The sequence below is a fragment of the Thalassobaculum fulvum genome (genome assembly GCF_014652915.1).
GTDB classification, from domain to species: Bacteria; Pseudomonadota; Alphaproteobacteria; order Thalassobaculales; family Thalassobaculaceae; genus Thalassobaculum_A; species Thalassobaculum_A fulvum.
Map to the genome: position 1 here is coordinate 277022 of NZ_BMZS01000003.1, position 56236 is coordinate 333257.

At 67.9% G+C, this 56236-nt stretch carries 55 protein-coding genes and 2 tRNA genes (2 of these 57 cut by a window edge); 36 read left to right on the forward strand and 21 right to left on the reverse strand.

What is annotated here, in order from left to right:
- Window positions 1–598, forward strand: the 3' portion of a protein-coding gene (locus tag IE246_RS07705) for an HAD family hydrolase (RefSeq protein WP_229836637.1). It extends 62 nt beyond the left edge of the window; the window shows 598 of its 660 coding nt (coding positions 63–660); its start codon lies beyond the left edge, outside the window; the stop codon is at window positions 596–598.
- 72 nt (window positions 599–670) lie between these two features.
- Window positions 671–1339 (forward strand): HAD family hydrolase, encoded by a 669-nt coding sequence (locus IE246_RS07710; protein ID WP_189988383.1) that lies wholly within the window; start codon window positions 671–673, stop codon window positions 1337–1339.
- Here the strand turns inward: IE246_RS07710 and IE246_RS07715 are convergent.
- Complete coding sequence (locus IE246_RS07715) at window positions 1317–3116, reverse strand: FkbM family methyltransferase (RefSeq protein ID WP_189988384.1); 1800 nt, start codon at window positions 3114–3116, stop codon at window positions 1317–1319. The genes IE246_RS07710 and IE246_RS07715 overlap by 23 nt on opposite strands.
- Before the next feature lie 149 nt (window positions 3117–3265).
- On the reverse strand, window positions 3266–4375 hold the full coding sequence (locus IE246_RS07720) for an NADH:flavin oxidoreductase/NADH oxidase (RefSeq protein ID WP_189988385.1): 1110 nt from the start codon (window positions 4373–4375) through the stop codon (window positions 3266–3268).
- Window positions 4376–4442: 67 nt separating this feature from the next.
- Between IE246_RS07720 and IE246_RS07725 the strand changes: the two genes are divergently transcribed.
- The 5 genes from IE246_RS07725 (at window position 4443) to IE246_RS07745 (ending at window position 8331) form a co-directional block, all read left to right on the forward strand.
- Window positions 4443–4874 (forward strand): PaaI family thioesterase, encoded by a 432-nt coding sequence (locus tag IE246_RS07725; RefSeq protein ID WP_189988386.1) that lies wholly within the window; start codon window positions 4443–4445, stop codon window positions 4872–4874.
- The gene (locus IE246_RS07730; RefSeq protein WP_189988387.1) at window positions 4871–5764 is read left to right on the forward strand and encodes an aldose 1-epimerase; all 894 of its coding nucleotides are present in this window, start codon (window positions 4871–4873) and stop codon (window positions 5762–5764) included. Before IE246_RS07725 ends, IE246_RS07730 begins: the two co-directional genes overlap by 4 nt.
- Before the next feature lie 134 nt (window positions 5765–5898).
- Complete coding sequence (gene rplM / locus IE246_RS07735) at window positions 5899–6357, forward strand: 50S ribosomal protein L13 (protein WP_189988388.1); 459 nt, start codon at window positions 5899–5901, stop codon at window positions 6355–6357.
- A 3-nt stretch (window positions 6358–6360) separates the two neighbouring features.
- On the forward strand, window positions 6361–6852 hold the full coding sequence (gene rpsI / locus IE246_RS07740) for a 30S ribosomal protein S9 (protein WP_189988389.1): 492 nt from the start codon (window positions 6361–6363) through the stop codon (window positions 6850–6852).
- Window positions 6853–7008: 156 nt separating this feature from the next.
- Entirely contained in the window at window positions 7009–8331 is a 1323-nt protein-coding gene (locus tag IE246_RS07745) for a site-specific integrase (RefSeq protein ID WP_189988390.1), read from the forward strand.
- A 69-nt stretch (window positions 8332–8400) separates the two neighbouring features.
- Here IE246_RS07745 and IE246_RS07750 read toward each other — a convergent pair whose 3' ends face one another.
- Window positions 8401–9387: a PDDEXK family nuclease gene (locus IE246_RS07750; RefSeq protein WP_189988391.1), complete on the reverse strand. Its 987-nt coding sequence runs from the start codon at window positions 9385–9387 to the stop codon at window positions 8401–8403.
- 3 nt (window positions 9388–9390) lie between these two features.
- Window positions 9391–10710, reverse strand: a complete 1320-nt coding sequence (locus tag IE246_RS07755) for a DNA cytosine methyltransferase (RefSeq protein WP_189988392.1) — start codon at window positions 10708–10710, stop codon at window positions 9391–9393.
- 445 nt (window positions 10711–11155) lie between these two features.
- Here IE246_RS07755 and IE246_RS07760 point away from each other — a divergent pair, with 445 nt between their 5' ends.
- The 3 genes from IE246_RS07760 to IE246_RS07770 all read left to right on the forward strand — a co-directional run bounded on the left by IE246_RS07760 (window position 11156) and on the right by IE246_RS07770 (window position 14814).
- The gene (locus IE246_RS07760) at window positions 11156–11839 is read left to right on the forward strand and encodes a recombinase family protein (protein WP_229836640.1); all 684 of its coding nucleotides are present in this window, start codon (window positions 11156–11158) and stop codon (window positions 11837–11839) included.
- A gap of 442 nt (window positions 11840–12281) precedes the next feature.
- Window positions 12282–13220, forward strand: a complete 939-nt coding sequence (locus IE246_RS07765) for a hypothetical protein (RefSeq protein WP_229836641.1) — start codon at window positions 12282–12284, stop codon at window positions 13218–13220.
- A gap of 1081 nt (window positions 13221–14301) precedes the next feature.
- Entirely contained in the window at window positions 14302–14814 is a 513-nt protein-coding gene (locus IE246_RS07770) for a gamma carbonic anhydrase family protein (protein ID WP_189988393.1), read from the forward strand.
- 8 nt (window positions 14815–14822) lie between these two features.
- Here the strand turns inward: IE246_RS07770 and IE246_RS07775 are convergent, their stop codons facing one another.
- The gene (locus IE246_RS07775) at window positions 14823–15581 is read right to left on the reverse strand and encodes a class I SAM-dependent methyltransferase (RefSeq protein ID WP_189988394.1); all 759 of its coding nucleotides are present in this window, start codon (window positions 15579–15581) and stop codon (window positions 14823–14825) included.
- Window positions 15582–15606: 25 nt separating this feature from the next.
- Window positions 15607–17424 carry a PHA/PHB synthase family protein gene (locus tag IE246_RS07780; protein WP_189988395.1) on the reverse strand — a complete coding sequence of 606 codons (1818 nt, stop codon included), beginning with the start codon at window positions 17422–17424 and terminating at the stop codon, window positions 15607–15609.
- Between the two features lie 226 nt (window positions 17425–17650).
- On the opposite strand from IE246_RS07780, the gene IE246_RS07785 reads away from it, so the two are divergent.
- From IE246_RS07785 to IE246_RS07825, 9 genes are all read left to right on the forward strand, one after another.
- On the forward strand, window positions 17651–18868 hold the full coding sequence (locus tag IE246_RS07785) for an OmpA family protein (protein WP_189988396.1): 1218 nt from the start codon (window positions 17651–17653) through the stop codon (window positions 18866–18868).
- A 69-nt stretch (window positions 18869–18937) separates the two neighbouring features.
- Entirely contained in the window at window positions 18938–20230 is a 1293-nt protein-coding gene (locus IE246_RS07790) for a homoserine dehydrogenase (RefSeq protein WP_189988397.1), read from the forward strand.
- Between the two features lie 149 nt (window positions 20231–20379).
- Window positions 20380–21339, forward strand: coding sequence for a class II fructose-bisphosphatase (gene glpX / locus IE246_RS07795; protein WP_189988688.1), 960 nt, complete (start codon window positions 20380–20382; stop codon window positions 21337–21339).
- Window positions 21340–21349: 10 nt separating this feature from the next.
- The gene (gene recJ, locus IE246_RS07800; RefSeq protein WP_189988398.1) at window positions 21350–23128 is read left to right on the forward strand and encodes a single-stranded-DNA-specific exonuclease RecJ; all 1779 of its coding nucleotides are present in this window, start codon (window positions 21350–21352) and stop codon (window positions 23126–23128) included.
- Between the two features lie 64 nt (window positions 23129–23192).
- A tRNA-Glu gene (locus tag IE246_RS07805) sits at window positions 23193–23268 on the forward strand.
- 93 nt (window positions 23269–23361) lie between these two features.
- Entirely contained in the window at window positions 23362–24777 is a 1416-nt protein-coding gene (locus IE246_RS07810) for a matrixin family metalloprotease (protein WP_189988399.1), read from the forward strand.
- Window positions 24778–24838: 61 nt separating this feature from the next.
- A tRNA-Glu gene (locus tag IE246_RS07815) sits at window positions 24839–24914 on the forward strand.
- A 104-nt stretch (window positions 24915–25018) separates the two neighbouring features.
- Window positions 25019–25978: a M14 family metallopeptidase gene (locus IE246_RS07820; RefSeq protein WP_229836653.1), complete on the forward strand. Its 960-nt coding sequence runs from the start codon at window positions 25019–25021 to the stop codon at window positions 25976–25978.
- A gap of 118 nt (window positions 25979–26096) precedes the next feature.
- Complete coding sequence (locus IE246_RS07825; RefSeq protein ID WP_189988400.1) at window positions 26097–26252, forward strand: hypothetical protein; 156 nt, start codon at window positions 26097–26099, stop codon at window positions 26250–26252.
- A gap of 19 nt (window positions 26253–26271) precedes the next feature.
- On the opposite strand, the gene IE246_RS07830 is transcribed toward IE246_RS07825, so the two are convergent.
- Together IE246_RS07830 and IE246_RS07835 are read right to left on the reverse strand one after the other, a co-directional pair.
- On the reverse strand, window positions 26272–26859 hold the full coding sequence (locus tag IE246_RS07830; protein ID WP_189988401.1) for a pyridoxamine 5'-phosphate oxidase family protein: 588 nt from the start codon (window positions 26857–26859) through the stop codon (window positions 26272–26274).
- Window positions 26856–28046: a multidrug effflux MFS transporter gene (locus IE246_RS07835; protein WP_189988402.1), complete on the reverse strand. Its 1191-nt coding sequence runs from the start codon at window positions 28044–28046 to the stop codon at window positions 26856–26858. The genes IE246_RS07830 and IE246_RS07835 overlap by 4 nt, the downstream gene beginning before the upstream one ends.
- 310 nt (window positions 28047–28356) lie before the next feature.
- Here IE246_RS07835 and IE246_RS27865 point away from each other — a divergent pair, with 310 nt between their 5' ends.
- Entirely contained in the window at window positions 28357–29403 is a 1047-nt protein-coding gene (locus IE246_RS27865) for a putative metalloprotease CJM1_0395 family protein (RefSeq protein ID WP_229836656.1), read from the forward strand.
- Between the two features lie 8 nt (window positions 29404–29411).
- On the opposite strand, the gene IE246_RS07845 is transcribed toward IE246_RS27865, so the two are convergent.
- Window positions 29412–30134, reverse strand: coding sequence for a hypothetical protein (locus IE246_RS07845; RefSeq protein WP_189988403.1), 723 nt, complete (start codon window positions 30132–30134; stop codon window positions 29412–29414).
- A 144-nt stretch (window positions 30135–30278) separates the two neighbouring features.
- On the opposite strand from IE246_RS07845, the gene IE246_RS07850 reads away from it, so the two are divergent.
- Window positions 30279–31112, forward strand: a complete 834-nt coding sequence (locus IE246_RS07850) for an alpha/beta hydrolase (RefSeq protein ID WP_189988404.1) — start codon at window positions 30279–30281, stop codon at window positions 31110–31112.
- 32 nt (window positions 31113–31144) lie between these two features.
- Entirely contained in the window at window positions 31145–31561 is a 417-nt protein-coding gene (locus tag IE246_RS07855; protein ID WP_189988405.1) for a flagellar basal body rod protein FlgC, read from the forward strand.
- On the opposite strand, the gene IE246_RS07860 is transcribed toward IE246_RS07855, so the two are convergent.
- The 7 genes from IE246_RS07860 to IE246_RS07890 form a co-directional block, all read right to left on the reverse strand.
- The gene (locus tag IE246_RS07860; protein WP_189988406.1) at window positions 31551–31985 is read right to left on the reverse strand and encodes an iron-sulfur cluster assembly scaffold protein; all 435 of its coding nucleotides are present in this window, start codon (window positions 31983–31985) and stop codon (window positions 31551–31553) included. The two genes, IE246_RS07855 and IE246_RS07860, sit on opposite strands and share 11 nt — an antisense overlap.
- Window positions 31982–33631, reverse strand: coding sequence for an NTP transferase domain-containing protein (locus IE246_RS07865; protein WP_189988407.1), 1650 nt, complete (start codon window positions 33629–33631; stop codon window positions 31982–31984). Before IE246_RS07865 ends, IE246_RS07860 begins: the two co-directional genes overlap by 4 nt.
- Window position 33632: 1 nt before the next feature.
- Window positions 33633–34340, reverse strand: a complete 708-nt coding sequence (locus IE246_RS07870; protein WP_189988408.1) for an XdhC family protein — start codon at window positions 34338–34340, stop codon at window positions 33633–33635.
- Window positions 34341–34344: 4 nt separating this feature from the next.
- The gene (locus IE246_RS07875) at window positions 34345–34686 is read right to left on the reverse strand and encodes an XdhC family protein (protein WP_189988409.1); all 342 of its coding nucleotides are present in this window, start codon (window positions 34684–34686) and stop codon (window positions 34345–34347) included.
- Window positions 34687–34688: 2 nt separating this feature from the next.
- Window positions 34689–35993, reverse strand: coding sequence for a vWA domain-containing protein (locus tag IE246_RS07880; protein ID WP_308434479.1), 1305 nt, complete (start codon window positions 35991–35993; stop codon window positions 34689–34691).
- Between the two features lie 22 nt (window positions 35994–36015).
- Window positions 36016–36942 (reverse strand): AAA family ATPase, encoded by a 927-nt coding sequence (locus tag IE246_RS07885; protein ID WP_189988410.1) that lies wholly within the window; start codon window positions 36940–36942, stop codon window positions 36016–36018.
- A gap of 63 nt (window positions 36943–37005) precedes the next feature.
- Window positions 37006–37467 carry a CopD family protein gene (locus tag IE246_RS07890; RefSeq protein WP_189988411.1) on the reverse strand — a complete coding sequence of 154 codons (462 nt, stop codon included), beginning with the start codon at window positions 37465–37467 and terminating at the stop codon, window positions 37006–37008.
- 176 nt (window positions 37468–37643) lie between these two features.
- On the opposite strand from IE246_RS07890, the gene IE246_RS07895 reads away from it, so the two are divergent.
- The gene (locus IE246_RS07895) at window positions 37644–38546 is read left to right on the forward strand and encodes an alpha/beta fold hydrolase (RefSeq protein WP_229836659.1); all 903 of its coding nucleotides are present in this window, start codon (window positions 37644–37646) and stop codon (window positions 38544–38546) included.
- A gap of 160 nt (window positions 38547–38706) precedes the next feature.
- Window positions 38707–39651, forward strand: a complete 945-nt coding sequence (locus tag IE246_RS07900) for a YheT family hydrolase (RefSeq protein WP_229836662.1) — start codon at window positions 38707–38709, stop codon at window positions 39649–39651.
- Here the strand turns inward: IE246_RS07900 and hemB are convergent.
- Window positions 39609–40649: a porphobilinogen synthase gene (hemB, locus tag IE246_RS07905; protein WP_229836665.1), complete on the reverse strand. Its 1041-nt coding sequence runs from the start codon at window positions 40647–40649 to the stop codon at window positions 39609–39611. The two genes, IE246_RS07900 and hemB, sit on opposite strands and share 43 nt — an antisense overlap.
- Window positions 40650–40818: 169 nt before the next feature.
- On the opposite strand from hemB, the gene IE246_RS07910 reads away from it, so the two are divergent.
- The 5 genes from IE246_RS07910 (at window position 40819) to IE246_RS07930 (ending at window position 45660) form a co-directional block, all read left to right on the forward strand.
- Entirely contained in the window at window positions 40819–41574 is a 756-nt protein-coding gene (locus IE246_RS07910) for a MotA/TolQ/ExbB proton channel family protein (protein WP_189988413.1), read from the forward strand.
- Complete coding sequence (locus tag IE246_RS07915) at window positions 41528–41965, forward strand: ExbD/TolR family protein (RefSeq protein WP_189988414.1); 438 nt, start codon at window positions 41528–41530, stop codon at window positions 41963–41965. Before IE246_RS07910 ends, IE246_RS07915 begins: the two co-directional genes overlap by 47 nt.
- Complete coding sequence (locus tag IE246_RS07920) at window positions 41962–42363, forward strand: ExbD/TolR family protein (protein WP_189988415.1); 402 nt, start codon at window positions 41962–41964, stop codon at window positions 42361–42363. The genes IE246_RS07915 and IE246_RS07920 overlap by 4 nt, the downstream gene beginning before the upstream one ends.
- Entirely contained in the window at window positions 42363–43385 is a 1023-nt protein-coding gene (locus tag IE246_RS07925) for an energy transducer TonB family protein (protein WP_189988416.1), read from the forward strand. Before IE246_RS07920 ends, IE246_RS07925 begins: the two co-directional genes overlap by 1 nt.
- A 283-nt stretch (window positions 43386–43668) precedes the next feature.
- Window positions 43669–45660 (forward strand): TonB-dependent siderophore receptor, encoded by a 1992-nt coding sequence (locus IE246_RS07930; RefSeq protein ID WP_189988417.1) that lies wholly within the window; start codon window positions 43669–43671, stop codon window positions 45658–45660.
- Between the two features lie 51 nt (window positions 45661–45711).
- On the opposite strand, the gene IE246_RS07935 is transcribed toward IE246_RS07930, so the two are convergent.
- From IE246_RS07935 to IE246_RS07945, 3 genes are read right to left on the reverse strand one after another with little or no spacing between them, the layout of a single operon-like run.
- Complete coding sequence (locus tag IE246_RS07935; RefSeq protein ID WP_189988418.1) at window positions 45712–46179, reverse strand: hypothetical protein; 468 nt, start codon at window positions 46177–46179, stop codon at window positions 45712–45714.
- A complete protein-coding gene (locus tag IE246_RS07940) occupies window positions 46176–47759 on the reverse strand; it encodes a PepSY-associated TM helix domain-containing protein (protein WP_189988419.1) in 1584 nt (527 codons plus the stop codon). The genes IE246_RS07935 and IE246_RS07940 overlap by 4 nt, the downstream gene beginning before the upstream one ends.
- Window positions 47756–48115, reverse strand: coding sequence for a hypothetical protein (locus IE246_RS07945; RefSeq protein WP_189988420.1), 360 nt, complete (start codon window positions 48113–48115; stop codon window positions 47756–47758). The genes IE246_RS07940 and IE246_RS07945 overlap by 4 nt, the downstream gene beginning before the upstream one ends.
- A 169-nt stretch (window positions 48116–48284) precedes the next feature.
- On the opposite strand from IE246_RS07945, the gene IE246_RS07950 reads away from it, so the two are divergent.
- From IE246_RS07950 to IE246_RS07980, 7 genes are all read left to right on the forward strand, one after another.
- Window positions 48285–49427 carry an isobutyryl-CoA dehydrogenase gene (locus IE246_RS07950; protein WP_189988421.1) on the forward strand — a complete coding sequence of 381 codons (1143 nt, stop codon included), beginning with the start codon at window positions 48285–48287 and terminating at the stop codon, window positions 49425–49427.
- Window positions 49428–49461: 34 nt separating this feature from the next.
- Window positions 49462–50547, forward strand: coding sequence for an enoyl-CoA hydratase/isomerase family protein (locus IE246_RS07955; RefSeq protein WP_189988422.1), 1086 nt, complete (start codon window positions 49462–49464; stop codon window positions 50545–50547).
- Window positions 50548–50628: 81 nt separating this feature from the next.
- A complete protein-coding gene (gene mmsB, locus IE246_RS07960; protein WP_189988423.1) occupies window positions 50629–51510 on the forward strand; it encodes a 3-hydroxyisobutyrate dehydrogenase in 882 nt (293 codons plus the stop codon).
- A 98-nt stretch (window positions 51511–51608) separates the two neighbouring features.
- The gene (locus tag IE246_RS07965; RefSeq protein WP_189988424.1) at window positions 51609–52124 is read left to right on the forward strand and encodes a MarR family winged helix-turn-helix transcriptional regulator; all 516 of its coding nucleotides are present in this window, start codon (window positions 51609–51611) and stop codon (window positions 52122–52124) included.
- A 102-nt stretch (window positions 52125–52226) separates the two neighbouring features.
- Complete coding sequence (proS, locus tag IE246_RS07970; RefSeq protein WP_189988425.1) at window positions 52227–53540, forward strand: proline--tRNA ligase; 1314 nt, start codon at window positions 52227–52229, stop codon at window positions 53538–53540.
- A 46-nt stretch (window positions 53541–53586) separates the two neighbouring features.
- Complete coding sequence (locus IE246_RS07975) at window positions 53587–54834, forward strand: lipoprotein-releasing ABC transporter permease subunit (RefSeq protein WP_189988426.1); 1248 nt, start codon at window positions 53587–53589, stop codon at window positions 54832–54834.
- Window positions 54827–55516, forward strand: coding sequence for an ABC transporter ATP-binding protein (locus tag IE246_RS07980; protein WP_189988427.1), 690 nt, complete (start codon window positions 54827–54829; stop codon window positions 55514–55516). The genes IE246_RS07975 and IE246_RS07980 overlap by 8 nt, the downstream gene beginning before the upstream one ends.
- Window positions 55517–55531: 15 nt before the next feature.
- Here the strand turns inward: IE246_RS07980 and IE246_RS07985 are convergent, their stop codons facing one another.
- A protein-coding gene (locus IE246_RS07985) for a pentapeptide repeat-containing protein (RefSeq protein WP_189988428.1) crosses the window boundary here: on the reverse strand, window positions 55532–56236 show its 3' portion. 525 nt of this gene lie beyond the right edge of the window; 705 of the gene's 1230 nt are visible here — the last part of the coding sequence; the start codon falls outside the window, past its right edge; it ends in the stop codon at window positions 55532–55534.

Genomic DNA, 56236 nt, shown 5'->3' on the forward strand with positions numbered 1-56236 from the left:
GATCGCCAACCGCCTGATCGCCGAGGCGCTCAGCAAGGCCGGCCTGCCGATGTCGGGGGAGGAGGCGCTGGAGCGCTACCGGGGCGGCAAGCTCACCCGCATCAAGCTGCGGGTCGAGGAGGACCTCGGCATCGATCTCGGCGAGCACTGGGTCGACGATATCTACCAGCGGCAGTTCGACGCCTTCCGGCGCGAGCTGCAGCTGATCCCCGGTATCGTCGACGTGCTCGACGCGCTCGACCGGGCCGGGGTGCCGTACTGCGTCGGCTCCAACGGCCCGCTGTACAAGATGCGGGTCTCGCTCGGCGTCACCGGGCTGTACGAGCGGCTGGAGAGCCGGATCTTTTCGGCCGACATGGTGCCGGAGCCGAAGCCGGCGCCCGACCTGTTCCTGCATGCCGCCGCCGCCTTCGACATTCCGCCGGAGGACGTGGCGGTGGTCGAGGACAGCGCCCCCGGGGTCACCGCCGGGGTCGCGGCCGGCATGCGGGTGTTCGGCTACGCCCACGATTCCGGCGAAGAGCCACTGCGCACCGCCGGTGCCCGGGCGACCTTCCTGCGCATGCTGGAACTGCCGGCCCTGCTCAACCTCGGGTGACCGGACCGGCTTGTCGCACGCCGTAGCGAAACGTGACATGACGCGGACAGGGTGGGCGGGTAATCAGCGTCCATGAACTATGACGCGATAATCTTTGACTGCGACGGTGTCCTGATCAATTCGGAGCCGATCGCCGTCGCCATCCTGGCCGAGGACCTGGTCGAGCTCGGGCTGCGGATCTCCGAGGAGGAGGCGCATCACCGGTTCACCGGCTGGGTCTCGACGGAGATCGCCGCCACGGTCTCCGCCGAGACAGGGGTGCCGGTTCCGGATGGCTGGGTGACCCGCCACAACGCCAGCGTGCGCGAGGCGGTCGCCGCTACGGTCGAACCGATTCCCGGCATCCTCGACGTTCTCGATGCGCTGGAGTCCGCGGGCGTTCCCTGGGGCGTGGCCAGCCAGAGCGGCCCGGAATACCTGGAACGCGCGCTCGGCCGGGTCGGGATCTGGCAGCGCGCCGCCGGTCGGGTGGCGTCGTCGCAGACCGTCGCCCGGCCCAAGCCGGCACCCGACGTCTACCTGAAGGCGATGGAGATGGTCGGGGTTCCCGGGCACCGCTCGATCGTGGTCGAGGACAGCCCGACCGGGGTTCGGGCCGGGGTCGCGGCCGGCGCCCGGGTGATCGGCTACGCCGTCGACCGGGCGCCGCACGTGCTGACGGGCGCCGGGGCATCGCACACGGTCGGCGCCATGGCCGAACTGCACGGCCTGCTCGGTCTCAGCCTGCCGGAACCCGCGTGAACAGCAGGTTCTTCACGTCGTCGGCGACTTTCACCGAGAAGCCCTGCGCCAGGATCGTGTTCACGAACGCCTGACGGGACTCCTCGAGCCAGCGGATCTCCATCCTCAGCGACTTGAAGCGCGGGTCGGACAGGATGCCGCGCATACCCTCGATGACCGGCTCCTCGAGCCCGTCCACGTCGATCTTCACGTGGGTCGGGAACGGGATCTCGCCGCGCTGCACCAGGACGTCGAGCGGGTAGCCGTGGACCTCCTCGCGGCCGGCGTCGCGGTCGTCGTACTGCTCGCTGATGTCGTCCTGGCCGAACGACTGGTTGGCGGCACCGGCGTGGGTCTGGCCGAAGTACAGGGTGTCGACCCGCTCGCGGTCGGTGGCGGCGGCGTGCATTACGGTGACCCGGTGCTCGAGCCCGTTGATCTCGACGTTGTGCCTGAGGTCGGCGACGTTCAGCGAGAACGGCTCGATCGCGACGACGCGGCATCCGCTGAGCCCGGCGGCCAGCACCGTGTACATGCCGATATTGGCACCGACGTCGACCAGAACGTCGGTCGGCTCGAAGCCGGCGAACCAGCGCAGCATGCCGGGTTCCATGGCGAAGAAGGTGGCCGTTGTCCGGCGGATCTGGCTGGAGGTCAGGCGCAGCCGCAGATCCTTGCCGGCGATGCTGATCCTGGCGTGGCTGGCGCCGTTGCGCACCGCGACCTTGCCCTTGAAGGCCTCTTCGGCCGCCAGCGTGCCGAGGGCGTGGGCGATCTTGCCGCCGCGGCCGTTCAGGCGCTGGGTCATGTCGTTCTTCCAGCGGACGCACTCGGCGAACAGCCGATCGGGGCCGGGCTGCAGGCCGGGGCCGGCCAGGCAGGCGCCGCGGGCGGTCCAGCGCAGGAGCTCTTCGCTGTCGTGATCGGCGCTGCGCAGCCAGAATGCCAGAAGGTCGATCGCCGGGTCCGGCTCGCCGGGGTTCAGCACCACGCGGCGGCGGGCCCGCGCCACGCAGGCGGCCGCGGTCGCCGCGTCGCCGCGCTCGAGCGCGACCTCGTGGCGCAGGTCGATGCCGGCCGGGCCGCCCCAGCCGGCATCGGCCAGCAGGGCCGCGGCCCGGTCGGCGGCGCCGGTGTTGTAGGCCGCGGTCGCGGCGACCGTCGCGACCTTGGGGCGGCGCAGGATCCCGGGATCGAGCGCCGACATCATCCGGTCGAGGCTGGCGATCCGGCTGTCGGCGTTCTGCAGCCGGGTCGACGTGGTGGTGACGATGGCGTCGACGTCCGCCCCGGCGCGGTGGGCGTCGGCGATCAGGCGCGCGGCCTCGTCGCAGCGGTCTTCGTCGAGCAATCCCTGCACGCGGGCGGCCGTCAGCCCGGGCGAGCTCGCCCCCAGGACGGCGGCCCGCCCGGACCAGACCAGCGCCAGGCCCGGCCGGCCGGCGAGGGCGGCCGCCTCGGCGATGGCGGCGGCGGCGTCGGGCGAGGACGGCACCTCGACCAAGACCGGGCGCAGCCGGTCGATCGCCATGCCGCCGGAATCACAGGTCATCAGCATGCGCGCCACCGCCAGGCCGAGGGCAGGCTCGACCCGGGCGGGAACCCGGCGCAGCGCGGCCAGCGCCTGGGAGACGTTGGCCTCCCCCAGGTAGCTGTAGGCGACCAGCATCTGGACCGGCCCGACCGCCGCCGGGAGGCCGTGCAGCGGGGCCAGGACGGCGCGGGCGTCGGCATTGCGGCCGGCGGCGATCAGCAGCCGGGCCTGCTCGATGGGATTCGGGGCGTTGGCTGCGGGCATCGGCCTCTCGTCGGCGGTCTCGGGGAGCCGCCGTCACGGCGACTCCCCGGGAAAGGTACCGGCAGGACGGCCCGACACGCCAGCTTGCGATGACGGCTCCGCGGTAAGGCGGTCGGGGACGAGGCGGTCGGGGGCGACGCGGTCGGGGGCTACTCGGCCGCCGGTGCCATCACCGGCGGGGCCGCCCGCCAGTTGTCGGGCCGGCAGCGGACGTACTGCGCCGGGTACTCGGTGTCGGCCCCGAGCGCCCGGGCGGCGTGCCAGGCCCAGCGCGGGTTGTCCATGGCGCCGCGGGCGATCGCCACGAAGTCGGCCTTGCCTGACGCGACGACCGATTCGGCCTGGTGCGGGTCGGTGATCAGGCCGACCGCCATGACCGGAATCCCGACCTCGCGGCGGATCTGCTCGGCGAACGGAACCTGATAGCCGGGGCCGAGGGCGATCTTCTGGTTCGGATCGTTGCCGCCGGAGGACACGTCGATGAAGTCGCAGCCCTTCTCCTTCAGGGCCTTGCCGAACTCGACGACCTCCTCGACCGTCAGGCCGCCCTCGACCCAGTCGCTCGCCGAGACCCGGATGCCGAGCGGCTTGTTCTCCGGCCAGACCGCGCGGCAGGCCTCGAACACCTCGAGCGGGAACCGCATGCGGCCCTCGATCGAGCCGCCGTAGCCGTCGTTGCGCTGGTTGGACAGCGGCGACAGGAACTGGTGCAGCAGGTAGCCGTGGGCGTTGTGCACCTGGGCGACGTCGAAGCCGATGCGGGCCGACCGCTCGGTCGCCGACACGAACTGCGCCTTGACCATGGCCAGCCCGTCGTCGTCGAGCGCCTTCGGGGCCGGCCAGTCGGCATACGGCAGGGCCGTCGGGCCGAGGGTCTGCCAGGCACCCGCGTTGGCGGCGAGCGGCTTGCTGCCGTTCAGCGGCGTGTTGACCGACGCCTTGCGGCCGGCATGGGCGAGCTGGATGCCCATCCTGGCGACGCCGTGGGTGTTGCAGAAGTCGACGACCCGCTTCAGGGTCCGCTCGTTGTCGTCCGACCAGATCCCCAAGCACTTCGGGGTGATCCGGCCTTCCGGCGAGACATGGGTCGCCTCGGTGAACACCAGCCCGCCGGCGCCCATGGAGAGCTGGCCGAGGTGCATCAGGTGCCAGTCATTGGCATTGCCGTCGTCGGCGAGGTATTGGCACATGGGGGCGACGACGAGACGATTGTTGAACGTGACGTCGCGCAGGGTGATCGGCGAGAACAGCTGGCTCATGGGATGCTCCGTCGGTCGGTGTTCGGCCGGTGACGGTAGCGGCGACGGGCCCGGAAGGAAACGTGCGATGGCGGCAAGAGTGTCGGTCGACGAGATGAACCGGATCATGCGCGAGGAGGTGCCGATGGCCGGCAACCTCGGGATCCTGTTCGACACCATCGAGGACGGTCGCGCGACCGCCCGACTGCCGTTTCGCGACGACCTGCTGCGGCCGGGCGGCACGGTGACCGGTCCGGCGATGATGGCGATGGCCGACGTGGTGATGTACGGCGCCGTGCTGTCGCGGATCGGCCCGGTGAAGCTGGCGGTGACCACCAACCTGAACGCCAACTTCCTGCGCCGCCCCAAGCCGGGCGACCTGCTGGCCGACGGCCGGCTGATCAAGTGCGGCCGGCGCCTGGCCTATGGCGAGGTCACCCTGGTGTCGGCCGACGCCCCGGACGATCCTGTCTGCCACGTGACCTGCACCTATTCGATCCCGCCCGAGGAGGCCCGATGACGCCCCGTACCTTCCAATTGTCGGCCGGAGATCTCGAGGCGACGGTCGAGCCGGCGTTCGGCGGCCGGGTAACCGCGTTCCGGCGGAGCGGCGTCGACCTGTTCGTACCGGTCGCCGGTCGCCGCGGCGATCCGGCCAAGGCCGGCGCCGGCGGCTGCTTTCCGTTGGTGCCTTGGTCGAACCGTATCCGCGACGGCCGCCTGACTCACGACGGCCGCATCATCGAACTGGTCCCGACCGAGACCGGCGGCAGCAGTGCGATCCATGGGCATGGACGCCGGATCTCCTGGCGGGTGCTGGGCGACGGCGGCACCTCGTCGGTGCGCATGAGCTACATGTTCCCGGCCGGCGAGGAGGGGTGGCCGTTCTCCTACGTGGCAGACCAGACCGTCAGCCTCAGCGAGGACGCGCTGAGCATCACCCTGTCGGTCGAGAACAGTTCGTCCAGCCCGATGCCGGCGGGGTTGGGGCTGCACCCGTACCTGCCTCGGACGCCGGAGATGGGGCTGTGGTTCTCGGCCGCCAGCGCCTGGCCGCCGGTCGACGGCAAGCTGCCGTCGGGCCCCGAGCCGGTGCCGTCCGAGCTGGATTTCTCCGAGCCGCGGCCGGTGGTGCTGGGGCTCGACCAGGGGTTCGGCGGCTGGGACGGCTCGGTGCACGCGATCTGGCCCGAGCATGGTGTCGGGCTCGGCATCCACGGCGGTGCCGCGCTCGGACACCTGATCGTGTTTACGCCGCCGGACCGGGACTACGTCTGCCTCGAGCCGGTCTCCCACTGCATCGACGCGGACAACCTCGCGGCACGGGGCGTGGCGGGGACCGGCCATCGGCTGCTGGAGCCGGGCGAACGGCTGGCGGTGATCGTCCGGTTCCAGGTTGAGGTATTCTGATACCGCATTCGTAATCTCACTGATTTTTTTGACGCTTTTCGGCTTGACCGGCCTATTCGGTTCCGTCATATAGCCGCGTCGCCGGCCCGTGCGGGGTCGGCGGATTGTTTTTCTCGTGTCCTTGGGTGATCGCGATGCGGACCTACTCGGCCAAGCCGAGCGAGATCGAGAAGAAGTGGTACGTGGTCGACGCCGACGGCGTCGTTCTCGGCCGCCTCGCCTCGATCATCGCCAACTACCTTCGCGGCAAGCACAAGCCGACCTTCACCCCGCACATGGACTGCGGTGACAACATCATCGTGGTCAATGCGGAGAAGGTGAAGCTGACCGGCAACAAGCTGTCGCAGAAGCACTACTACTGGCACACCGGCTATCCGGGCGGCATCAAGTCGCGCAGGGCCGACCATCTGCTCGCCGGCGCCCACCCGGAGCGGGTGATTACCAAGGCGGTGCAGCGCATGATTACGCGCGGCCCGCTGGGTCGTCAGCAGATGAGCAACCTGCGGGTCTACGCCGGCACTGAGCATCCCCACGCGGCGCAGCAGCCCGAGGTCCTGGATGTCGCGGCCATGAACCCGAAGAACGCGAGGTAAGCGATGTCGATCGATACCGATACCGCCGAGCCGACCGGCCTGGACAAGCTGGCTGAGCTGCAGGCCGACGCCGTCGAGGCGAAGCCGGTCGAGCCGCAGGTCGACGCGCAGGGCCGCTCCTACGCCACCGGCAAGCGCAAGAACGCGATCGCGCGCGTCTGGCTGAAGCGCGGCCAGGGCCGCATCACCGTCAACGGCAAGGACCAGGCCGAGTACTTCGCGCGGCCGGTGCTGCAGATGATCATCGGCCAGCCGTTCCAGGTCGCCGACCGCGACGGCCAGTTCGACGTGGTCTGCACCGTGAAGGGCGGCGGCCTGTCCGGTCAGGCCGGCGCGGTCCGCCACGGCATCAGCCAGGCGCTGACCCTGTTCGAGCCGGGCCTGCGGCCGGTGCTCAAGAAGGGCGGTTTCCTGACCCGCGACCCGCGCGTGGTCGAGCGCAAGAAGTACGGCCGGGCCAAGGCGCGTCGGAGCTTCCAGTTCTCGAAGCGCTAACAAACGCTCAAATTTATCGAGTGTTTACAAGGGGATGGACTTTTGTCCATCCCCTTCACTTTTTTGACATGAGATTGACAACCGACTGATCCACCCTGAGAATCCAGTTCTCGCTTTTGACAAAGGCTTGAAGCGACTGGATAAGCGGGGGCGGCGATGGCCTATGAAAACCGTCATTCGTTTCGGGACGGGAAGATCGTTCTGTACACCAGGAACGGTAGGCCGACCTTTCACGCGCGTCTCTCCATCGACGGAATGGACGGCTACGTGGTGCGCTCGACGAAGCGCACGAGTGTGGAAGAGGCCCGACGTGTGGCCGAGGAGTGGTACGACGACTACCGCTACAAGATCCGGCACGGGCTTGAGACGGGTACCCATACGTTTGCAACGCTCTGGAAACGATGGCTGGCTGCCAACCGCGCCACCCTCAGCACCCCGCGCCTGCGCTATATCTCGGGCACTATTGACCGCTACCTGATGCCGTATTTCGGCGACATGTCGGTTTCATCGATCACTGACAAGGTGGTGGCGGGATACTGGGACTGGCGTATCAACTACTGGGTTTCGGAGACCGGCCAAGCCAAGATTGCCTCGGCTCAGAAGACCCGTACGACGGCAAAGCGTCCCTACAAGCAGAAGCTCGGGAACGTTGCGAAGGTGCCTGCACCTAAGACCCTCAAGATGGAGCAGTCCGTTTTGAGGCAAATTTTCGGATGGGCGGCCCGCTCGGGTATCGTCAGCTATCCTCCCGAGGTAAAGGCGCCTGTCACGAAGTCACCTGGAACCGTCAGCCGTCGGCCTGCCTTCGACTTCGACGAGTGGCAACAGCTCTACCGGTTCTTGCGGGTATGGGCTGCCGGGGAGCACGAAAGCGGTTCTGACGGAGGCCGGAGCCCCAAGAGGTCCGCTCACAGCCTGCACCTCTGGCAAAGGCAGCTGCTGCGGAATTATGTGCTGATCATGGGCATGACCGGCCTAAGGCCAAACGAAGCCCGGCAACTCCGATGGAAGGATGTGCAGGTCATTCAAAACGGCAACGACCATACATTTGTTGCCTTACACGTCAGCCCGACGACGAAGACAGGCGAGCGGCTTTGCATCCCTCTGGCACGCTGTCGAGACGTGCTGGAGCGGGTTCGTGCCGCTTCGACTCATACCCAGCCTGATGACTTCGTGTTCTGTGGGCGGGATGGCACCCCGATTGAGAATTTTGGAAAGACGTTTAAGTCCGTGCTCACCGAAGCAGGCCTATTGAAGGATCGATTTGGGCGTGTGCGCACCATCTACTCTCTGCGCCATACATATGCGACCTTGAGAATTTTGCACGGAAGTGTCAGTATCGATGACCTTGCTCAAAACATGGGCACAAGTCCAGCAATAATATTTCAGCACTATAGACACATAACCACACGACAGAGAGCAAAGGAGCTAGGCGGTGTTTTGAATACTGAAATGAGTCGAAAAGGACTGTATTTTTAAATTGAACGGCATGTCAGGGATATTGATCTGGTGTTTTGTTGTAGCGACGAGCTTCGAGGAGGCTGGTGATTATTTCTTTGTAAATCCGTCTGAGAAATGTCGAGCCAAGAAAAGAAGCCACTCTAGTTGGCCTCTTTGTAGTATTGAGACATTGTAGTGGCTTGGCAGCATTGATATATCAAGAATATCCGGCAGATCGGAAATGGTATATGTTGGTGTGGTCTTTGGAATGCTGACTGGCGTAATGCAAGCTCGAATAAGTGCGCAGCACAATTCAATCCATGTATCTTTGCCGCCGAGGTATTCCCACCACTCGATGCCGACTCGTACTGTGGCCGAAACCTTTAATGGACCATCCGTGTAAGCTATCGACCAGGCGCCCTTATGAGACGATGTTAACTGTGACTGCCGAGGACGTGATTCATCAATGTTACGGAGAATATGCCAATCCTTCTTGTTTGACTGCTTTTTTGTTCCATACAGAACACCATAAGTAAAATCGACTTCTTTTACACCATGATTAACTGCCCATGACGAAGCTCGATCAACAAGTTCATTGCCAATGTTTTTTGCCATGTCGTCATTTAAAGTACGGGGTCCACTCTTTAAAGTGGCGCCGACAAATACGCTACTCTTGTGGTCAACCTTGCGCCCATCAAGCAGTGATTCATGCGAATGCATGGCGCTCTGGACAATGTCCCATCCATACACTGGAAGAACAACTTTCTCCACCATATTCCCCGCTGAAGTTTCCATTGACGAAAAAACCTTCGCGGGAACTAAGTCTTTCTCTATCTGTGCAACCCTGGAATACGATTTTTGTTTCGAGTAAAACATAAGAACGAATGGACTTGTGTAAAACTTTGAAAATTTTGAGCTTGCATCGGGCAAGCCCTTTATATGCGTTCCAATCTTGGAGCGAAACGCAGACTCCATTGCCAGAATACGGGCTTTCGCGCCTGCATCATTATCTACCTTCTCCAGTGAATCAAAAATATCCTTCTTTCGAAGAAGAGTATCGGGCACGGAATTCGGAAGATCTGGGTGGCCTGCCATTTATCAAACTCCTGCCATTTTCCGTTCACTACGAAGTGTGACGGGCGATGCATAGCGAACGGCTTTGTTCAAATCCCCATCGCTCCAAACCTTTGTTTCACCGTTTTTAAACCATTGACGGGTGCGAACGTGAGATTGCACATAGACAATTCGATATTCCTCAATTTCTCCAGGTTCTGGCTTCCATTTGCGTCGCTTTAGATCATCAAGTGCTTGGGCGACCACCTCGCCAGCGACGCGTCCCAGTCGAACAGGCACAGCGTTGCCTACCTGTGCGTATTGCTGAGCCGGCGTTCCCGAGAATTCCCAATCGCTCGGGAACTCCTGAATCAGCGCGTACTCCTTCAGCGAGAGCGCACGAACTTCGGTCGGATGGCATAACGACGTACTTGCGTGGTTTGGCATCGTGACCAGGGTCGGACACGGAAGATCGAAGCTGAGGCGTCGCCACCAGCCGGAGCGACCGCCTTTGGCGTGCCAAGCCCGTCCCATCGACTCCTGTTGAATGAGGATCGGCATGCTGCGCCAGTTGGAACCTTCCGGAACAAGACGCAGATAGCTCTTTTTTCGAGGGCTGAAATCCATGACTACGCTACCAGGATCGTTCAGTCCGCCGATTGCATCACGTAGTGTTCGCCATGGCTTCAGTGCCGGATCGCTCTGGCCGTGCGTGGGGTTGGGGAAGTCGACGCGCTTGTTGAATCTGTTTCCGATGAAAACAACCCTTTCGCGAAGCTGGGGTGCGCCATAATTGACAGCGTTCACCTCAAAGCAGTCCATGTGATAGGCGGCTGAACCGCATCTCTGAAGATCGCGAGCAAATAACCGGATAACCGATCCGGGTTCTTCGTCTTCACAAAGAGGCTTGCCGCCCTTCTCGGGTCTTTTCGCAATCGGGCGATGCTTCAAGGCGGCAGAGATCAACCCCCGCACGTTCTCCATAACGAAGAACTTGGGCTGAAGCACCTCAACGAACTTAAGGAACTGCCATATCAGCATCCCTCGCGGGTCTTGTACCGTCCCACGCTTTCCAGCGGTGCTGTATGATTGGCAAGGCGGGCCGCCGATCAAGAGATCAAGATCGCCAGGCCTCAGGCCACAGTCCGCCATGACCTGAACTGGATCGATCTCGCAGATATCCCCCTGATAAATGTGCAGTTTTTCAGGAAGGCGTCCTGCTGCCTTGTTCAAACGGATTGTCTCGCAGAACGGCGCCTCTTTCTCGACGCATGCCAAAAGGTCAAAACGACCTGTGCTTTCGATGCCGAGATCAAGGCCCATCGCTCCAGAAAACAGGGAGATTGTACGGTACTTCTTCGTCATTTTCCTGCTTTCACCTACTCGACGCTAACCCGCGTGGAAACTGCGACACGTTCTGCGTGGGGCGTCCGGGTATCCCCAGGTTCCTCAACTGATGACCCGGGATAGCGACATAACGCATTCGCACGCCAGACCGGCTACAGCATCTTTGGTTTGAATGGGAATCGCACGGGGATTCCGCATGCTCATGATGCGTGATTCGGCTCCCCCGCGTCGAGATGGTGTGGAGCGTAGTGGTGACATGGTGCGGTGGACAAAGTCGGCAGTGAAAATCATGAGGGCGTGTTCTTAAAACGCTCGCGTAAAGACAATACGAGCATTTTCGAAAATAAAAATCGTATACGAATTAGGCACTTGCTTAACAAGTGAGGAATTTGACTTCTTGCAAGGGAACGATTACGGTGTCGTCTCGGCATTGTCAATGGACGTTCACGGTGATGAGACACGTATGAAGGCTATTGCGTACTACCGAGTTTCGACGGATCAGCAGGGCCGTAGTGGGCTCGGAATAGACGCTCAGCGCTACAAGGTGCAGGTCTTCTTGGGCGACGATTTTCCGCCGGTCGCCGAGTTCGTGGAGATCGAGAGCGGAGGCAGTTCTGGCCGTCCCGAGCTACGGAAAGCCATCGCCGAGGCTCGACGACGGTCCCTGCCGCTGGTCGTCGCAAAGATCGACCGGCTTGCCCGCGATGTGGGTCTTTTTATGAGCATTCTGGACCAGGGGGTGGACGTTCGGTTTGCCGAGCTTCCGGAACTGCCGACGGGTGCTGCTGGGCGGTTCATGCTCCAGCAGTTTGCGGCGGTAGCGGAACTTGAGCGGGGATTGATTGCGGAACGAACCTCTGCCGCGCTACAGGCCGCGAAGGCTCGCGGGAAGAGGCTAGGGGGGTATCGAGGGGGTCGGAAGCCCGATCATCGGCTGGCAGCCGCAGCGAGGAGGGCCAAGGCGGATGCATTTGCGGCTGACATGGGGGAGACGGTTAGATCGGCCGTTGACCTGGTGGGTGGGCTCAGGCCGGCTGCTCGCTGGTTGAACGAGCAGGGGTACTCTGCGCCGAGCGGCGGGGCCAGGTGGACTGCGGAAGCAGTGCGTCGGGTCGTTGCCCGTGCGGAAGAGTTGTGCCGAGATTGATCGATGGCCTACGCCTTCACCTACTTGCTCAGCATGTTCCCGTGAACCTCCAGATCCAGGGCCGACTGCGCTACCTAGACGCCCCGCTCCGTCACTAGCCCGGTCGCTTCAACCTTGGCTCACGCGTGAATTGCCGTCGTCCCGTTTCCCGTTTCATTTTCCGAGAAACACCTTATCTCGGTGTCCACGGAACCGGCAGCAGGCCATGAGGGGGTATCGGGCTTCAGCTGTGGCGCTCATCTATCTGGTCAGCCAAGGAGGGAAGTGCGGATAGCGGACGTTGGCATCGCGCACGGCACCAGGTAGTTGTGATCAGATGCCGATGTTGCGTTAGCATGGCTTGGAAACTGGCTGTTGCGACATTGGGCTGCGGCGTAGGAATGGTCGTTAGGGATCGTTGGTGGGAACAATGTCCGAGAGAATGGATCTTCGAAATCGGGCAATGGAGCTTCTCAAATCACAGCCGGGTTCGCGCTTCACGGCGCGGCAAATAGCTGAATGGATCGCGGCGCGCTATCCGGCGGCCGTGCAGGCCAAGCTTGAGAAGAGTTCTGCGGTCAATAGCCATGCAGAGGTGATGAATCAGATAGTCGCTGAGATAGGTGCTAGTCGACCCAATTGGGAGCGACAGGTGCCGCAGCTTCGGACCACTGAAGGCATTCGGCCGCGGCAATTCTATTGGACCGAAAAATCTGAAGAACAAGAAGTTCACGATGCAGAGCGGACGCCTAGCCGAAAGGAACTGTCAACGCAGTTTGAGTCGGGCGACGGAACAGGGGGATCGGAAGTCGACGTTGATGTACAATTAGAGGTTTCCGAGGCTGAGCTATACCCGATTCTGATCGAGTTTATGGAAGGCGAGTATCCTTTTAAGGGAGTTAGAATTGACGAAAGACGCTCGTCGAACGCGTATGGCCGGGGTGGGAATCGTTGGCTGTTTCCGGATGTTGTGGGTATGGAGGATTTAACTAGGGGACTTGATAGTGAGGTTAAGCTCGCAGTTCGTGAAAGTAGAGATAGAAGGATCCGACTCTGGTCATTTGAGGTAAAGCTGTTGGTGAATCGTTCTAATGCGCGCGAGACATATTTTCAGGCGGTTTCAAATTCGTCGTGGGCAAATTTCGGTTATTTGGTTGCATCGCGTATAGAGGGATCAGATACGATAAAAGAACTAAGAATATTGTATGCAATGCATGGGATCGGATTGATATTACTGAACGTAGAGGATCCTGCAGAAAGTCAGATTCTGATTCCGTCTAGAGAGCGATTGGACATCGAATGGTCCATGTGTAGTCGATTGGCTGCGGAGAATCGAGATTTTAAGAGCTTTATGAGAAGGGTTCGTCAATTTTTCCAAACTGGTGATATGCAAGAATCATAGATAATATCGCTATGAAAGAGACGATGAATATCATCGACAATATTAGTAAGTGCAAATTGAAACACGGTAGGGGGGCATTTCGCCGTTTTGATTCATCTCAAAATTCTTCCACTTTTTTGTATCGTAGCTAGTGCATCGTTCAAAATCAGCTACCGATGGAATCGCCGATATGTGAAACGATCCGCGAGGATGTCTGGTACGCCAAGCAATGGCGAGTTTCGAGGCGTTGCTACGTTTAATTAGCCTCTTGAAGGATTTATCGACTGAAATTGGAACAGCCAGAACGATATGAAAATGTTTGCGCACATGTGGATCGTCGGAATTTTCGATTATCGAGAAATATGAGAGATTGGCACGATTAGTGCCAATGCGAGGGTTGACTCGACGTCGAGAATATTTGATCAAGAAATCGTGGTCGGACCATAGGTCTGATTCGATTGCACTGTAATTAGAATGATCTTGAGTGAGTGTCATGTGATAGTAATGACATGTAGAGAATCCGCCAGTGGAAGTTAGGAAGGCGATTGGCTCTGCACGTCTGAGAAAGGCAATGCTGTTAGACTTGGGTTGAAACATGGAATTTTGCTCCAAGAGCGATTTGTGGAATTAGACAATATGAATAGAATTGGCAGCACTCATTGAGTGGCCACGAAACTATGAGGATTTTCGATAAAGGTGCGCGTGCCCCAGAACCGGAGGGTGGTAAATCCCACCCGCACGCGTATTGATATTTAGCAGACGTATAGCATACGGTCGGTGTTACTGCAATGAAAATAGTAAGTATTCGATATAGTGCGGATCTTTACTTTTTTCGATCTGTAAGCCCGTAGGATGTCCCATTTTTCCTTAGTGTTTTTTTGACAAGCGGTTGACACGTTTTTGTCATTTCTCGAAAGCATTGGAAAATAAGGAAAAAGAAAAGGTCTAGTTCTCGAAGCGCTGACCGGAACGCCCCGGCTTCCGTCGCCAGGTTGGAAGGGCCCGCGAGAGCGGGCCCTTTCGCGTTTGTGCCCGGCTGTGTCGCTGTGCCGGCCACCCGGCTGCGCTACAGTCCCGTCGAACGACCGACGAGGAAATCGCCATGCCGACCCTGATCCGCCCGCATCACGGCGTGACCCCCGCGGTCGACCCGACCGCCTTCGTGGCCGAGACCGCGGTGCTGGTCGGCGACGTCCGGATCGCCGCCGAGGCGTCGATCTGGTACGGCTGCGTACTGCGGGGCGACGGCAACTACATTCGGGTCGGCGCGCGGACGAACGTCCAGGACGGCACGATCGTCCACATCGCGACCGACCGGTTCCCGACGCTGATCGGCTCCGGCGTGACGATCGGGCACGCCGCGGTGATCCATGCATGCACCCTGGAGGACGACAGCTTCGTCGGGATGTCAGCCACGGTGATGGACGGCGCGGTCGTCGAGCGCCACGCCATGGTCGCCGCCGGCGCCCTCGTGACCCCGGGCAAGATCGTCCGGTCGGGCGAACTGTGGGCCGGCTCGCCGGCCAGGAAGTTGCGCGACCTGACCGCCGCCGAGGTCGAGAACATCCACGCGTCGGCGATGCACTACGGCGAACTGGCGCGCTCGTACCGCTAGGGAGCGGATCAGCGGAACTCGCTCCAGGGCTCGGCCCGGGGGCGCTTCTCGAACACGATCATCGAGTCGTAGAACTGGATGCTGTAGGTCGAGGCCGCGAAGCGCGACACCGCGATGTCTCCCTGCCGTTCCGCCATCGGGACCGAGAACCGCGACGGCTTGGCGGCCCGGTAGACCGAGTGCATCTCGTCGACCAGCTTCTTGGCGTGCTCGATCATGGTCGTCTGCGGCCCGGCGTCCTGGTACTCCGGCCAGTAGCTGGTGTGGGTGTCCTCGCAGATGTACACGCCGTCGGCGGCCACGCTGGCGTAGATGCCGTTGAAGGTGTTGATCTGCTGGCGCGCGGTGTGCCCGCCGTCGTCGATCGCGATGTCGAACGGGCCGTGCTCGGCGACGATGCGGTCGAGAACTGCCTGATCGGCCTGGTCGCCGGTCACCACGGTGACGTCGGGCAGCAGCCCGTTGAACTGCAACGTCCGGGGGTCGATGTCGACCGCGGTGATGCGGGCGCCGGGACCGAGAAACTCGCGCCACATGAACAGCGAGCCGCCGTCCATGACGCCGAACTCGAGGAGGTGGCAGTCGGTGCCGCGGAACCGGGACAGGTGGCGCTCGTAGACGTCGAAATAGTGGTGCCACTTCTGCAGCTTGCGGCCGCGGACCCGCCAGTCCCAGTCGAGGAAGCTGCGGTAGAGCGCGCCGTCGCCCTGGGTTTCCGGTCTCGGGAGCGCAACCCGCTCGGCGAGCGGCGGACGTCTGCTGGACATTGCGGGAGCCTCGACGTGTGCCGGGTCAACCGCCGGTCTTGACCGCCACATAGCGGCCGGGCGCGTCCTCGATCGGCTTTAGGTCATGGTCGCCCGGCACCCGGGCCGGCACTTCGCCGCCCCCGAACCGCGCCAGCCAGGCCCGCCACTCCGGCCACCACGAGCCCTCGACATGGGTGGCGCCCTGCAGCCACTTCTCGGGGTCCTTCGGCGCCTTGCCTTTGCGGGTCCAGTAGCCGTATTTCGGCGGATCCGCCGGCGGGTTCACGACGCCCGCGATGTGGCCGGACATCGCCAGCACGAACTTCACCGGTCCCTTGTAGGTCTGGGTCGCCGCATAGGTCGACTTCCACGGCGCGATGTGGTCCTCCTTCGTCGACAGCACGAAGGTCGGCAGCGTGTTCTTCGACAGGTCGATGGGCACGTTGGCGAGGGTGATGCAGCCAGGCTTCACCAGGTCGTTCTGCTGGTACATGCGGCGCAGGTAGAAGCTGTGCATGGCCGCCGGCATGCGCGTGGAATCGGAGTTCCAGTACAGCAGGTCGAACGGGAAGGGTTCCTTGCCCATCAGGTAGTTGTTGATGACGAACGACCAGATCAGGTCGTTGGCCCGCAGCATGTTGAAGGTCGTCGCCATCGCCCGGCCGTCGAGGTAGCCGGCCTTGTTCATCCGGTCCTCGAGCGCGGCCAGCTGCTCCTCGTCGATGAACACCGACAGCTCGCCGGCCTCGGCGAAGTCGATCATGGTGGTGAAGAAGGTGATCGACTTGATGCGGTCGTCGCCGAGCGCCGCCATCCGGGCGACGGTCGCCGACATCAGCGTGCCGCCGATGCAGTAGCCGATGGCGTTGACCTCGCGCTCGCCGGTCGCCTGTTCGATCGCGTCGAGGGCGGCCATCGGGCCCTCGAGCAGGTAGTCGTCGAAGCTCTTGCGGGCCAGCCGCTCGTCCGGGTTGACCCACGACACCACGAACACCGTGATGCCCTGGGAGACCGCCCAGCGGATGAACGAGTTCTTCGGCCGCAGGTCGAGGATGTAGAACTTGTTGATCCAGGGCGGCACGATCAGCAACGGCCGGCGCATCACGGTCTCGGTGGTCGGCGAGTACTGGATGAGCTGCATCAGCTCGTTCTCGTAGATCACCTTGCCGGGCGTGGTGGCGACGTTGACGCCGACCTCGAACGCCTCGTGGTCGGTCATCCGGATGTCGAGCTTGCCGTGGCCGCGCTCCAGGTCGCCGACCAGATTCTCCAGGCCCTTGACCAGGTTCTCGCCGCGGCTCTCGAGGGTCGCGCGCAGGACCTCGGGATTGGTCATCGCGAAGTTCGACGGCGCCATCGCGTCGACGAACTGCCGGGTGTAGAAATCGACCTTGCGCCGGGTCTTGTCGTCCAGCCCCTCGACGTCCTGGACGGTCTTCTGCATCCAGCGCGCGGTCAGCAGGTAGGTCTGCTTGATGTAGTCGAAGAGGTAGCTGTCCTCCCAGGCCTGGTCCTTGAAGCGGCGGTCGCCGCTCTCCGGGGCCACCACCGGCTCGGCCCGGCCGCCCAGCATCCGCGATGTGGCGGCCTGCCACAGCGACATGTAGTCCTGCCACAGGCCCATCTGGGCCTGAAACAGCCGCGTCGGGTCGGCCATCATCTTGGTGGTGAGCTCGAGGAACGCGTTGCCGATGTTCAGCGGGTCGGTCATCCCGAGGGCGTCCCGGTCGCCGCTCTCGGCGTTCTGCTGCTCGATGAACTCCTGGACGATTCGCTGGCTGCGCTCGGCGATGCTGGCCATGGTGCGCGAGAGCTCGACAGGGTCGGGCAGCTTGTTCTGGGTATCCTGTGCTTCGGTCATGACGATGCCGTCGTGCCTCCGGACGGTATGGGGTCCGCCTTCTGCGGTCGGTTGTAGCAGAAATTGGTGACGCGTGGTCATCTGCGGTACCCGTCAAGTTTGTCAAAGCGTGTCCGTCTGTTGAAAACCGTGTTATTTTCGCGGCTTGACGGGTAAGGGTACGGGCCTCCGTGGCGGCGTGACGCGCGCCCGGGAGGCGCCGGATGGGTGAGGTCGGGAGAGCGGGATGACGCAGGAAGCGCGGATCGCGAAGACGTCGGCGGGACGGCGGGCGCTGGCGGTGTTCGTGATGGCGGGGGCGTTGGGGGTGACCGGATGCTCTTCGGTTCCCGACGCGTTGAACCCGGTCGAGTGGTACCGCGGGGCTTCCGACACCGTCGGCGGCTGGTTCGGCGACGAGGAGACCCCGGCAGAGCCGGGACGGGCCACGGCCGCCGATGGCGGCAGCAGCGCGAATGCCGCCTATCCGAACCTCGCCAGCGTCCCGCCGCGGCCGACCCCGACCACGACCGCCGAGGAGCGCGAGGCCCTGCGCAAGGGGCTGGTCGCCGATCGCGCCAACGCCCGTTATTCGGGCGAGCCGGCGGCCGCGCCGCCGACCGCGCCCACGACCGCCGCCGCGAGCGCCGGGCAGGGGGCGTCGCAGGCGCCGGCACCCAGCCGGCAGGCGACCGTGCCGCCGCCGGCTCCGGAACCGGCGGAACCCCGCCGGACCGCGCGGGCGGAACCGACGGCGAGCGGCGAGCGGTCGAACCTGTGGCCGAACCGGCCGGCCCCGGAGACGCCGGGCCTGCGGGCCTCGACGACCGGCCGGGTCGGGGACAGCATCAGCCGCGGAGCCTCGCCGGCACCCGCACCGTCGCCGGAACCGGCCGCGTCGGCGATCCCGGAACGCCGTTCCCCGGCGCCGGCCGAGCAGATGGCGGAGCGTACGACGTTGGACTCCGCCGGACCGGCCGCGGGGGCGCGGGCCGCTCCGGCCGAGCCGGCGGTCGGTGCGCCGGCCCCGACCGCCTCGAGCCAGAGCGTGATCGTCAACGAGGACGCGATCGGCGGCGGCGCGGTGGCGGCGTCGACGTTCTCGGGCCGCCCTTATCTCGCCTCGACGATCTATTTCGGCCACGGATCGGCCCGCCTGACCGCGGCCGAGCTGAACGCCATCGCCGAGATCGCCCGGGCCGCCGCGCCGAGCGGCGCCGGGGTGCAGGTGATCGGCCACGCGTCGTCGCGAACCGGCGATCTCAGCCTGCGCGACCACGACATGGCGAACTTCGCGATCTCGCTGAAGCGGGCTCAGGCGGTGGCGAACGCGCTGATCGCCGCCGGCATGCCGGCCGAGCGGGTCCGGGTCGAGGCGGTCAGCGACACCCAGCCCGAGTACTATGAGGTCATGCCGTCCGGCGAGGCCGGCAACCGGCGCGCCGAGATCGTCCTCTTCTACTAGGTGGGGCGGATTATTCTCAATTGACGCAATGCCTTGATGGGCATTGTTAGAGTATACTGCGAGGACGTAATGAGCGAAGTTCTGCGCGTGGGCGTCGCCGGCCTGGGAACGGTCGGCGCCGAGACGGTGCGGTTGCTGCGACTCCGCCGCGAGGATCTGGCGCGCCGCGCCGGCCGGCCCATCGAGCTGGTGGCGGTGTCGGCGCGCGACCGCAGCAAGGACCGGGGCGTCGATCTGGCCGGTGTGGCGTGGGAGGACGATGCCGTCGCCCTCGCGCGGCGCGACGACGTCGACCTGGTCTGCGAGCTGATCGGCGGCTCCGAAGGTCCGGCTCGGACGCTGGTCGAGACCGCCCTGTCGGCCGGCAAGTCGGTGGTGACCGCGAACAAGGCGCTGCTGGCGCACCACGGCACCGCGCTCGCCAAGACCGCCGAGGCGGGCGGCGTGACGCTCGCCTACGAGGCCGCGGTCGCCGGCGGCATCCCGATCATCCGGGCGCTGCGGCAGGGCTTGGTCGCCAACAGCATCGGCCGCGTCTACGGAATCCTGAACGGTACCTGCAACTACATCCTGTCGGCCATGCGCGACACCGGCCGGGCGTTCGACGACGTGCTCGCCGAGGCGCAGGAGCTCGGCTATGCGGAGGCCGACCCGTCGTTCGACGTCGACGGCATCGACGCCGCCCACAAGCTGTCGCTGCTGGCGGCCCTGGTGTTCGGCCGGGAGGTCGACTTCGACGGCGTCCACATCGAGGGCATCCGCCCGATCTCGCCGCTCGACATCGCCTATGCCGAGGAGTTCGGTTTCCGCATCAAGCTGCTCGGCATCGCCGAGGAGGCGCCGGAAGGCGTGCGCCAGCGGGTGCATCCGTGCATGGTCCGCAAGGACGCGCCGATCGCCCAGGTCGAGGGGGTGTTCAACGCCGTCGTCGCCGAGGGCGACGCGGTCGGCACCACGCTGTTCCTCGGCCGCGGGGCCGGCGCCGGCCCGACCGCGTCGGCGGTGATCGGCGACATCGTCGACGTGGCGGCGGGACGGCGCGCGCCGGTGTTCGGCATCGCCGCCGCCGAGCTGCGGGCCGCCAGGCCGGCACCGATGGAGGCGCTCGAGGGCCGGTACTACGTTCGGCTGATGGTGATCGACCGTCCGGGCGTGCTGGCCGACGTGACCGCGATCCTGCGCGACGAGCACGTCTCCATGGAGTCGATGCTGCAGCAGGGGCGCGACCCGATGGAGAAGGTTCCGGTGGCGCTCACGACCCACGAGGTCGACGAGGCGTCGATGCGGCGGGCGCTCGACAAGATCGCGCGGCTCGACGCCGTTCTGGAGCCGCCGGCGATGATCCGCATCGTCGAGCTCTGACAAGCCTATTCGGGTCTCGCGACGGCGGCCGGGATGGGCTAAAAGCCCGTAATGCCCGGGTCCGCCGCCGGCGGCCACCCGCAATTCCGAAACGACAACGATGGGGTCGGGAGCGTCCGATGTCGGAAAACGGTGCCGAAGTGTTCACCATGGACCGCAACCTCGCGCTTGAGGCGGTGCGGGTGACGGAGGCGGCGGCGCTGGCCGCGTCGAAGCTGATGGGGCGGGGCGACGAGAAGGCCGCCGACCAGGCCGCGGTCGACGCCATGCGGACGGCGCTGAACAACCTCGAGATCGATGGCACGGTGGTTATCGGCGAGGGCGAGCGCGACGAGGCGCCGATGCTGTACATCGGCGAGAAGGTCGGCCGCGGCGGCACCAAGATCGACATCGCGCTCGATCCGCTCGAGGGCACGACGATCACCGCCAAGGGCGGCGCCAATGCGCTGGCGGTGGTGGCGCTCGCCTCGGAAGGCGGGTTCCTGAACGCGCCCGACGTCTACATGGACAAGATCGCGGTCGGTGGCGGCCTGCCGGACGGGGTGGTCGACCTCGACGCGACCGTGAAGGAGAACCTGACGAGCCTGGCCAAGGCCAAGCAGGTGGATATCTCCGACCTGGTGGCCTGCATCCTGGACCGCCCGCGGCACGCCGAGCTGATCGCCAAGGTCCGCGAGGCCGGGGCCCGGATCATGCTGATCTCCGACGGCGACGTGTCGGGCGTGATCGCGACCTCGCAGCCGACCAGCGGCGTCGACATCTACATGGGTTCGGGCGGGGCCCCGGAGGGCGTGCTGGCGGCGGCGGCGCTGCGCTGCATCGGCGGTCAGATCCAGGGCCGGCTGCTGTTCCGCAACGACGACGAGAAGGCTCGCGCCAAGCGCTGGGGGATCGAGGACCTCGACCGCAAGTACGGCCTGATGGAGCTGGCCGGCGGCGACGTCATGTTCGCCGCCACCGGCGTGACCAACGGCGCCATGCTGCGCGGGGTCCGGCGGTTCCACGGCGGCGCCTACACGCACTCGATCATCATGCGCTCGAAGACCGGCACCGTCCGCACCATCGAGGCGACCCACGACTTCACGCGCAAGCCGTCCGGCCTGGACTGAGAACGCCGGGATGACGGCGACCGTCCTCGGCGTCGAGCGGTCGGCCACGGGAAGGCGCTGGGTCGCGCGCGGCGGCGGGAACGGCGCCGTCGAGCGCGTCGGCTTGGCCATCGCCCAGCGCCACGGCCTGCCGGAGATCGTCGGCCGGCTGATCGCCCAGCGCGGGGTGGCGCTCGAAGCCGTGGAGCGCTTTCTCGACCCGACCCTGAAGGCGGAGCTTCCGGATCCGAGTGTCCTGCGCGACATGGACGCGGCCGCGGCGCGGCTGGCGGACGCCGTGCAGGCGGGCCGGACGGTCGGGTTGTTCGCCGACTACGATGTCGACGGCGCGACCTCGGCGGCCCTGATGACCCGCTACCTGCGGGCGGTCGGCACCGAGACCGTCGTGCACATCCCGGACCGCATCGACGAGGGCTACGGGCCCAACCTGCCGGCCCTCGAGGGGCTGGCAGGACGCGGTGCCGCGGTGGTGGCCTGCCTGGACTGCGGGATCCTGGCGCTCGATACCCTCGGCGCGGCGAAGGCGGCCGGCATCGAGGTCCTGGTCATCGATCACCATCTCGCGGGTCCGGATCTGCCGGCGGCCGTCGCGGTGGTGAATCCGAACCGGCTGGACGAGAGCGGGGAGTTCGGCCATCTCGCGGCCTGCGGCGTCACCTTCCTGACCCTGGTCGCCCTCAACCGGGAGCTGCGCCGCCGCGGCTGGTTCGAGGCCCGGCGCGAACCGGATCTGCGGAACCTCCTGGATCTCGTCGCCCTCGGAACCGTGTGCGACGTGGTCCCGCTCGCCGGGCTGAACCGCGCCTACGTGGCCCAGGGCATCCGGGTGATGGCGACGCGCGGCAACCCGGGGCTGGCCGCGCTCGGCGACGTGGCGCGCCTCGACCGCCGGCCCGACCCGTACCATCTCGGCTTCGTGCTGGGGCCGCGCATCAATGCCGGCGGCCGGGTCGGGCGCGCGGATCTGGGGGCCCGCCTGCTATCGACCGAGGATCCGGTCGAGGCGGCGACGCTGGCCGCCGAGCTCGATCGCTACAACGAGGAGCGGCGCGCGATCGAGGCGCAGGTGCTGGAGGCCGCGATCGCGCAGGCCGAGGCCCAGGCCGACGCGGCAGCCCTGGTGGTCACCGGGGAGGGGTGGCATCCGGGCGTCGTCGGGATCGTCGCCAGCCGCCTGAAGGACCGCTTCAACCGGCCGGCCTGCGTGGTCGGGTTCGAGGACGGCATCGGGACCGGCTCCGGCCGCTCGGTTCCCGGCGTGCAGCTCGGCGCCGCGGTGATCGCCGCCCGGCAGGCCGGGCTGCTGGTCAAGGGCGGCGGCCACGCCATGGCGGCGGGCTTCACGGTCGAGCCGGGCCGCCTCGGGGCGTTCCGGGCATTCCTGTGCGAGCGGGTGGCGGCCGACCTGGAGGGCCAGGCGGCGACGCCGACGCTGTCGGTCGACGCGGCGCTCGCCCCCGGCGGGGCCACCGGCGACCTGGTGCGCACGGTCGGCCGCATCGGGCCGTTCGGGACCGGCAACCCTGAGCCGCGGTTCGTGTTCCCGGCGGTACGCGTCGTCGGGGCCGGGGTCGTCGGCGAGAATCACGTGCGCTGCACGCTGGCGGGCGCCGACGGCGGCCGGCTCAAGGCGATCGCGTTCCGGGCCCTCGACGGCGATCTCGGCGGGTCGCTGCTGCGGGCCGGCAGCACCGCGATGCACGTGGCCGGCCACCTGCGGGCCGACGACTTCCGGGGCGGCGACCAGGTCCAGCTGATCGTCGACGACGCGGCACCGGCAAACGGGTAACGCGACGTGCGTCGTCGGGGTTGATTTCCGTTCGCCCCGAAGGTACATCCCCCGGGTCCGGTGAGACCCCTTCGTCTAGAGGCCTAGGACACCGCCCTTTCACGGCGGCAGCACGGGTTCGAATCCCGTAGGGGTCGCCACTCTCCCGACAATCGATCGATATCCTGCACGGGCTTGACCGCCCGGCGGCGGGGCCGCACGCTGATCCGTCAGACCTGCGGACGGGTGTCGCTATGGCGATCGACTACGAGAAGGAAGGCTGGGCCGCCCAGGCGGCGGGACCGGACGTGCGCAGCGAGCTGTCGACCTCGGAGTCGTCGGGCAATGACACCATCGATGCGCTGGTGGCCGGTGGCAGCTACAAGTGGGGCCCGAGCGGCTTCATGGGGCATTCGACCACCGTCACCTACTCGTTCCTGACCAGCGCCCCGTCGTACAACGCGGTGTCGTCCTTCCAGGAGTTCAACGACACCATGAAGTCGGCGACCCGGCTGGCCTTCGCCGAGTGGTCGTCGATCGCGAACATCACCTTCGTCGAGGTGTCGAGCGGCGGCTCCATCCAGCTCGGCACCGAGACCATGACGGACGCCGCCGGCTACGCCTACTACCCGTCGACCAGCGAACTCGGCGGCGACGTCTGGATCGCCAACAACTTCGACTACAACACCGCGCCGGAGGTCGGGAACTACGGCTATCTCACGCTGATGCACGAGATCGGCCACGCCATCGGCCTCAAGCACCCGGGGGCGTATTCGTCCACCGACGAGTCGCCGTACCTGTCGAGCAGCGTCGACAACACCGACAACACGGTGATGTCCTACACGACCGGCAGTGCCGTGTATCCCACGGGGCTCGGAGAGTACGACATCCTGGCGGCGCGCTACCTGTACGGCTACTCCGGGACCGGAACGATCGGCAACGTGACCTTCGGGTCCGATTCGGCTGAGACCTTCACCGGCGACAGCGGCATCCAGTACGTCCACTCCCGCGACGGCAACGACTACATTGCGCTGCTCGGCGGCAACGACGGGGCTGCCGCCGGCACCGGCACCGACACCGTGCTCGGCGGCGACGGCAACGACCTGATCTACGGCAATGTCGGGATCGACCTGCTCAGCGGCGGGATCGGCAACGACACCCTGTACGGCGGGCAGAACGACGGGCCGGCCAGCACCGGGTCGTCGAGCGACCAGCCGACCGCGTATCGCAGCGGCACGGAGACCGTCGACGGCGGCTCCGGCAACGACCTGCTCTACGGAAACCACGGCACCGACCTGATGATCGGCGGCAGCGGCATCGACACGATGTTCGGCGGCCAGGACGCCGACACGCTGAGCGGCGGTTCCGGTAGCGACCTGCTGTACGGCAACCGCGGCGACGACCTGCTGGTCGGCGGGGACGGCTACGACCGCTTCATTTTCGGCGGCACCAGCGGCAACGACACGATCTCCGACTTCACCTATTTCACCGACTACCTGGTGATCCAGAGCAACGTGAACGGGTCGGGAATCACCAGCTTCAGCACCCTGGTCAGCCACGCGACCCAGAGCGGCACCGACGTGGTGATCGACCTCGGGAGCGGCAACTCGATCACCCTGCTGAATTACTCGACCAGCAGCCTGGTGAGCGCCGACGTGCTGTTCTACTGACACCCGCAATGTGCCTCTTGCATTCGGTCGGGAGGCTTGCTATCTGACGCTCCTCCTCGACGACCCCTTCGTCTAGAGGCCTAGGACACCGCCCTCTCACGGCGGCAACACGGGTTCGAATCCCGTAGGGGTCGCCACCGTTCTTCCGCGACGGTGGTATCGAGCGCTTCCCGATGCACCTGCCGGTTTACCGCTCGCCCGCCGCGACGCAAGATACGTCTTGGCGGGTCTGGAGGCGGCGATGATCGGCGACGACAGCCTGAGCGTCGAATTGGAGGCGCCGGACATCGCGCGCTGGCGGGGTGCGAACACCGGCGTCGACTACGTGCACTGCCTCGACAGCGGGCGACCCGGGCCGGACGCAATGATCAATGCGCTGATGCACGGCAACGAGCTGTGCGGGGCGGTCGCGTTGGACCGGCTGCTGCAGGCCGGAGTCCGGCCGACCCGCGGTCGCCTGACACTGTGCTTCGTCAACCACGAGGCCTATGACCGGTTCGATCCGTCGGCGCCGATGCTCTCCCGGTTCGTCGACGAGGACATGAACCGGCTGTGGACGGCGGATCGGCTGGACGCCCCGCCGACGACGGTCGAGGCCCGGCGGGCGCAGGCGTTGCGGCCGTTCTTCGACCGCGCCGACCGGCTCCTCGACATCCACTCGATGGGTACCCGGTCGCAGCCGATCCTGCTGGTTCACGGCCTGCCGAAGGAACGTCGCCTGGCCCGGGCCATGGGGTATCCCGCCACGGTGGCCTGTGGGTCGGGCCACGTTCAGGGCCGCAGGCTGATCGAGTACGGTCCGTTCAACGACCCGGCCGGCGACAAGGTGGCGGTGCTGGTCGAGTGCGGGCATCACTGGTCGCGCGGGACCGCGGTCGTGGCGCTCGACACCGCGCTGCACTTCCTCCGCGCCCTCGACATGCTGGACCCCGGGGTGTTCCGCGAGCACGCCTCCGACCCCGACCCGGTCGAACAGACCATGCTGGAAGTCACGCACGGCTACACCATCCGGACCGACGACTTCTACTTCACCGCGAGGTTCGACGGGCTCGAGCGGTTCGCGAAGGCGGGGGAGGTGTTCGCGGTCGACGGCGGCGAGGAGATCGGCACCCCCTACGACGACTGTGTGCTGGTGATGCCGAACCACCGCGCGGTCAGGGGGCAGAGAGCGTTCCGGCTGGCGCGGCCGGTCGTGGAGTAGCGCGAAGCGAGCCATGCAGCGGACGCAGGGCGGCTGCGTGCCGGCCGCGCTGGTCCGGTGCGTGCCGCTACCCTACATGCCCGCCAGTCGCTCGGATCACCGGCCGGAGGAGGCCACCATGTCCCCTGTCGTTTCGCGCCTCGGTGTCGCCGAGACCCCGGCCGCTTCCGTCACGCTCGCCCAGACCGAGATCCTGGCGCCGGTCGTGCTCGCCCTGGCGAACGCGCTGATCGCCGGCATCGCGCTGGTCGGACGGCTGTTCCGCCGCGGCTGAGTTCGCCGGTGGCTACGCCCTACGGAACCACCCAGGCAGCCTCGTAGTCGCCGTCGGCGGGCCAGCGTATGCGGGCCCGCCGATGCGCGTCTGCGCCCAGCCACACCCAGTCCCAGCTTCGCCACGCCACCGTGACGATGGCGAAGGCGTCGCGGTCGCCGCCGTTCGGATCGATCGGCGGGTGGTCGAGCGGTCGCGGTCCCGGGGTCGGCGTGCCCGGCGGCGGGCCGCCGCGATAGAGCGCTCGTCCTGCGGCGCCGAGGGCCGTCCAGGTCGCGTCGGCGGTCGGTCCCGACGCCTCGACCGCCGCATCCCCGGCAATCCGCAGCTGCTGCCCGGCGACCGGGTCCCACAGGCACAGTTCGACCGCCGTGTTCCGGGCGATCTGCCCGGCCTTGTCCGAGTGCCGGTGGGTGTTGATCCGGAGGCTGCGGTCGGGCACGGAGACGGCGCGCAGCACGACCGTCCGCAGGGTCGGCGCGCCGGTCTGCGAGAGGGTCGCGAGCATCGGCGTCCGCCAGGGTGCGGCAGGATCCGTCGTGGCCGCCGACAGCCGCCCGAGGACGTGTGCGACCAGGGCGTCCAGGTCGGCGGGCGGCGGGGTCAACGCGTCCTCCCGTCCGAGCGGGCCAGCAGGTGGAAGAAGAATGAGGCGATGCAAGCGAACAGGATCATGCCTGCCATCGCCCGGTGATCGGTCTGGTTCTGCAGCAGCCCGACCACGATGGTGAACACCGCGCCGGTCGCCATCTGGCCGAACCCCATCAGGCCGGAGGCGGCGCCGGCGATCCGCGGGTTGACGCTGACCGCGCCGGCGATGCCGTTGGGCTGACTGATGCCGTTGCCGACCGCGACCAGCATCATCGGCAGGAACACGCTCGCGGTGGTCACGATCCCGGCGACCAGCAGGCCGACGCTGGCGAGCCCGCCGACGGTGGACACGCCGACCCCGAGGGGGATCATCCGGTCGACGCCGAGACGCTGGGACATCCGGCTGGCCATGAAGTTCCCGGTCATGTAGCCGCCGGAGATCAGGACGAAGTACAGGCCGTACTCGCTGGGCGGCCGGTGCAGGATCTCGATCACGACATACGGGCCGCCGGCCAGGAACGCGAAGAACGCGCCGACCGAGGCGGCGGTGTTGCCGGCGTAGCCGAGGAACGCCCGCGACCGCAGAAGCTCGCCGTAGCTGCGCAGCATGGATGGCAGGTCGATGCGCGGGATCGGCGTGAGGTTGGTCTCGTGCAACAGCGGGATCGAGGCGGCGAGTACCACCAGCCCCATCGCCATCGGCACCAGGAAGGTCGAGTGCCATCCGAAGCTCGACTCCAGGAACCCGCCGAGCGCCGGGGCCATCGCCGGGGCCACCGCCATCGCCATGGTCACCAGGGCGATCACGCTCGCCGCCCGGTCGCGCTCGAAGACGTCGCGCACGATCGCGCGTCCGAGAACCATGCCGGCGCATCCCCCGACCGCCTGCAGGATGCGCCCGACGATCAGGGTCTCGATCGACCAGGCGAAGGCGCACAGCAGGCTTGCGATCGCGTAGATCGCCAGGCCGGCCAGCAGGGTCGGCCGGCGGCCGAAGCGGTCCGAGAGCGGGCCGTAGGCGAGCTGCGCCACCGCGACCCCGACGAGATAGAGCGTGAGCGTCAGCTGGATGGTGGCGTAGTCGGTGTCGAACACCCGGACCAGTCCCGGCATCGACGGCACGAAGATGTTGAGCGCGAGCGGACCGGTGGCGGTCGCCACGACCAGGATCCAGATCGGCGGGCTGAGCGGTTTGTCGGGCATGAGGATCGCGGTCGGGGCCGTGCGCGGTGGATGGCTGAGTAACCTAGGCGCAGCGGGAGGTCCGGCCAAGTGGGTGTCGGCGGCGGGCTCGAGGGCGCCCGCGTTAACGCCTTGACCGGGATTTCGTGCTAAGAAAGTCGACGGGGAGGAATGCACGGTCGTTGCAGCGGAGACGCCGCCGGGTATGACGAGTACGGCGCAGATTGTCGGAGGGGGGATTGGCGGCGGGCCGGGATTCGGCGCGCCGGCGGTCTTCGGGCGCCCGTCCGCGGCGGACGGGGCGAGAGCCGACGCGCGCGATGCCGACCGGTTGCCGGGCCGCGGCGATGCAGGCGACGAGGCCGCGACACAGCCGGGCCGCCGGCCGTCGGCACCGGCCGGCGACGCCCGGTCGGCGACCGACATTCCCAGGCTGCCGGGACAGGAAGGCCGCCCCGAGGGCGGCCCGCGACGCCCGCTGATTGCGGGAGGCGCGTTCACGCTTGCCGTCGCCATCGGCCTGGCGCTGGATCGGCTGGGCCGGCCGGAAACCCCGGAGCCGGGAGAGCCGAGCGACCCGGCGGCCGACGACGGCGAGGCCTCCGGCGAGCCGGGGCTCGACGGCCTCACCGAAGCCGAGCGCGAGCTGGTTCGCGAGTTGCAGCAGCGCGACGCCGAGGTGCGCCGGCACGAGGCGGCGCACGCCGCCGCCGGCGGGCAGTACGCCGGTGCTCCGAGCTTCACCTACCAGACCGGCCCCGACGGCAAGCGCTACGCCGTCGGCGGCGAGGTGTCGATCGACACCGCGCCGGTCAAGGGCGACCCGGCGGCGACCATCCGCAAGGCCCAGCAGATCAAGGCGGCGGCCAACGCGCCGGCCGACCCGTCGTCCCAGGACCGGCGGGTTGCCGCCGCCGCCAACGCGCTCCAGCAGAGCGCCCAGGCCGAGCTCCTGGCCCAGCAGCGTGCGGAGCGGCAGGCCGCGGAGGCGGAGACGGCTGCGGCCGACGCCAGCGTGCCGCCGGCGGTCGCGGGCGCACAAGCGCCGAGTCCGGCCCCGGAAGGCGGGCTGGACATAGCGGCGACGGCGACCGGCGACAGCGGTGCCGGCACCGTCGCGACCGGCGCGCCACGAGCCGGTTTCGGACCGGCGGATGCCGGGAGCGGATCGTCGTCGAGCCCCGATACCGACACGCCCGACACCGATAGGCCCGGCACCGACACGCCGAACGCCGGAACGTCGGATTCCGACCGGGACGGCGACGGCCGGGACGACGACGACCGGGTCGGCGCCTTTGGCGCCGCGGCGTTCAGCGCCGCCGCCGCCAGCTACCGTGGGCCGGCCGAGCGGTCGAGCCTGGTTTCGCTGGCCGTCTAGCCCGGCTCTCAGCTTCGCGGGGCCGGCGTGTGGTCAGGGCCGCCGGCGGGTTCCGCCGGCTGCAGCTCACGAGGTTCGAAACCCAGGCACCTCTTGAAGCTGTCGGCCGTCTGGCCGGGCGTCTCGGAGCAGCTGAAGAACAGGTCGCGACAGCTCGTGTAGTCGGAATCGTTGCCGGTGAACCGGAGGTCGTCGCACAGCTCCTGGAAGCGCTTGGCAATCAGCGCGAAGTTCTCGGCGGGCTGCTCGATGGCGTCGCTCTTGGGGTCGAGCGGACTGACCTGCAGGAACTGGGCGATCGCCTGATTGCCGCGCCGCAGCGTCAGTTCCGCCTCCAGGCGCTCCCCCAGCAGGGTGTAGTAGGTCACGTGGATCGCCTCGCCGAGCATCATCTGCCGCAGGACCGGCGGGATGAAGCCGCGCCGGGCGTCGCCCCAGATGATGAACTGGATCGATCGCCCGACGATCTTGTAGAGCGTCGGCTCGGTGCCGACCTCGAGCTTCTTGAGCTCCTCCAGGTCGATCGGGTCGTTGTCGTCGACCCGGTAGACCGGCAGGCGGTCGGAGGTCAGCATCGCCTGGCTGGAGCGCGGCAGGTGGAATTCGCCCCAGATCGAGTTGTCCTTGTGGCGCATCAGCTTGAAGCCGTAGCCCTCCTGCGTGAGGACGCGGGCCTCCAGCACCGGCTTGTTGCTGATCGGGTCGGTGAGGACCTCGACGTACCACTGCACGCGGGCGGCATACGCAGACGTGATCCCGAGGCCGCATCCGACCGCCAGGATGGTTGCGAACAAGAGACGCTGGATGGCTGGATGCGCGCGCTGCATGGCGGCGCAGTATAGGTGAAGCTCCGACCGGGTCGATAGGACGTGACGATGGGCATTGTGACGGGCATGGCGATGACTGCGGCGGCCGGATGGGTCCTGGTGGTGACGGTGCTGTACGCCACCCAACGCAGCATCCTGTTCGTCCCGGACACCTCGCGGCCGGACCCGGCGGCCAGCGCGGCGCCGATGATGGCGCGGGTGACCACGGTCACGGCCGACGGGCTGGAGCTCGAGGGCTGGTGGCAACCGCCGGCCGCCGGACGTCCGACCGTCCTGTACTTCCACGGCAATGGCGGGAACGTCGGCGGGCGCGACGACAAGGCCCGGCGGATGATCGAGCGCGGGTACGGCGTACTGCTGGCCGGATACCGAGGCTACGGGGGCAATCCGGGATCGCCCAGCGAGGCCGGGCTGATCGACGATGGCCGGGCCTGGCTGGACCGGGTCGAGGGGTTCGGCATCGCCGCGCGCGCGACCGTGCTGTACGGCGAGTCCCTGGGGTCCGGCGTAGTGGCCGCCCTGGCGCTCGAACGGGCGGTCGCGGGCCTCGTGCTCGAGGCGCCCTACACCTCGATCGCCGACATCGCGGCCGCGCGCTACTGGTTCGTTCCGGCGCGCCGTCTGGTCCGCGATCCGTTCGACACCCGCAGCCGGCTGGGCGGGGCGAAGGCCCCGGTGTTGATCGTGCACGGCACCGAGGACCGGGTCGTGCCGATCGACCATGGCGAGGCGCTGTTCGAGGTGGCGCCGGAGCCGAAGCGGCTGGTCCGGCTGCGGGGCGGTGCGCACACCGACCTGTTCGACCACGGCGCCCTGGAGGCGCTCGACGCCTTCGTGGCGGAGGTGATCGCGGCGGGTCGCTGGCCGGCGGCGGCGTTATGAGTTATTTAACCGTCGTCGGAGGACGATGACGCATGGCCATCAGCAGCGCGATCTCCAGTGCCCTCAGCGGCGTCCAGGCCGCCGAACGGCGGCTCGGCAACTCGGCGAGCAACGTCGCGAACCTGCGCAGCGTGGCGGCGCCGAGCGTCGACGGCCCGGCAACCGACGACCAGGGCAATCCGCTGTTCCGGCCGGGCCGCACGGTCGACGTCTCGACCCCGACCGGCGGGGTGCAGTCCACCCGACTGCTGGTCGATCCGGCCTCGGTCCAGCAGTACGATCCGTCGGCCCCCGATGCCGACGCCGAGGGGCTGGTCAATCGCCCGAACGTGGACCTGGTGCGCGAGACGGCCGAGCGGATCTCCGGTCAGCGGCAGTTCGAGGCCAATCTCGCGACCATCCGCGCGGCCGACGAACTCCTGCAGGCCACGCTAGACATCAAGAGCTGACGGCTTCCAGAGAGGCGAGCGCCCTGCTGGCTGCCTTGAACGGCAGCATCACGCAGTCGTGCCGGGCGCGCACCGCCTGCACCGGGGCGAAGCTGCTGAGCCGTGTCCAGGGCAGGTCGCCTTCGCCGAGCGTGCCGGCAAGGTATCCGGCGACCGCGGTCCCGGCACGCTCGAGCGTCGCCGCCGGCACGCCGATAGCCTCCTCGGCGATCACCGCGGTCGCCGCCTGGCACAGTGCGCACCCCTGCACCTTGGCGCCGACCGCGGTGATCCGGCCGTCCTCGACGGCGAGGTCGATGGTTATCCGGTCGCCGCAGATCGGGTTGTCGACCCGGGCTGTCACCGTCGGGCTCTCGAGGCGGTCGACCGCCCGGCCTTGCTTGGCCAGGGCCAGGATCTCGGCCTGATACAGCGGATCGGTCATGGGCGGCCGCCGGTCAGGGCCGCCAGGGCGGCAGGCGTATCGACGTCCATCAGCACGGCCTCGTCCTCGACCTCGACCTCGGCGACCACCTCGTCGTGCTCGCCGATGATGTGACGGGCCCCGACGTCGCCGGACACCGCCGCGATCGTCTCGAAGAAGCGGCGGGCGAACAGCACCGGGTTGCCGCGCTTGCCACGGCGGGTCGGGACGATGATGGCACGGCCCTCGACCGGGTCGAACGCGGCGATCAGGCGGTCGATGACCGTGGCGCCGACCTTCGGCATGTCGGCCAGACAGACGATCGCGCCGTCGGTGTCCGGGGGCAGGGCCGCGATACCGGCCTTCAGCGAGGTCGACAGGCCGTCGGCGAAATCCGGGTTTTCGGCGAAGCTCACCGTGCAGCCGGCGAGCGCGGCGTGCACCCGGTCGGCCTCGTGCCCGGTCACCACCACCACCGGGTCGGCAGCCGATGCCAGGACGTTGTCGACCACGTGGCGAACCATGGGGCGGCCGTCGATCTCGGCCAGCAGCTTGTTGATCTCGCCCATCCGCCGCGACTGGCCACCCGCCAGGACCAGGGCGGCGATCTTCGGTCGGCGCGCCGGGGCCACGTGGGCCTGCGGCGGCGCCTTGCCTTCCTTGGCGCGGGTGCGCGGCATCGGCCGGCTCGGGATGTCCTTGAGCAGGCCGCCGACCCCCATCCGCATGATCTCGCGGTCGCCGATCGGCAACCCGGCGACGGCGCGCTGCAGGACCCAGTCGAAACCGTTGAGCTTCGGCGAGCGGGCGCAGCCCGGCAGGCCGATCACGGTGGCGTCGCCGATCCGGCCCATCAGCATGAGGTTGCCGGGGTCCACCGGCATACCGAAATGGGTGACGGTCCCGCCGGCGGCCTCGACTCCCGCCGGCACCACGTCGCGCCGGTCGACCACCGCCGAAGCGCCCGAGACCAGCACCATCTGGGCGCCGTTCCGCAGGGTTTCCTCGATTGCCCGGGCGATCGCGGCCGGCGCGTGCTCGCACCGGACCTCGTGGCAGATCTCGCTGCCCATCGGGTGCAGGCGGGCCCGGGTCACCTCGAGCGTCGAGTTCAGCACGCTCTCCTTGGTGCCGGGCAACTGCGACTGCACCAGCCCGACCCGCGTCGGGCGGTAGGCCGCGACCCGCACCATCGGCACCTCGCGCCGGGCGATCGCCTCGGCCAGGGTGACCGTGTCCTCAGGCACGGAGAACGCGATGATCTTGAGGGTCGCGATCATCTGGCCGGGCTCGACCGACTGGTACGGCGGCACCATCGCCAGGGTCACGGCCTCGTCGATCAGGTTGAAGGCATCCAGGCGCCCGGGGTCGTAGACCACCACGCCGGCGGTTTCGGCATACAGGTTGGCGCGGCCGGTGAACGCCGCGCCCGCCGTGACCCCGTCACCGCCCATGGCGCGGGCCAGCCGGTTCGCGGCGTCGTCCTCGGCGATGTCGCCCTTCTCCAGGCGGGCGGCCACCACCTGGGCATAGCCCGCGGCCCGGAGGATCGCCAGGTCGTCGGCCGTCAGCACCTTTCCCTTCTTCAGGGTCCGGGCCTCCAGGCGCAGCGAGTGGGCCAGGATGGCGCCCTCGGCTTCCTCGACCGGGATCTCGCCGAACTGCACGTCAGGCTGCCTTGGCGACGGCCGGGGCCTCGTGCAGCACGGCGGTCAGCTCGGCCAGGATCGACAGCGCGATCTCGGCCGGCGAAACCGCGCCGATCGGCAGCCCGGCCGGGCCGTGGATGCGGGCCAGGGTAGCGTCGTCGAAGCCGAGTTCGCGCAGCCGGTCGAGCCGCCTGGCGTGGGTGCGCCGGCTGCCGAGGCAGGCGATGTAGAACGCGTCCGACTTCAGCGCGACCTCGAGCGCCGGGTCGTCGAGCTTGGGGTCGTGGGTGAGGGTGACGACCGCGGTCCGGCTGTCCGGTTTCAGGGCTTCCATCGCCTCGTCCGGCCAGTCGTCGACCAGGCGGACGTTCGGGAACCGGTCGGCGGTCGCGAAGCTGGCCCGCGGGTCGACCACGATCACCTCGTAGCCGGCGATCGCCGCCATCGGCACCAGGGTCTGCGAGATGTGCACCGCGCCGATCACGATGATCCGGAGCGGCGGGTTGTGGCAGTCGACGAAGTAGCGGGCGTCGCCGTGCTCGACCACCCCGCCGGCGTTGTCGCGCAGGCGCCGCCGGGTCTCGGCCACCACCGCCTCGGGCAGGGAGCCGTCGACCCGGTCATGGTACACCAGGGCCTGGGCGCCGTCGGTCAGGGCCGTGACCAGCGCGACCGGCGCCTTGGCCGCCCGGGCGGCCTGCAGATCGTTGAACAGTGCCGCCTTCATGACCTCACGCCTCCAACCGCTCGACCCAGACCTCGACCTTGCCGCCGCAGGCGAGGCCGACGTCCCAGGCCTGTTCGTCGCTGACGCCGAAGTCCAGCAGGCGGGGGGCGCCGCCGGCCATGACGTCGAACGCCTCCTTGATGACCGCGCCCTCGATGCAACCGCCCGATACCGAGCCGACCATGGCACCTTCGCCGTCGACCACCAGCCGCGAGCCGACCGGACGCGGCGAACTGCCCCAGGTCTTCACCACGGTCGCGATCGCGACCTTGCGGCCCTCGGCGAGCCAGCTGCCGGCCGTGGCGAGCACGTCCTCCTGGCTGGCGAATGCGGATGCGTCGGTCATCGTCAGGCTCCCTGCTTGTCGCGCTGCTCGTCCTCGACCCGGCGCAGCGCGGCCAACCAACCTTCCATGCCCTCGCGCCGGCGGAGCGCCGGCCGCCCGATCGTATCCGCAAGCTGCTCGAGGCTGTCGAGCGAATGGACGGTCCGGAAATCGTCGACGTGCGGGAGAATGGCGCGAACCCCCAAAGATTTGGGCGCGAAGCCGTCGAAGCGCAACAGCGGATTGAGCCAGATGAGTCGGCGGCAGGACTTGTGCAGCCGCTCCATCTCCTCGGCCAGCCCGGTCCCGACCTCGCGGTCCAGGCCGTCGGTTATCAGCAGCACGACCGCACCCTGGGTCAGCACCCGGCGGCCCCAGTAGCGGTTGAACTCGTGCAGGCAGTGCCCGATCCGGGTGCCGCCCGACCAGTCGTCGACGTTGGCCCCGACCTTGGCCAGCGCCTCGTCGACGTCGCGCGAGCGCAGGTAGCGGGTGACGTTGGTCAGCCGGGTGCCGAACAGGAAAGTGTGGACCCGGTCCCGGTCGCTGGTGACCGCGTGCATGAAGTGCAGCAGCATCCGAGAGTACCGGCTCATCGAACCGGAGATGTCGCACAGCGCCACCAGCGGCGGGTGCCGCATGCGGCGCTTCTTGTGCTGCAGCGGGATCTGGTCGCCGCCGGACCGCAGGGTCGCCCGCATGGTCCGGCGCAGGTCGACCCGGCGGCCGTACTCGGCCGGCCTGAACCGCCGGGTCGGCACCTCCATGATCGGCAGCCGCATGCCGCGGATCGCGTTCTTGGCGCGCGCCACCTCCTCGGCCGACATCTTCTCGAAGTCCATGGAGCGCACCAGCTCGCGGTCCGACCAGGTCATCGAGGCGTCGAACTCGATGTTCTCCTCGTCGGGCTCGCGGCTCTGGTCTTCGCGCGGGCTCTTCGGCGGCTGCAGCGCCTCGGCGACCCGCCGGCTGATCTCCTCGCGGTCCTTGTCGTCCGGCACGTCCGCCCGGAACTCCGGCAGGACCATCTGCAGCATGCGCTCGAGCAGCCGCGGGTTGCGCCAGAACACGTGGAACGCCTGATCGAAAACGTGGCGCTGGTCGTGCCGGTTCACGAACACCGCGTGCAGGGTCCAGTAGAAGTCGCGGCGGTTGGTGATGCCGGCGACCTCGACCGCCTTGATGGCGTCGATCACCTTGCCCGGGCCGACCGGCAGGCCGGCCGACCGCAGGGCGCGGCCGAAATGCATGATGTTGTCGACCAGCTTGCCGCCGCCGGGGCTCTCGGCGTCCGGCAACCCGAGGTCGGGAGGGGAGGCGTGGTTCACGATTGCCTCGCGGCCGGCCGGCTCACGCCACCGCCGCGGCGCCGGCCAGTTCGGACTTGATCTGGTTCAGTATCCGGGTCGCCTCGCTACCCTGGATCTTGGCGATGTCGTCCTGGTACTTCAGCAGCACACCGAGGGTGTTGTCGATGGCGGCCGGGTCCAGGGCCAGATGGTCGAGCTGGACCAGGGCGTGCACCCAGTCGATGGTCTCGGCGACGCCCGGCAGCTTGAACAGGTCCATCTTGCGCAGCTCGTGCACGAAGGCGACGACTTGGCGCGACAGCTCGGCCGGCGCCTCCGGCGCCTTGACCCGCAGGATCTCGCGCTCGCGGGCGGCGCTCGGGTAGTCGACCCAGTAGTAGAAGCAGCGGCGCTTGAGGGCGTCGTGGATCTCGCGGGTGCGGTTCGAGGTGATGATCACGATCGGCGGGGTCGCGGCCCTCATCGGCCCGAGTTCGGGGATCGTCACCTGGAAGTCCGAGAGCACCTCCAGCAGGAACGCCTCGAACGGCTCGTCGGTACGGTCGAGCTCGTCGATCAGCAGCACCGGGGCGCCGCGCTCGTCGGCCTCCAGCGCCTGCAGGATCGGGCGCTTGATCAGGAACCGGTCGTCGAAGATGTCCTGCGCCAGCTTGTCGCGGTCGGCCGTGCCGGCCGCCTCGGCCAGCCGGATCTCGACCATCTGGCGGGCGTAGTTCCACTCGTACACCGCAGAGGCGACGTCCAGGCCCTCGTAGCACTGCAGGCGGATCAGCCGGCGGTCGAGCTGGTCGGCCAGGACCTTGGCGATCTCGGTCTTGCCGACCCCGGCCTCACCCTCGAGGAACAGCGGGCGCTGCAGGCTCAGCGCCAGGTGCAGGGCGGTCGCGAGGGATCGGTCGGCGACGTAGTTGCCGCCGGTCAGCATCCCCAGAGTGGCGTCGACGGACTCGGGAATCGAGGCGACCATGGGATCTCCGGAAGGAACTGGGTTCGAAGGGGAAGTCGGGCGGGACATACCACGCGGCGTCGGCTATGGCCAATAACGCCCGGACGCGCCGATCGCCACGACGATCAGGCCGAGCACCAGGTTGGCCGCGACGATCCGCCGGATTCCGGCGAGCGCCGGGCCGGCGGCCTGCAGGTCGTCGGCGTCGACGGCTTTGCGGAACCGACCCCACGACGCGAAGTACAGGTGGCCGTACAGCAGGAACATGATCCAGCCGAGGCCCTGCATCAGGTGGACGTGCAGGCCGACCCCGGCCATGCCGCCGAACGGGCCGAATACCAGGGCGTAGCCGGAGCCGATCAGCACCAGGACGGCTGCCGATACCCAGGGGAAGAACCGCGCGAACACCCGGCGCCACAGGCGCGGCCGCTCGGCGGCCGGCTCGATGCCGCCGACCGAGGGGCGCAGGACGACATAGGCGAAGAACATGCCGCCGACCCAGATCACGGCGGCGAGGATGTGCAGGGCGACGAGCAGGGCGGTCATGGCGGGCCGTTCATTGATGGATGTAGCTCAGATTGGTGTTTGTGCCACGAATGCCAGCCCCGGGACAGCCTGGCACGGGTGCGGTGCGGCGGCGGCGCGAACCGGTCGGGCGCGGCTGGAGCGGCGAGTGTTGAACGCGCTGCCGAACCGCTCGACACTGGCGGGCGCGAGAGAATTTGAGCGAGGTCGTCATGCGCCCGAATGCCGGCAGCTTTCCCTATACCGACGAGAACGGCACGGTTTGGCTCGCCTTCATGGATTTCGGCGAACGCTCGCGCGACCGGGTGGTGGTGTGCGTGCACGGCCTGACCCGCAACGGCCGCGACTTCGATCGTCTGGCCGTCGCCATGGCCAAGGACTTCCGGGTGATCGAGGTCGACGTCGCCGGGCGCGGCCGGTCGGGCTGGCTGGCCGACAAGGCCGCCTATGGCTTCCCGACCTACCTCAAGCACATGGCGGCGCTGCTGGACTACCGCGGGCTGGAGCACGTCGACTGGGTCGGCACCTCGATGGGCGGCATCCTGGGCATGCTGCTGGCGGCCCGGCCGGAGAGCCCGATCCGGCGCCTGGTGCTCAACGACGTCGGGCCGTTCATCCCGAAGGCCGCCCTGGAGCGGATCGGCGAGCGGGTCGGTCAGGACCCGCGATTCCGCAATCATCAGGAAGCGGCGGAGTACTTCCACGAGGTCTATGCCGAATTCGGGATCCCCGACGACGTCGCCTGGTCGGACCTGACCCTGCACTCGACCGTGCGGCAGGAGAACGGGACCTATGCGCTGCACTACGATCCCGCCATCGGTGACGCGTTCAAGCAGCCGATCGAGGACGTCGACCTGTGGGCGGTCTGGGACGCCATCACCTGTCCGGTGCTTGTGCTCAGGGGCGAGAAGTCCGACCTGTTGACCCGCGAAACCGCGCGCGAGATGACCCGGCGCGGCCCGAAGGCCGAACTGGTCGAGTTCCCGGGCTGCGGGCACGCGCCGGCCCTGATGAGCGAGGAGCAGATCGCCGTGGTGCACGACTGGCTGCTGTCGTTCGACGACAGCGAGGAGGAACAGACGGGCGATGCCGCGGGATGACGTTCCGCACTCCGTCGCAGTCCGCGCGCTGACCGACACGGCGGCGTCTACAAGGCCGGGCCCCACCGCTCCGACGGTGCCCAAGCACGCCGGCTTCCCGGCGTTTCGGCCGCGCTGGCCCTGGCTTGGTGCCGACCTTCAGACACTGAGGGACACGCTGGTGCCCGATGCCGACCGCCCGGCGTCGGCGGGCTCGAAGGCGATCGAGTTCGCGATGCCGGACGGGACCGGCGACCGGCTCCATGGCGTGCTGGAGCGGCCGCGCTCGCCTCGGTCCGGGCTGCCGCTGGCGGTCCTGGTCCACGGCCTGACCGGGTGCGCCGACAGCCGCTATGTCCGGCGGGCGGCGGGGCGGCTCCTCGATGCCGGCTACCGGACGCTGCGGCTGAACCTGCGCGGCGCCGGGGCGTCCCGGCCGTTCAGCCGGCAGCAGTATCATTCCGGCCGAAGCGAGGACCTGGCCGCGGTGCTGGCGCATCTGCCGGCGGAGCTGGCCGCCGAAGGGCTGGTCCTGGTCGGCTGGTCGCTCGGCGCGAACCTGCTGCTGAAGGGGCTGGCCGAGTTCGGGACGCAGTTTCCGATCCGCGCGGCGGTCGCGGTGTCGGCACCGATCGATCTGGCGGCGGCCGCCGAGCGCATCCGGGCGCCGCGCAACTGGCCGTATCACCGCTGGCTGCTCCACCGCATGAAGGCCGAGGCGGCGGCCGGTCCGCTGCCGGAAGGGGCGGCCGAGACCCTGGCCCGGATCCGCGACATCGTCGAGTTCGACGAGCGGCTGACGGCGCCGAACAACGGCTTCGCGGGGGCCGCCGACTACTACGCGAAATGCTCGGCGGTCCGGTTCCTGCCCGCGGTTCCGGTGCCGACCCTCGTGATCCACGCGCTCGACGATCCCTGGATACCCGGCGCGGCGTACCGAACCCACGACTGGGACGCCAACCCGAACCTGACGCCGCTGCTGACCGCCCGTGGCGGGCATGTCGGGTTCCATGCACCCGGCGGTCGGGTGTGGTCCGACGACAGCATGCTCGACTACCTGGATCGGGTCTGCGCCGGCGAGCGTCAGCCGGCCTTGAGGCGCCGGGCGACCTCGACGGCGAAATAGGTGAGTACGCCGTCGGCGCCGGCGCGCTTGAAGCCGAGCAGCGATTCCATGATCACCCGGTTGCCGTCCAGCCAGCCTCGTTCGTCGGCGGCCCGCAGCATCGCGTACTCGCCGGAGACCTGGTAGGCAAAGGTCGGCACCGCGAAGGTGTCCTTCACCCGGCGCACGATGTCGAGGTAGGGCATGCCCGGCTTCACCATGACCATGTCGGCGCCTTCGGCCAGGTCGAGCGCGACCTCGCGGATCGCCTCGTCGGTGTTCGCCGGCGACATCTGGTAGGTGTCCTTGGAACCCTTGCCGAGGGTCGAGGCCGAGCCGACCGCGTCGCGGAACGGGCCGTAGAAGCCGGAGGAGTACTTGGCGGCGTAGGCCATGATCTGGACGTGGCCGTGGCCGGCGGCGTCGAGACCGGTCCGGATCGCGCCGATCCGGCCGTCCATCATGTCGGACGGCGAGATCACGTCGCAGCCGGCCTCGGCCTGGATCAGCGACTGCCGTACCAGGACCTCGACGGTCTCGTCGTTCAGGATCTCCTCGCCGCGCATCAGCCCGTCGTGGCCGTGCGAGGTGAACGGGTCGAGGGCGGCGTCGCACATCACGCCGATGTCGATGCCGGCCGCCTTGATCGCGCGCACCGCCCGGCATACCACGTTGTCGGGTTCGACCGCGTTGCTGCCTTCCGGATCCTTCAGCGCGGGATCGACCAGGGGGAAGACCGCGACCATCGGAATGCCGAGCGCCGCCGCTTCGCCGACTGCCTCGACCAGCGCGTCGACCGAATGCCTGACCACGCCGGGCATCGAGGGCACGGGGATCCGCGGCTCGTCGCCGGCGTGCACGAACACCGGCCAGATCAGGTCGTCGACCCCGAGCCGGTTCTCGGCGACCAGCCGTCGCGACCAGTCGGTCCGGCGATTGCGGCGCATCCGGGTGGTGGGAAACCCGACGGCGGGAGCCTGCGGGTTCCGGGACGGCTTGGTCGGCCCCTTGAACGGCATGAAAGTCTCCTTTTTCGGCGATCATAGGCGGGAACCCGCGGGTTGCAATCGCCTCGGGCGGGGTGCGGCGGGACGCCCCGGTCGTCCCGACAAGGCCGATCTATTGCAATTGATAGTCGTTCTTAGTAAGAGTCGCGGTGTCCTCATTCCCGAAGGAGCGCGGTCCGCCATGCAGCCCGACGACCCGGTCGTGTCGATCCCGTCACCCTTGCCGGTCGGCATCGACGGCCTCCCGGAACTCGTCGCCGACCTGCACGGTCTGCTGAAGGCCGGCGGGCCCGTGGTGGCGATCCTCGGCACGCTGTCGGTGGCGGCGCTCACCATCGTCCTGCTCAAGCTCTGGCAGCTTCGGTCGGCCCGGGTCGGCGACCGGGTGACCGCCCGCCGGGCCGTCGCGCTGTTCCGGGCCGGTCGAGGCCCGGAGGCGCTGGCGGTGGCCGGCCGGTCCCGCAATCCGGTAGCCCAGGTCCTGGCCGGGGCGATCCGCGGCTGCCTGCGCCCGGAGCTCCCGGAGGCCGTCGTACGCGAGGAGGTCACGCGCCTGGCGGCAGAAGCGATTGAGCGGCTGCGCGCCTATCTCCGGCCGCTCGAGGTGATCGCCGGGATCGCGCCGCTGCTCGGCCTGTTCGGCACCGTGCTCGGGATGATCGGGGCGTTCCAGCAACTCCAGCAGGCCGGCTCCCGGGTCGATCCCGGGCTGTTGGCCGGCGGGATCTGGGAGGCGCTGCTGACCACCGCCGTGGGACTGGCGGTCGCGATCCCGACGGTCGCACTGCTGGCCTGGCTGGAGCGCGTCGTCGACCGCACCGAGTGCGAGATGGAGAGCGTTCTCACCCAGGTCTTCACGGTCGATCTGATCGATACCCCGGAGCTGCATCATGAGCCCGTCCGTCTGCGCCCGGCGGCCGTTCTGGCCGACCGCTAGGCGCCGTCGCCGGCGGACCCTGATCAGCCTCACGCCCCTGATCGACGTGGTCTTCATCCTGCTGGTGTTCTTCATGTTGGCGACCAGCTTTGTCGACTGGCGGGTGCTCGACGTGTCGGTAACGCAGGACGGTTCCGGCCCGGCGTCGCCGGAGGGAGCACTGCTGGTCGAGGTCCGGCCCGGCGAGCTGCGGCTGTCGGGGCGGCAGGTCGCCGACGGGATCCTGCTCGACCGGGTTCGCGCCCGGCTGGCGAAGAGGCCGGACCAGGCGGTGATCGTGAAGCCGGCGGCGGGCGTGTCGCTGCAGCGTACGGTGGCGGTGCTCGATCTGCTGAGCGGCGCGGGCGTGCGCGAGCTCTCGCTGTTCGGGGCGGGCGAGGCCTTGCGATGAGGTTGGCAAGAGCACCGTTGCGTCGGATCGGCAGCGAGGACGACCGGATACTGCCACTGATCAACGTGGTGTTCCTGCTGCTGATCTTCTTCATGGTCGCGGGCCGGCTCGCGGTCGCCGATCCGTTCCGGGTCGAGCCGCCGCGTTCGGCGAACGGCGTCGGCGCCGATCGCGGTCCGGCTGTTGTGCTGATCGGGGCCGACGGCCGGCTGGCGCTGGACGGAGCGTCGGTCGAGACCGGCGCGCTGGCCGCCGCGGTCGCCGAACTGCGGCCCGAGGCCGTCCGGGTCAAGGCGGACGGCGCCGCCTCGGCGGGACTCGTGGTCGGTGTGCTCCGAACTCTCCGGGAGGCCGGCGTCCGCCAGACACAACTGCTGACGATCGAGGACCGCCGGTGATGGAGATCGGCAAGCGGCACTGGATCCTGGCAGGAGCGGCTGCGTTCGGCCTGCACGCGGCGGTCATGGTCGGCGTGGCCTGGAAACCACCGGCGCCGTCGTCCGGGGCCGGCGCGCGGTCGCTGGCGTTGTCGCTGTCGGTCGGCGCGCCGCGGTCCGCGTCCACGGGGGGTGCGCCAGCGGCGAGCGTTGGGCCGGTGCCGGCCGCGCCGCTCCAGGCGCCGGTGGCACCGGTACAGGCAGCGGTACCTGCGGAGGCGCCGACTGCGATTGTCCAGGCGGCGGCCGTCCCGGAACCGGTGGCGGTGCCGCGTCCGGTCGCAGCGACCGCCGGTACCGCAGTGGCGCCTGCCATTTCGCCGGCGGTTCCGGTCGTCGAACCGGCCGTTCCGTCGGCCCGGGCGGTCGAGCGTATGGCCGTTCCGCAGGTAGCGGCTCCTTTGGCTACGGTGGTCGCACAGGTCGAGGAGGCGCCGACAGCGTCGCGTCCCGAGGCCGTCAGGGCGAGGGACGTGGTGAAGCCTCCGGTTCCCCGGTCGCGACCCGTCCCGACACCGCCCCCGGTGCAGCCACCCGTTCGGACGGCGAGCGCCGAGCCGGTCCGGGAACAGGGGCGGGCCGACACCGGTCGACCTTCGGTCGAGACGGCGACTCCAGGGACCAGCCGCGACTCCACCCCAGTGGGAGAGGCTGCGGCCGGTCAGGTTGCGGCAGGCGGGACTGCGGCGGTGGCTGGGTCGGCCGACTATCTCGCAGCCTTGCGGGCGTGGTTGGAGCGCCACAAGGAGTACCCGAGCCGGGCCCGGCGACGCCGGATCGAGGGGACGGCGCTCCTGGTGTTCGTGATGGATCGATCGGGGAAGGTGCTTGCCCAGCGGATCGAGCGGAGTGCCGGCGAGCCGACGCTGGATCGGGCGGCCTTGGAGATGATCGATCGGGCGCAGCCTCTGCCGCCTCTGCCGGACGGCTTAGGCGGTGCGCGCTTGGAGATCCGGGTTCCGGTTCAGTTCCGGTTGCGTTGAGGAAGCGGCCGCCGGATCGGAGGTTTGGCGTCCGAACAAATTAATTGCGAATAACTCTTATTAACAATAAAGATCGTCATCATCTGAGAGTCGTTCGCAATTAGGGGGCATAATGCGATCCGTTCATTCATCCGTTGCCGAGCCGTCGGGTGGCTCGGCGAGCGGGGCATCCCGCGCTGTCCGTCTGGTGGCGCTGATCTCGACCCTGACGGCGGCGCCAGCCCACGCACAGACCGTGACCGGGACATCGGCCTCGGACAGCGTGGTCCTGGAGCCAGTGACAGTGGAGGGGACCGGTCAGCGGACCGGCGGGTCGCTCGGCCCGACCATCCCGCGCAGCAGCGGAACCGCCACCAAGACCGACACGCCGGTCACCGAGATCTCCCGGTCGATCTCGATCGAGACCCGGCAGCAGATCGTCGACAAGGGCGGGCAGCGCCTGGAGGACACCTATCTCTACTCGGCCGGTGTCCGCGGCGGCACCTACGGCTACGACCTGCGCGGGAACTGGGCCTCGATCCGGGGCTTCGACATCCCGGCGGAGTATCTGGACGGGCTGCAGTTCGACAACTCGCTCTACTACAACAACACCCTGCCCGAGGTGCCGCTGCTCGAGCGGGTCGAGATCATCAAGGGGCCGGCCGGATCGCTGTACGGCAACAGCACGGTCGGCGGCCTCCTGAATGCGGTCAGCAAGCGGCCCGAGGCCGAGACCTCGCGCCGGATCACCGCCGAGTACGGCACCCATGAGCGCAAGCAGACGACCCTCGACGTTACCGGGCGGATCGACGAGCAGGGCAAGGTGCTGGGCCGGTTCGTCGGGCTGCTGCGCGACAGCGAGACCCAGGTCGACCACGGCCGCAACGACGCGATCGCCCTGGCGCCGTCGCTGACCTTCCGGCCGACGCCGGACACCGACATCACGGTGCTCGGCCGTTACCAGAAGCAGGACGGTACGCCCGACACCCAGTTCCTGTCGCGCTACGGCACCGTCGAGCCCGCCTACAACGGCCGGTACCTGTCGACCGGCACATTCGTTGGCGAGCCCGGATTCGACAAGCTGGAGGCGGAGTCGGCGGCGATCACGATCGATGCCGACCATCGCCTGAACGATATCTGGAGCCTCGGTGGCGCGGTGCGCTACAGCGAGAGCAACAGCCACTACAATCACGCCTGGTGGGCCTATGCCGACTACCCGACCCGCTATGCTTCCGACGGCACCATCGACCGCACCTTCTACACCCAGTACGGCTCGACCCAGATCCTGGTCGGCGACGTCAACGCCACGGCGGATTTCCGCACCGGGCCGGTGACCCACAAGCTGCTGTTCGGTGCCGCCTACAATGACACCACCGCCGACAACGACACCGGCTACGGTACCAGCACCGGGCGGATCGACCCGTTCAACCCGGTCTACACGGGCATACCGTCGATCACGGTGGCCGACACGCCGGCGGTCAACTTCAAGCAGGCCGGCGTCTACGCCCAGGACCAGCTGCGGATCTACGACCGCTGGCTGGTCACGGCCGGCGCGCGCTGGGACCAGGTCGAGACCGACAATCCGAACAGCGGCATCAACGCCAGCGACAGCGACATCACCGTCAACCTCGGCCTGATGTACAAGTTCGACAATGGGATCTCGCCCTACGTCAGCTACAACGAGTCGTTCCGCCAGGAGAACTTCGGGACCGACGTCAACGGCGCCAGCTTCGACCCGACCCGCGGCGTGCAGTACGAGGTCGGCGTCAAGTACGAGATCCCCGGCGTGCCGTCGCTGATCACCGCGTCGGTGTTCGAGATCACCAAGTCCAACATTCTGGTCACCGACCCGGACAACCCGACCTACAAGGTGCAGTCCGGCGAGGCGACGTCGCGCGGCTTCGAGCTCGAGGGTCAGGTCAAGCTCGGCGAGTTCGAGGTCGAGGCGAACTACGCCTTCCTGAAGACCGAGGGCGACGACGGCGAGCCGCTGTACGGGATACCGGACCATGCGGCGTCGACCTGGGTGACCTGGCGGCCGGGCGGGACGTGGGAGGGGTTCAAGGCCGGCGCCGGCGTCCGCTATGTCGGGTCGAGCCACGGCTACTCGGGAGCCGACGGGGCCGATTCCTACACCCTCGGCGACGCCATGATCGGCTACGAGTTCGACACCTGGGACCTGACCCTGAACGTCCGGAACCTGACCGACGAGACCTACGTGACCTCGGCCGACAGCACCACCGGCTACTACGGCGAGCGCCGCACCATCGTGCTGCGGCTCGGCGTGAACTTCTAGATCCGAAGCGCCCCTGGCCGGTTCTCCCGGCCAGGGGCTGGAACGACGGGGTCAGGCGGCGTCCACCTCGTGGGTGCAGTGAGCCGCTGCCGGGGTGCGGCGCCGCGCGGACGCAGCGAGGTCGGCCTGGAGTTCGTCGACCCGCCGTTCGAGTTCGGCGATCCGTCCCGCTGCCTCGTCCCGGCTTCTACCCATGAGAATTCCGGCCAGTCGGTGCCGCGGCGCGGCGGTGGCCCGGGCCAGACGGACCATTGCGCGGGCTGCCCGTCGGGGCGGGCAGGCGGCGACGCCCCAGCCGCCGAGGGAGGCGGCACTGAGCCACAGGGTGAAATCGACGCCGTCGGCCGCTGTCAGCAGCAGGAAGCCGGGGCACAAGGCGGCCGTCACCGCAAGGCCGGCCCGTCGACGCTTGCGGGCGACCGGCAAGGCAGCGGCGCGGCGTCGCTTGGGATCGGTGGCCGCCAGATGGCTGAGGGCGGCGAGGGTGGTCACGGTGGCCAAGACCGCGGCTGCGCTCATTCCGCCGGCTCCGGCAGCTGTGCGGCGGCATCGCGACGGTCGGGCGAGCGCCGCACGAGAAGGCGGAGCGTTCCGCCGGTCGCCAGGGCCAGCAGGTCGATCGCGATCACCTCGGCGTCACCGTTGGCCAGAGCCTCGGCCCAACTGCGGCCGCCGCCGGCCATCCGCACGATCGGCAGGAGCAGGCAGCTCCACGCCAGGGTTCGCCGGAACGCGAGGGCCAGCCGGTCATTCTCGGGGACCGCCGCCCCGAGGGCGATGCCGGCGAGCGCCGCGACCGAGAATCCGACCGGGGTCCAGAAGAACGGATCGCCGGCGGTCGCCGACAGGAACGCGGCACAGGCGGAGCCGATGAGGGCGACCGGCAGGCCGTATCCGACGGTCGTGACGGCGCGGCCGAACCGGCGCCAAGCCGGGTCGATTTCCCGGCGTCGGACCCAGAGGCGCAGACCCGACAGGATCACGAAACAGATCGTAGTTCCGAGCGCGCCCCACAGGCATTTGGATGCCAGCCCGGCGAAGTCGCCGACATGCAGGGGCCACATCAGGTCGTTCAGGTCGCTGCCCAGAGACCGGGAAATCCCGATGCCCGGCCGGACCCCGAGGAACCGGCCATCGGCGCCGTCGAACACCGCGTGCGCGAAGCCCATGCGTCCGCCTCCCGCCGCGTGCCAGACGCTGACGCGGGCGTCGGCCCGCCCGAAACCGTGGATCGAGACGAAGACCGGCGGCCCCCCGGTCGCCTCGGTCGACCGGGTCAGAATGGAATCGAGATCGGCGGCGACGGCCGGGCGATCGTCCGCAGGGGCCGCCGGCTCGTACAGCGTTTCCATCATCGCCTCGCGATCACCGCCGAACGCGACCTGCGCCAGGATCGGCAGGCTCACGGTGGAGGCGAAGCTGAAGAACGATCCGGTGAACGCCAGCACGACGGCGAACGGCAGGCTCCAGCTCGACGCCAGCAGGTGCCGGTCACGGGCCGAGACCAGGCGCGCCCTCGACCGCTCGGCCACGAACAGGTCGCGGATCAGGTGCCGGTGCATCAACAGCCCGGACAGGGCGGTCGCCATCAGCAGCAGGGCCAGGATCCCGGTCGCGAGGAGACCCCAGGGGTCGGGCAGGTGCAGGCGAACGTGAAGCTCGACCAGGAAATGGCGCAGCGCGCTGGTCTCCCAGGTGTCGGGCCGCTCCCAGATGAAGCCTTCGTGCCGGTCCAGGACGACGGCGCTCACCGGGTCGATCCGGAACAGCGTGCCGAAGTCCGCGTTCTCCCCGGTCTCCGGCTTGGGGACATGGGAATGGAAGAACGCGACCAGCTCGCCGGCCTCGTTTTCCCAGATCGAGGTTTCCGCCAGGTAGAACCGCGGCAGCTTGGTCGCCAGATCCCGGACGATGGCGTCGATCGGATGATCGATACCCCGTGACGACGAAGCGCCGGCGGACCACTTGGCTATCTCCTGCCCGAACACCGCAACGGTGCCGGTCGCGACAACGACGTACAGCAGCAGACCGAGGACCACACCGCCCCAGCCGTGCACCGCGGTCAGTCGCTTCGTCTGGTTCTGCGACAGCTGCATCATCGGACGCTTCCGGTGAAAGCACCGCCGGCGGCGAGGATCGTGACCAGGCCGTTCGCGACCACAGCGCCGGCAATGAGTGCCACGCCCCGCGGCAGGTTCGGCTCCACAACCGCGTAGAGGAAGGCAACAGTCCAGATCAGCGGGGCGAGGACAAGGGGATAGACGATGTTGTCGACGCCGGCGGCGCCGCGCGGCAGCCAGGCCGGCATGGCCGCCATGGTCAGGATCGCCGCGGTTGTGGCGCCCGGGCCCGCCAGGATCCAACGGATGACCTGTGGGCGCTTCCGGATCGCCGACGCGAGAGCGGCGTACGGCTGACCGGTGTTTCGGCGGTGCGTGACGGTTGGCGTAGGCATGTCTGGCTCCGGCTCGGTCCGCACCGACCGTATGTTCGACGTTCTGCAAATGCAAGTTATTCGCAATTATGTACCGCGAGGCGGCGACCGTATTGACGCTGGGGCATCGTTGACAGGGACCGGGGCGAGCCCGCATATCCGGCGCAACGCGACGACGGCGGAGGCGACCATGGATTTCGCGCTCAGCGAGGAGCAGCAGGCGATCCGGGACATGGCGCGGGCGTTCGCCCAGGAGAAGCTGGCCCCGCATGCCGCGGCCTGGGACGAGGACGAGATCTTCCCGGTCGAGGTGCTCAGGGAGGCGGCGGCGCTCGGCCTCGCCGGCATCTACGTGCGCGACGACGTCGGCGGCTCGGGCCTCGGGCGGCTGGACGCCGCCCTGATCTTCGAGGAGCTGTCGGCCGGCTGCGTGTCGACCGCGGCGTTCCTGTCGATCCACAACATGGTGTCGTGGATGGTCGACCGGTTCGCCGCCGAGGAGGTGCGCCAGCGCTACCTGCCGGCTCTCACGTCGATGGAGTCGATCGCCAGCTACTGCCTGACCGAGCCCGGCTCCGGCTCGGATGCGGCGGCGCTCAAGACCCGGGCCGAGAAAGTCGGCAACTCGCACTACGTCCTGAACGGCGGCAAGGCGTTCATTTCCGGCAGCGGCACCAGCGACGTGTACGCGGTGATGTGCCGGACCGGCGGTGATGGCCCGAAGGGGGTGTCCTGCATCCTGGTCGACAAGGACACGCCGGGCCTCAGCTTCGGCAAGAAGGAGCGCAAGCTCGGCTGGAACAGCCAGCCGACGGCCATGGTGATGTTCGAGGACTGCAAGGTGCCGGCCGAGAACCTGGTCGGCGGCGAGGGCGAGGGCTTCAGGATCGCCATGGCCGGCCTCGACGGCGGCCGCATCAACATCGCGGCCTGCTCGCTCGGCGGCGCCCGGGCGGCGCTCGAGCAGGCGCTCGGCTACGTCAAGGACCGCAAGCAGTTCGGCAAGCCGATCGCCGACTTCCAGGCCACCCAGTTCCGGCTGGCCGACATGGCGACCGAGCTGGACGCCGCCCGCCTGATGGTCCACCGCGCCGCCGCCAGCCTGGACTCCAAGTCGCCCGACGCCACCCAGCATGCGGCCATGGCCAAGCGGTTCGCCACCGATGCCGGGTTCAAGGTCGTCGACGAGGCACTGCAGCTGCACGGCGGCTACGGCTACCTCAAGGACTTCCCGGTCGAGCGGTTGCTGCGCGACCTCCGGGTGCACCGCATCCTCGAGGGCACCAACGAGATCATGCGGGTGATCATCGCCCGCAAGCTGCTGGCCGACTGAGGCCGGCCCAACCCCGACGAGTCTGGAGACGCCGGTGTCCGACGAGATCCGCTTCACCGTGGAGGGTGGCCTCGCCACCATCGAGCTCACCCGCCCGAAGGCGCTGAACGCGCTGACCCTGGGCATGATCCGGGAAATGCATCCCCGGCTGGAAGCCTGGGAGGACGACGACAAGGTCAAGGCGGTCGTGATCAAGGGCGAGGGCGACAAGGCGTTCTGCGCCGGCGGCGACGTCCGGGCGGTGTACCGTTCGATCGTCGACGACCTCGGCGGCAAGGGACCGTCCGAGCTGTCGAAGACCTTCTTCCTGGAGGAGTACCGGCTCAACCACGCGATCCACGCGTTCTCCAAGCCGTACGTGGCGCTGCTGGACGGCGTGACCATGGGCGGCGGCGTCGGTCTGTCGGTGCACGGCTCGCACCGGATCGCCACCGAGCGCCTGATGTTCGCCATGCCGGAGACCGGCATCGGCCTGTTCCCGGACGTCGGCGGCGGCTGGTTCCTGCCGCGCCTGCCGGGCGAGACCGGGACCTACCTGGCGCTGACCGGTGCCCGGCTGGATGCGGCCGGCGCGGTCGCGCTGGGGATCGCCACGCACTACGTGCCGAGCACCCGGATGGAGGGCCTGGAGGCGGCGCTCGCCACCACCATTGCCGGGGCGAACGACGGGCGGGCGGCGATCAACGACGTGCTGGAACGGTTCGCCGAGACGCCCGGCGAGGATCCGGTCGCCCCGCACCGCGCGACGATCGATCGCTGCTTCTCGGCCGGGTCGGTCGAGGCGATCCTGGACGCGCTCGACCGCGAGGCGGCGGACGGCTCGGCCTTCGCCGCCGAGACGGCTGCGACCTTGCGTCACAAGTGCCCGACCAGCCTCAAGATCAGCCTCGAGCAGCTGCGGCGCGGCCGCTCGATGTCCAGTCTCGCGGACGTGCTGACCATGGAGTACCGGCTGTCGCAGCACTGCATGGCCGGTACCGAGTTCTTCGAGGGGATCCGGGCGGTCCTGGTCGACAAGGACCATGCGCCGAAATGGCGGCCGGCGACTTTGGCCGAGGTCGACGGCGACCTGGTCGCCAGGCACTTCGAGCCGGTCGCCGGGCGCGAGTTCGCGCTCTGAGAGCGGCTTGACCGGAGCCGCCGCGACCCCGAGCATCGCAGTCAACCGACACAAGAGATCCGGATCGAGGGAGAGACCACCATGGCGACCATCGGCTTCATCGGCCTCGGCAACATGGGCCTGCCCATGGCACGGAACCTGGTCAAGGCCGGCCACCGCGTCCAGGGTTTCGACATGGCCGACGCCCAGGTGCAGGCGCTGGTCGCCGACGGCGGCGTCGAGGCCGACACCGCGGCCGGCGCGGTGGACGGAGCGGAGGTGGTGATCACCATGCTGCCGGCCGGCGAGCATGTCCGGACGGTGTACGGCGAGTCGGTGATCGGGCGGGTGCCGGCAGGGACCCTGCTGATCGACTGCTCGACGATCGACGTCGAGAGCGCGCGGGCGGTCGCCGCGGATGCCGTCGCCGCCGGCCTCGAGATGGTGGACGCCCCGGTTTCCGGCGGGATCGCCGGTGCGGCGGCCGGAACCCTGACGTTCATGGTGGGCGGGCCGGACGCGTCGTTCGCCCGGGCCGAGCCGTTTCTGCAGGTGATGGGCAAGACCATCGTCCATGCCGGCGGCGCCGGCAACGGACAGGCCGCCAAGATCTGCAACAACATGATCCTCGGGATCTCGATGATCGCGGTGAGCGAGGCGTTCACCATGGCCGAGAAGCTCGGCTTGGACACCGCCCGGCTGTTCGCGATCTCGTCGAAGGCGTCGGGGCAGTGCTGGGCGATGACGAACTACTGTCCGGTACCCGGGCTGGTAGAGGCCGCCCCGTCGAATCGCAATTTCACGCCGGGGTTCACGGCCTCGATGATGCTGAAGGACCTGACCCTGGCGGAGGATGCCTCCGAGGCCGTGCACGCGGCGACGCCGCTCGGTCGCGAAGCCGCGCGACTCTACAGGGACTATGTGGAAAGCGGCCACGGCGCGGTCGACTTTTCCGGCATCATTCAGATGCTCAGGGAGGCGTGACTCTTCGGCGGAAGTCGAAACTCATTGATCAAAAGGGGGTTATGGTCTAGATGGCGTTCAGGTTTCCCGTGGTTGAGAACATCGGTTAGACTGCGACCATGTCGACTCCCGAACCCGGCATCACACCGTCCGACGTGGGCTCAGCGGTCAAGCGCGAGTACCTCGAGGCCATCAAGCTGATTGAGCGGCTGCACCGGCAGTTTCTCGAAGTGGTGAAGACCGAGCTCGACAGGATTAGTGTCGAGGACATCAACAACATCCAGGCGTTGATCCTGTTCAACATCGGCGAGGAAGAGCTGACGGTCGGAGAACTGACCAACCGCGGCTACTACCTTGGCTCGAATGTTTCGTACAACGTCCGGAAGATGGTCGAGAACGGCTACCTGGTGCAGGAGCGCTCGACCCATGATCGCCGGTCGATCCGCGTTCGGCTGTCGGACAAGGGCCTGGCGCTGTGCGCCCAGATCGGCGACATGTTCGAGCGGCACTCGGCGGCGCTGACCGACTCCAACATCGCCCCCGAGGATCTGAACGCGGCCAGCGTGTCGTACCGTCAGCTCGAGCGGTTCTGGATCTCGATGCTGAACTTCAATCTGCGCGGCACGATCCTCTGAGCGGCCGCGGGTCGGCGGAGCCGGCCGCGCGGCATTTCCCTTGGACAGTACGAACCCCCTTTCATAGAGTGCGCGCCTTGCCGCGACGACGTGAGAAGGGTCATGCGCCTGTCCCGCTATTTCCTGCCTACCCTGAAGGATACGCCCCGCGAGGCGGAGATCGTCTCGCACCGCCTGATGCTGCGGGCCGGGATGATGCAGCAGGCCAGCGCCGGCATCTACTCGTGGCTGCCGCTCGGGTTCCGCGTGCTCAAGAAGATCGAACAGATCGTGCGCGACGAGCAGGACGCTGCCGGCTGGCAGGAAGTGCTGATGCCGACCATCCAGTCGGCAGACCTGTGGCGCGAGAGCGGCCGTTACGACGACTACGGCAAGGAGATGCTCCGCATCAAGGACCGGCACGACCGCGACATGCTGTACGGGCCGACCAACGAGGAGCTGATCACCGACATCTTCCGGACCCATGTCCGCAGCTACCGTGAGCTGCCGGGCCGGCTCTACCACATCCAGTGGAAGTTCCGGGACGAGGTGCGGCCGCGCTTCGGTGTGATGCGCGGGCGCGAGTTCCTGATGAAGGACGCCTATTCCTTTGACGTGGACTTCGCGGCCGCCAAGCGCGCCTACAACCGCCAGTTCGTCGCGTATCTGCGGACCTTCGACCGGATGGGACTGAAGGCGATCCCGATGGCTGCCGATTCCGGGCCGATCGGCGGCGACATGAGCCACGAGTTCATCATCCTGGCGGAGACCGGCGAGAGCGAGGTGTTCTGCCACAAGGACTGGCTCAGCGCCGATGCGGTGCCGGCCGACGTCGACTACGAGGCCGACCTGCAGCCGGTCGTCGACGCCTGCCTGGCGCGCTATGCCGCGACCGACGAGAAGCACGACCCGGCGACCTGCCCGGTCGCCGAGGCGGACCTGGTCAGGACCCGCGGCATCGAGGTCGGCCACATCTTCTACTTCGGCACCAAGTACTCCGACCCGATGGGCGCCAGGGTGGCGGGCTCGGACGGCAAGGAGGTCACGGTCCACATGGGCTCCTACGGCGTCGGGGTGTCGCGCCTGGTCGGCGGCATCATCGAGGCGTCGCACGACGATGCCGGCATCGTCTGGCCGGAGCCGGTGGCGCCGTTCAAGGTCGGGCTCGTCAACCTGAAGGTCGGCGACGTCGCCTGCGATTCGACGGCCGAGGCGCTGTATGCCGGGTTCGTGAACGCCGGGATCGAGGTGCTGATGGACGACCGCGAGGAGCGTCCCGGCCCGAAGCTCGCCAACATGGACCTGATCGGGCTGCCCTGGCAGGTGGTGGTCGGGCCGCGCGGCATTGCCAACGGCGTGGTCGAGGTCAAGAACCGCAAGACCGGCGAGCGCGAGGAGATGACCCCGGAAGCCGCCATGAACCGGCTCGCCGGGTGATCGCCACCGCCCCGAGTTCGCCTTCATCCCCGGGGAGATTGCCCGAATGATCTTCGGAGCTTTCGAGCGGATGCTGGCGCTGCGCTACCTGCGGGCCCGCCGGCAGGAGGGGTTCATCTCGGTGATCGCCGGGTTTTCGCTGCTCGGCATCGGCCTCGGTGTCGCGACCCTGATCATCGTGATGAGCGTGATGAACGGCTTCCGGGTCGAGCTGACGAGCCGGATCCTCGGGCTGAACGGCCATATCGGGATCTATTCGTCGACCGGACGGATCGAGAACTACGACCGGGTCGCGGTGCAGGTCGCCTCGATACCCGGAATCTTCAGCGTGACTCCGCAGGTCGAGGAACAGGCGATGCTGACCGCCGGCGGCAACGCGTCCGGTGCGGTCGTGCGCGGCATCCGGCCGAGCGACCTGAAGGCCAAGCGGCTGATCGCCGACAAGATCGTCCGCGGTTCGCTCGACCGGTTCGCGGGCGACGACGCGATCGTCCTCGGCGACCGGCTGGCCGAGCGCCTGCGGGTCGGAGTCGGGGACCGGGTGACGCTGCTGTCGCCGACCTCGACCGTGACCGTCATGGGCAGCGTCCCGCGCATGAAGGCCTACGAGGTCGTCGCGCTCTTCAACGTCGGGATGTTCGAGTACGACAACACCTTCGTGTACATGCCGCTGGAGGCGGCCCAGGTGCTGTACCGTACCGGCGACACGGTCAACGCGCTGGAGATCTTCACGACCGACCCGGAGCACGTCCGGCGGTTCCGGTTGCCGCTGCTGGAATCCCTGCCGTCCAGCCTGTATCCCCGGGACTGGCAGCAGCAGCACGCCAGTTTCTTCAACGCGCTGCAGGTCGAGCGCAACGTCATGTTCCTCATCCTGACCCTGATCATCCTGGTGGCGGCGTTCAACATCATCAGCTCGCTGATCATGCTGGTGAAGGACAAGGGCCGGGACATCGCGGTGCTCCGCACCATGGGGGCGACGCGCGGGATGATCACCCGGATCTTCTTCATGACCGGGGCCAGCGTCGGCGTGCTCGGCACCGCCTTCGGCAGCGTTCTCGGCCTGCTGTTCTGCGACAACATCGAGGCGATCCGCCAGGCCCTGCAGTCGCTGACCGGGGCGACCATTTTCGACCCGATGATCTACTTCCTGAGCCGGATGCCCGCCGAGATCGATCCCTGGGAGGTGTTCGCGGTGGTCGTCATGGCGCTGCTGCTCAGCTTCGCGGCCACGATCTACCCCGCCTGGCGGGCGGCCCGCGTCGATCCGGTCGAGGCGCTGCGTTATGAATAACGATCCCGTGCTGCGGCTCGAAGGGGTCACCAGGCGCTTCGGTTCCGGCGAGACCGCGTTGGAGATCCTGCGGGGCGTGGACTTCTGCCTGCGGCCGGGCGAGCTGGTGGCACTGGTCGGCCCGTCCGGGGCCGGCAAGTCCACTCTGCTGCATATCGCCGGCCTGCTGGAGGCGCCGACCAGCGGCAAGGTCCTGGTCGACGGCAAGGACTGCGCCGGGCTGGGGGATGCCGGCCGGACCAGGCTGCGGCGCGATACCATCGGGTTCGTCTATCAGTTCCACCACCTGCTGCCGGAGTTCTCGGCCCGCGAGAACGTGATGATCCCGCAGATGGTCGCCGGCCTGTCGCGGGACGAGGCCGGCCAGCGTGCCGACCAGCTTCTGAAGATGGTGGGGCTGGAGCGGCGGTCGTCGCACCGCCCGGCGCGGCTGTCGGGGGGCGAGCAACAGCGCGTCGCCATCGTGCGCGCGATCGCCAACGTGCCGCAGGTGCTGCTGGCTGACGAGCCGACCGGAAACCTCGATCCGCAGACCGCGGCGGAAGTCTTCGGACAGCTCACCCGAATCGTCCGGGCCACCGGTCTGGCGGCGCTGATCGCGACGCACAACCTGGACCTGGCGGCGGCCATGGACCGGACGCTGGAACTGAAGGACGGCGTGGTGCTGGAGCGTCGCGGCTGAGGCGGCCGGCTCAGGTCAGGCGGCGTCCAGGCCCGACGCGTTCTTGATGGTCGCCTGCTCGAGCCGCGAGCCGGTGCGGTTGCTGCCGGTGAGATCGACGCCGTCCAGGATCGCCCCGACGAAATTGGCGTCCTGCAGATCGGCGCTGCGGAACCGCACGGGCAGGCTCTTGCCGGTCCGGCGGCCTTGGGGGTCGAGGATCTCGGCGCCTTCGATGCGGGCGCCGACGAAGCTGGCGTTGGTCAGCACGCTGTCGGTGAAGTTGGTGCCGGCCAGGCGGGCCAGGGAGAAGTCGGCGCCCTCCAGGGTTGCGCGCCGGAAGGTGGTCAGGAACAGCTCGGAGCGTACGAACGCCGCGCCTGTCAGGTCGGCTTCCTCGAACGATACCCCGCGGACGTCACAGCTCGAGAAGTCCAGTCCGCGCAGGTCCCGGCCGACGAACTCGGCCCGCATGCCGGTCCGGCCGTTGCTGGCGATCCAGGTGCTGTGGAAGCGCAGCGCCTGCTCGATGTCGTCGGGCAGGGTGTGCTCGGCATCGCGATGGATGGCGCCCATCAGGTTGGTGTTGTCGAGGATCGCCTTCGACAGGTCGACGTTGCGCAGATTGGCGTCGGCCAGGTTCGCGCCCTTGAGGTTGGCGCCGTCCAGGTTGGTGCCGGTCAGGTTGGCGTTCTTCAGGTTGCAGCCCGAGAGGTCGGCGCCCGACAGGTTGGCGCCGGC

Coding starts and splice junctions, on each gene's coding strand:
- IE246_RS07825 (WP_189988400.1), top strand. CDS start 26,097: ATGTCCCCTGTCGTTTCGCGCCTCGGTGTCGCCGAGACCCCGGCCGCT.
- IE246_RS07725 (WP_189988386.1), top strand. CDS start 4,443: ATGGCGGCAAGAGTGTCGGTCGACGAGATGAACCGGATCATGCGCGAG.
- IE246_RS07850 (WP_189988404.1), top strand. CDS start 30,279: ATGGGCATTGTGACGGGCATGGCGATGACTGCGGCGGCCGGATGGGTC.
- IE246_RS07945 (WP_189988420.1), bottom strand. CDS start 48,115: ATGCCTACGCCAACCGTCACGCACCGCCGAAACACCGGTCAGCCGTAC.
- recJ (WP_189988398.1), top strand. CDS start 21,350: ATGACGGCGACCGTCCTCGGCGTCGAGCGGTCGGCCACGGGAAGGCGC.
- IE246_RS07940 (WP_189988419.1), bottom strand. CDS start 47,759: ATGATGCAGCTGTCGCAGAACCAGACGAAGCGACTGACCGCGGTGCAC.
- IE246_RS07730 (WP_189988387.1), top strand. CDS start 4,871: ATGACGCCCCGTACCTTCCAATTGTCGGCCGGAGATCTCGAGGCGACG.
- IE246_RS07715 (WP_189988384.1), bottom strand. CDS start 3,116: ATGCCCGCAGCCAACGCCCCGAATCCCATCGAGCAGGCCCGGCTGCTG.
- IE246_RS07720 (WP_189988385.1), bottom strand. CDS start 4,375: ATGAGCCAGCTGTTCTCGCCGATCACCCTGCGCGACGTCACGTTCAAC.
- IE246_RS07980 (WP_189988427.1), top strand. CDS start 54,827: ATGAATAACGATCCCGTGCTGCGGCTCGAAGGGGTCACCAGGCGCTTC.
- IE246_RS07810 (WP_189988399.1), top strand. CDS start 23,362: ATGGCGATCGACTACGAGAAGGAAGGCTGGGCCGCCCAGGCGGCGGGA.
- IE246_RS07745 (WP_189988390.1), top strand. CDS start 7,009: ATGGCCTATGAAAACCGTCATTCGTTTCGGGACGGGAAGATCGTTCTG.
- IE246_RS07750 (WP_189988391.1), bottom strand. CDS start 9,387: ATGGCAGGCCACCCAGATCTTCCGAATTCCGTGCCCGATACTCTTCTT.
- IE246_RS07925 (WP_189988416.1), top strand. CDS start 42,363: ATGGAGATCGGCAAGCGGCACTGGATCCTGGCAGGAGCGGCTGCGTTC.
- IE246_RS07775 (WP_189988394.1), bottom strand. CDS start 15,581: ATGTCCAGCAGACGTCCGCCGCTCGCCGAGCGGGTTGCGCTCCCGAGA.
- IE246_RS07835 (WP_189988402.1), bottom strand. CDS start 28,046: ATGCCCGACAAACCGCTCAGCCCGCCGATCTGGATCCTGGTCGTGGCG.
- mmsB (WP_189988423.1), top strand. CDS start 50,629: ATGGCGACCATCGGCTTCATCGGCCTCGGCAACATGGGCCTGCCCATG.
- proS (WP_189988425.1), top strand. CDS start 52,227: ATGCGCCTGTCCCGCTATTTCCTGCCTACCCTGAAGGATACGCCCCGC.
- IE246_RS07890 (WP_189988411.1), bottom strand. CDS start 37,467: ATGACCGCCCTGCTCGTCGCCCTGCACATCCTCGCCGCCGTGATCTGG.
- IE246_RS07935 (WP_189988418.1), bottom strand. CDS start 46,179: ATGAGCGCAGCCGCGGTCTTGGCCACCGTGACCACCCTCGCCGCCCTC.
- IE246_RS07870 (WP_189988408.1), bottom strand. CDS start 34,340: ATGAAGGCGGCACTGTTCAACGATCTGCAGGCCGCCCGGGCGGCCAAG.
- IE246_RS07920 (WP_189988415.1), top strand. CDS start 41,962: ATGAGGTTGGCAAGAGCACCGTTGCGTCGGATCGGCAGCGAGGACGAC.
- IE246_RS07790 (WP_189988397.1), top strand. CDS start 18,938: ATGAGCGAAGTTCTGCGCGTGGGCGTCGCCGGCCTGGGAACGGTCGGC.
- IE246_RS07770 (WP_189988393.1), top strand. CDS start 14,302: ATGCCGACCCTGATCCGCCCGCATCACGGCGTGACCCCCGCGGTCGAC.
- IE246_RS07765 (WP_229836641.1), top strand. CDS start 12,282: ATGGAGCTTCTCAAATCACAGCCGGGTTCGCGCTTCACGGCGCGGCAA.
- IE246_RS07780 (WP_189988395.1), bottom strand. CDS start 17,424: ATGACCGAAGCACAGGATACCCAGAACAAGCTGCCCGACCCTGTCGAG.
- IE246_RS07975 (WP_189988426.1), top strand. CDS start 53,587: ATGATCTTCGGAGCTTTCGAGCGGATGCTGGCGCTGCGCTACCTGCGG.
- IE246_RS07710 (WP_189988383.1), top strand. CDS start 671: ATGAACTATGACGCGATAATCTTTGACTGCGACGGTGTCCTGATCAAT.
- IE246_RS07950 (WP_189988421.1), top strand. CDS start 48,285: ATGGATTTCGCGCTCAGCGAGGAGCAGCAGGCGATCCGGGACATGGCG.
- hemB (WP_229836665.1), bottom strand. CDS start 40,649: ATGCCGTTCAAGGGGCCGACCAAGCCGTCCCGGAACCCGCAGGCTCCC.
- IE246_RS07855 (WP_189988405.1), top strand. CDS start 31,145: ATGGCCATCAGCAGCGCGATCTCCAGTGCCCTCAGCGGCGTCCAGGCC.
- IE246_RS07760 (WP_229836640.1), top strand. CDS start 11,156: ATGAAGGCTATTGCGTACTACCGAGTTTCGACGGATCAGCAGGGCCGT.
- IE246_RS07860 (WP_189988406.1), bottom strand. CDS start 31,985: ATGACCGATCCGCTGTATCAGGCCGAGATCCTGGCCCTGGCCAAGCAA.
- IE246_RS07910 (WP_189988413.1), top strand. CDS start 40,819: ATGCAGCCCGACGACCCGGTCGTGTCGATCCCGTCACCCTTGCCGGTC.
- rpsI (WP_189988389.1), top strand. CDS start 6,361: ATGTCGATCGATACCGATACCGCCGAGCCGACCGGCCTGGACAAGCTG.
- IE246_RS07915 (WP_189988414.1), top strand. CDS start 41,528: ATGAGCCCGTCCGTCTGCGCCCGGCGGCCGTTCTGGCCGACCGCTAGG.
- rplM (WP_189988388.1), top strand. CDS start 5,899: ATGCGGACCTACTCGGCCAAGCCGAGCGAGATCGAGAAGAAGTGGTAC.
- glpX (WP_189988688.1), top strand. CDS start 20,380: ATGGACCGCAACCTCGCGCTTGAGGCGGTGCGGGTGACGGAGGCGGCG.
- IE246_RS07965 (WP_189988424.1), top strand. CDS start 51,609: ATGTCGACTCCCGAACCCGGCATCACACCGTCCGACGTGGGCTCAGCG.
- IE246_RS07875 (WP_189988409.1), bottom strand. CDS start 34,686: ATGACCGACGCATCCGCATTCGCCAGCCAGGAGGACGTGCTCGCCACG.
- IE246_RS07820 (WP_229836653.1), top strand. CDS start 25,019: ATGATCGGCGACGACAGCCTGAGCGTCGAATTGGAGGCGCCGGACATC.
- IE246_RS07885 (WP_189988410.1), bottom strand. CDS start 36,942: ATGGTCGCCTCGATTCCCGAGTCCGTCGACGCCACTCTGGGGATGCTG.
- IE246_RS07755 (WP_189988392.1), bottom strand. CDS start 10,710: ATGACGAAGAAGTACCGTACAATCTCCCTGTTTTCTGGAGCGATGGGC.
- IE246_RS07785 (WP_189988396.1), top strand. CDS start 17,651: ATGACGCAGGAAGCGCGGATCGCGAAGACGTCGGCGGGACGGCGGGCG.